This window comes from Aliivibrio fischeri (assembly GCF_009727955.1).
Lineage (GTDB): Bacteria > Pseudomonadota > Gammaproteobacteria > Enterobacterales > Vibrionaceae > Aliivibrio > Aliivibrio fischeri_A.
The window spans coordinates 115,344-156,578 of the sequence record NZ_WOBR01000014.1 but is presented as its reverse complement, the minus strand read 5'-3'; the positions used below and the strand labels follow the sequence as shown (position 1 = coordinate 156,578).

The 41,235-nt window shown below is 40.0% G+C and carries 34 protein-coding genes, 1 pseudogene and 2 riboswitches (1 of these 37 cut by a window edge); of the genes and pseudogenes, 25 read left to right on the top strand and 10 right to left on the bottom strand.

The window, feature by feature from the left end:
* The first annotated feature begins 402 nt into the window (after window positions 1-402).
* The 9 genes and pseudogenes from GNP81_RS18255 to thiH all read left to right on the top strand — a co-directional run bounded on the left by GNP81_RS18255 (window position 403) and on the right by thiH (window position 11,270).
* Window positions 403-3,156 carry a M16 family metallopeptidase gene (locus GNP81_RS18255; RefSeq protein ID WP_155673736.1) on the top strand — a complete coding sequence of 918 codons (2,754 nt, stop codon included), beginning with the start codon at window positions 403-405 and terminating at the stop codon, window positions 3,154-3,156.
* An 82-nt stretch (window positions 3,157-3,238) separates the two neighbouring features.
* Complete coding sequence (locus tag GNP81_RS18250; RefSeq protein WP_155671900.1) at window positions 3,239-3,433, top strand: hypothetical protein; 195 nt, start codon at window positions 3,239-3,241, stop codon at window positions 3,431-3,433.
* A gap of 104 nt (window positions 3,434-3,537) precedes the next feature.
* Window positions 3,538-3,606, top strand: a riboswitch (Fluoride riboswitch).
* Window positions 3,607-3,732: 126 nt separating this feature from the next.
* Complete coding sequence (locus GNP81_RS18245) at window positions 3,733-5,112, top strand: voltage-gated chloride channel family protein (RefSeq protein WP_155671898.1); 1,380 nt, start codon at window positions 3,733-3,735, stop codon at window positions 5,110-5,112.
* Window positions 5,113-5,382: 270 nt separating this feature from the next.
* Window positions 5,383-5,495: riboswitch (TPP riboswitch) on the top strand.
* 181 nt (window positions 5,496-5,676) lie between these two features.
* Window positions 5,677-7,611, top strand: coding sequence for a phosphomethylpyrimidine synthase ThiC (gene thiC / locus GNP81_RS18240; RefSeq protein WP_155673735.1), 1,935 nt, complete (start codon window positions 5,677-5,679; stop codon window positions 7,609-7,611).
* 67 nt (window positions 7,612-7,678) lie between these two features.
* A pseudogene (gene thiE, locus GNP81_RS18235) lies at window positions 7,679-8,341 on the top strand (thiamine phosphate synthase); the annotation flags it as partial.
* The gene (locus tag GNP81_RS18230; protein WP_336495377.1) at window positions 8,334-9,167 is read left to right on the top strand and encodes a HesA/MoeB/ThiF family protein; all 834 of its coding nucleotides are present in this window, start codon (window positions 8,334-8,336) and stop codon (window positions 9,165-9,167) included. The pseudogene thiE and the gene GNP81_RS18230, both read left to right, overlap by 8 nt.
* Window positions 9,160-9,372 carry a sulfur carrier protein ThiS gene (gene thiS / locus GNP81_RS18225; protein WP_155673734.1) on the top strand — a complete coding sequence of 71 codons (213 nt, stop codon included), beginning with the start codon at window positions 9,160-9,162 and terminating at the stop codon, window positions 9,370-9,372. Before GNP81_RS18230 ends, thiS begins: the two co-directional genes overlap by 8 nt.
* A gap of 1 nt (window position 9,373) precedes the next feature.
* Window positions 9,374-10,144: a thiazole synthase gene (locus GNP81_RS18220; RefSeq protein ID WP_155671891.1), complete on the top strand. Its 771-nt coding sequence runs from the start codon at window positions 9,374-9,376 to the stop codon at window positions 10,142-10,144.
* 10 nt (window positions 10,145-10,154) lie between these two features.
* Window positions 10,155-11,270 (top strand): 2-iminoacetate synthase ThiH, encoded by a 1,116-nt coding sequence (gene thiH / locus GNP81_RS18215; RefSeq protein ID WP_155673733.1) that lies wholly within the window; start codon window positions 10,155-10,157, stop codon window positions 11,268-11,270.
* A gap of 117 nt (window positions 11,271-11,387) precedes the next feature.
* On the opposite strand, the gene GNP81_RS18210 is transcribed toward thiH, so the two are convergent.
* The 3 genes from GNP81_RS18210 to GNP81_RS18200 form a co-directional block, all read right to left on the bottom strand.
* The gene (locus GNP81_RS18210) at window positions 11,388-13,835 is read right to left on the bottom strand and encodes a family 20 glycosylhydrolase (RefSeq protein ID WP_155673732.1); all 2,448 of its coding nucleotides are present in this window, start codon (window positions 13,833-13,835) and stop codon (window positions 11,388-11,390) included.
* 259 nt (window positions 13,836-14,094) lie between these two features.
* Complete coding sequence (locus GNP81_RS18205; protein ID WP_155673731.1) at window positions 14,095-15,888, bottom strand: aminopeptidase P family protein; 1,794 nt, start codon at window positions 15,886-15,888, stop codon at window positions 14,095-14,097.
* Between the two features lie 101 nt (window positions 15,889-15,989).
* Window positions 15,990-16,955, bottom strand: a complete 966-nt coding sequence (locus GNP81_RS18200; RefSeq protein WP_155671883.1) for a LysR family transcriptional regulator — start codon at window positions 16,953-16,955, stop codon at window positions 15,990-15,992.
* 97 nt (window positions 16,956-17,052) lie between these two features.
* On the opposite strand from GNP81_RS18200, the gene GNP81_RS18195 reads away from it, so the two are divergent.
* Together GNP81_RS18195 and tsrA are read left to right on the top strand one after the other, a co-directional pair.
* The gene (locus GNP81_RS18195) at window positions 17,053-18,282 is read left to right on the top strand and encodes a multidrug effflux MFS transporter (protein WP_155673730.1); all 1,230 of its coding nucleotides are present in this window, start codon (window positions 17,053-17,055) and stop codon (window positions 18,280-18,282) included.
* 120 nt (window positions 18,283-18,402) lie between these two features.
* The gene (tsrA, locus tag GNP81_RS18190; RefSeq protein WP_005416841.1) at window positions 18,403-18,693 is read left to right on the top strand and encodes an H-NS-like global regulator TsrA; all 291 of its coding nucleotides are present in this window, start codon (window positions 18,403-18,405) and stop codon (window positions 18,691-18,693) included.
* Window positions 18,694-18,780: 87 nt separating this feature from the next.
* Here tsrA and GNP81_RS18185 read toward each other — a convergent pair whose 3' ends face one another.
* Window positions 18,781-19,689, bottom strand: coding sequence for a DMT family transporter (locus GNP81_RS18185; protein ID WP_196587350.1), 909 nt, complete (start codon window positions 19,687-19,689; stop codon window positions 18,781-18,783).
* Window positions 19,690-19,816: 127 nt separating this feature from the next.
* Between GNP81_RS18185 and rmuC the strand changes: the two genes are divergently transcribed.
* The 7 genes from rmuC to tatC are packed head-to-tail and all read left to right on the top strand — an operon-like array spanning window position 19,817 to window position 25,866.
* Window positions 19,817-21,337 (top strand): DNA recombination protein RmuC, encoded by a 1,521-nt coding sequence (rmuC, locus tag GNP81_RS18180; protein WP_065597137.1) that lies wholly within the window; start codon window positions 19,817-19,819, stop codon window positions 21,335-21,337.
* Window positions 21,338-21,393: 56 nt separating this feature from the next.
* The gene (gene ubiE / locus GNP81_RS18175; RefSeq protein WP_005416847.1) at window positions 21,394-22,158 is read left to right on the top strand and encodes a bifunctional demethylmenaquinone methyltransferase/2-methoxy-6-polyprenyl-1,4-benzoquinol methylase UbiE; all 765 of its coding nucleotides are present in this window, start codon (window positions 21,394-21,396) and stop codon (window positions 22,156-22,158) included.
* Window positions 22,159-22,169: 11 nt separating this feature from the next.
* Window positions 22,170-22,793, top strand: a complete 624-nt coding sequence (locus GNP81_RS18170) for a ubiquinone biosynthesis accessory factor UbiJ (protein WP_155671875.1) — start codon at window positions 22,170-22,172, stop codon at window positions 22,791-22,793.
* The gene (gene ubiB, locus GNP81_RS18165; protein WP_155652260.1) at window positions 22,790-24,424 is read left to right on the top strand and encodes a ubiquinone biosynthesis regulatory protein kinase UbiB; all 1,635 of its coding nucleotides are present in this window, start codon (window positions 22,790-22,792) and stop codon (window positions 24,422-24,424) included. Before GNP81_RS18170 ends, ubiB begins: the two co-directional genes overlap by 4 nt.
* 51 nt (window positions 24,425-24,475) lie before the next feature.
* A complete protein-coding gene (gene tatA / locus GNP81_RS18160) occupies window positions 24,476-24,724 on the top strand; it encodes a Sec-independent protein translocase subunit TatA (protein ID WP_005416854.1) in 249 nt (82 codons plus the stop codon).
* A gap of 3 nt (window positions 24,725-24,727) precedes the next feature.
* Window positions 24,728-25,108, top strand: a complete 381-nt coding sequence (gene tatB / locus GNP81_RS18155) for a Sec-independent protein translocase protein TatB (protein WP_336495378.1) — start codon at window positions 24,728-24,730, stop codon at window positions 25,106-25,108.
* A 2-nt stretch (window positions 25,109-25,110) separates the two neighbouring features.
* The gene (tatC, locus tag GNP81_RS18150; RefSeq protein ID WP_065604340.1) at window positions 25,111-25,866 is read left to right on the top strand and encodes a Sec-independent protein translocase subunit TatC; all 756 of its coding nucleotides are present in this window, start codon (window positions 25,111-25,113) and stop codon (window positions 25,864-25,866) included.
* A 1,014-nt stretch (window positions 25,867-26,880) separates the two neighbouring features.
* Here tatC and GNP81_RS18145 read toward each other — a convergent pair.
* A complete protein-coding gene (locus GNP81_RS18145; RefSeq protein WP_155673729.1) occupies window positions 26,881-27,642 on the bottom strand; it encodes a TatD family hydrolase in 762 nt (253 codons plus the stop codon).
* 150 nt (window positions 27,643-27,792) lie between these two features.
* On the opposite strand from GNP81_RS18145, the gene hemB reads away from it, so the two are divergent.
* Entirely contained in the window at window positions 27,793-28,809 is a 1,017-nt protein-coding gene (gene hemB / locus GNP81_RS18140; protein WP_011260930.1) for a porphobilinogen synthase, read from the top strand.
* A gap of 283 nt (window positions 28,810-29,092) precedes the next feature.
* Here hemB and gppA read toward each other — a convergent pair whose 3' ends face one another.
* Window positions 29,093-30,586: a guanosine-5'-triphosphate,3'-diphosphate diphosphatase gene (gene gppA / locus GNP81_RS18135; protein WP_155671871.1), complete on the bottom strand. Its 1,494-nt coding sequence runs from the start codon at window positions 30,584-30,586 to the stop codon at window positions 29,093-29,095.
* A gap of 32 nt (window positions 30,587-30,618) precedes the next feature.
* Entirely contained in the window at window positions 30,619-31,917 is a 1,299-nt protein-coding gene (gene rhlB, locus GNP81_RS18130; RefSeq protein WP_012532773.1) for an ATP-dependent RNA helicase RhlB, read from the bottom strand.
* Window positions 31,918-32,029: 112 nt separating this feature from the next.
* Here rhlB and trxA point away from each other — a divergent pair, with 112 nt between their 5' ends.
* From trxA to fre, 6 genes are all read left to right on the top strand, one after another.
* Complete coding sequence (gene trxA / locus GNP81_RS18125) at window positions 32,030-32,356, top strand: thioredoxin TrxA (RefSeq protein ID WP_005416871.1); 327 nt, start codon at window positions 32,030-32,032, stop codon at window positions 32,354-32,356.
* Between the two features lie 239 nt (window positions 32,357-32,595).
* Window positions 32,596-33,855, top strand: a complete 1,260-nt coding sequence (gene rho, locus GNP81_RS18120) for a transcription termination factor Rho (protein WP_011260932.1) — start codon at window positions 32,596-32,598, stop codon at window positions 33,853-33,855.
* A gap of 158 nt (window positions 33,856-34,013) precedes the next feature.
* Window positions 34,014-35,009, top strand: a complete 996-nt coding sequence (locus GNP81_RS18115) for a hypothetical protein (RefSeq protein ID WP_155671869.1) — start codon at window positions 34,014-34,016, stop codon at window positions 35,007-35,009.
* A gap of 141 nt (window positions 35,010-35,150) precedes the next feature.
* The gene (ubiD, locus tag GNP81_RS18110; RefSeq protein ID WP_155673728.1) at window positions 35,151-36,995 is read left to right on the top strand and encodes a 4-hydroxy-3-polyprenylbenzoate decarboxylase; all 1,845 of its coding nucleotides are present in this window, start codon (window positions 35,151-35,153) and stop codon (window positions 36,993-36,995) included.
* 163 nt (window positions 36,996-37,158) lie between these two features.
* The gene (locus GNP81_RS18105; protein WP_005416876.1) at window positions 37,159-37,422 is read left to right on the top strand and encodes a 2Fe-2S iron-sulfur cluster-binding protein; all 264 of its coding nucleotides are present in this window, start codon (window positions 37,159-37,161) and stop codon (window positions 37,420-37,422) included.
* Between the two features lie 96 nt (window positions 37,423-37,518).
* On the top strand, window positions 37,519-38,229 hold the full coding sequence (gene fre, locus GNP81_RS18100; RefSeq protein WP_155673727.1) for an NAD(P)H-flavin reductase: 711 nt from the start codon (window positions 37,519-37,521) through the stop codon (window positions 38,227-38,229).
* A gap of 80 nt (window positions 38,230-38,309) precedes the next feature.
* Here the strand turns inward: fre and GNP81_RS18095 are convergent, their stop codons facing one another.
* The 3 genes in view from GNP81_RS18095 to GNP81_RS18085 are tightly spaced (each overlapping or abutting the next) and all read right to left on the bottom strand, a layout consistent with a single transcriptional unit that may run on beyond the window.
* Entirely contained in the window at window positions 38,310-39,494 is a 1,185-nt protein-coding gene (locus GNP81_RS18095) for a heme biosynthesis HemY N-terminal domain-containing protein (RefSeq protein ID WP_155652264.1), read from the bottom strand.
* Window positions 39,491-40,684 (bottom strand): uroporphyrinogen-III C-methyltransferase, encoded by a 1,194-nt coding sequence (locus tag GNP81_RS18090; RefSeq protein WP_155673726.1) that lies wholly within the window; start codon window positions 40,682-40,684, stop codon window positions 39,491-39,493. The genes GNP81_RS18095 and GNP81_RS18090 overlap by 4 nt, the downstream gene beginning before the upstream one ends.
* Window positions 40,681-41,235, bottom strand: partial view of a uroporphyrinogen-III synthase gene (locus tag GNP81_RS18085; RefSeq protein ID WP_155673725.1) — the 3' portion only. 207 nt of this gene lie beyond the right edge of the window; the window shows 555 of its 762 coding nt (coding positions 208-762); its start codon lies off the right edge, out of view; it ends in the stop codon at window positions 40,681-40,683. Before GNP81_RS18085 ends, GNP81_RS18090 begins: the two co-directional genes overlap by 4 nt.

The following is a 41,235-nucleotide window of genomic DNA, read 5'->3' as shown; positions in this document are numbered from 1 at the left end:
AGCCTTTTTGCTATCTGTGGTTTAGGAAAAGAGCCGCGGATTCCTCCACCATAAGAACGCGCGTGTTGGGAGTTCGAATCTCTCCACCCCTTGCCATATTTAAAGAAGGCTTGTATCGAAAGGTGCAAGCCTTTTTGCTTTTTGTGGTTTTAGAAAAGAGCCGCGGATTCCTCCATCATAAGAACGCGCGTGTTGGGAATTCGGGTCTCTCCACCTCTGCCATATTTAGAGAAGGCTTGTATCGAAAGGTATGAGCCTTTTGTTATTTGGGGTTCGAGAAAATAAGTGAGACAAACACCTTATTGATAATAATAACTATTTGCCTTTATGTCTTGCAATTATGTCTAATTTATATTCAGATACGTAACTTATAAAATATAAATATAATTACTAGGATGTATTATGAAAGGTTATTGGTTGGCGTTTATTGCTTGCTTGTTTATATCAGGGTGTGCAACCACATCAGTTACAGAACTAAAACCTGATCCTCGCTGGGTTAGTGGTCAACTGGATAATGGGTTCCGTTATCATATTTATCCTGATCGAGAAAAAGAAGTATCTATTCGTTTTATTGTTCATGCAGGCTCATTTCAAGAGACTCAAAATCAAAAAGGTTATGCTCATTTTGTAGAGCATATGGCTTTTAACGGTAGTGAACACTTTTCACAAAATGATGTGATTTCTCTATTTGAAAATGCAGGTTTAAGTTTTGGTGCGGATATTAACGCTTACACTTCTTATGCTGAAACCGTGTATAAACTTGATTTGCCAGATAACTCTCAACTTAACAATGCGCTTATTTGGATGAGAGATATTGGTGATGGTATTGAACTGTCATCTAAAGAAGTAGAAAAAGAGAAAGAGGTTATTCTTGGTGAGTTTCGTTATTCAAGATTAGAAGATAAACCTATTTCGGCTCAGTTTTATGAGCATATGACTGCAGATACTATTTATGAAAGTAGCGATCCAATTGGAAATAAAGAGTCGGTTTTATCTGCGTCTTCAACACAACTCGCGGAGTTTTATCAGCAGTGGTATCAACCTCAATTAACCGAAATTGTTATTAGTGGCGATGTTACTCTTGAAGATGCGATTACACTGATAACTAAACATTTTGAAAGTTGGAAGAAAGGTTCTTCAGCTGTAAGTACGATGCCATTAGAGCCTCTAAATCAAAATGACTTTATTGCTAAAGTGGCAAGTGGTGAGCCACCAAGTATTGCTCTGGTTATTGATCGTGGTGATTTTAGAGTAAATACAAGAGAACAGCAGAATCAACTATGGTTAGATGAAATTGCTCATTCAATTATTCAGCAAAGGTTAGGTGGTGTATTCCTTGACGCTGCAATGCCTGTTCAATGGATTTACTCGACGGATTACTATGTATCTGATCAGCGCTATTTTATTTCTTCAGTCTCATTTCCTGCTAGTTATAGAACCCAAAGCCAAACACTATTTTTAGATACGTTAGCTTCATTACGAGATCATGGTGTGTCACATGGTGAGTTGGATAACTTACTTCAACCTTATCATTATCAACTTGATAATCTTGATGCAAATCTTGAAAACTTAACGCCTTATGATCATGTTGAAAACAGAGTTAATGGTGTTGTGAGTCAGCAGATAAGTCAATCCAGTTTAGATTACAAGGCAAGTTTGACGTCATTTTTAGCAGCGACAGATTTGAAGGTTGTTAATGATCATATTGATGAGTTGCTTTCGTCTTCATACCAATTTGCTATTGGTGTTGATGCCGTTGAATCTCTCTCTCAAATAGAATTAAGTATTCCTGAGTTAAAGTCTGTGTATGCAAAATCAGGAAGTGAACCATTAATTAATAATGTTAGTGCTGCTTTTCCTGTTCCAATGACCAGTGGAATGATTTTGTCTGAAACTAAATTATTTGAGGGCGTTGATTTAACTCGCTGGACGCTGGATAACGGTTTGAATGTTCTTTATTTGAGAAAACCTGACGCTGGTGATGAAGTTGTGTTTTCGTTAGCAAGCCAAGGAGGAATCGCAGCATTGCCTCCAGAGTTGATACCTGCAGCCAATATTGCGATACCAGCAGTGACTCGTAGTGGCCTTGGTAAATTCACAGGTTCTCAATTAGATGCTCATTTGAGAAATGAAGGCATTGAGCTTTATCCTTTTATTAACTTTACTCATCACGGCCTTGAAGGAATAACGGATAAGGAAGGGCTTGCTGAGACATTCGCTGTAATCACTGCAATTATGTCTGAAATTAAGGTTGATGAAGGGCAGTTAAAAGCCGTTAAGCAGGAGTTTGAACAAAACAGAGATGCTTATATCTCTACATCTCTTGGTCAGTTTACTAAAGCTATTAATAGGAACACTTATTCTTCTACTAATCGACATCAACTGCTTGATGGTGATGATGTAAATCTCGTTACTAGTGAGCAGATTAAACGAGTACATCAGATATTATTTCAACAGAATCGTAATTATCAGCTAGTGATTGTAGCTGATCTAAAATCGTCTGAGTTAAAACCATTACTTCGTCAGTACTTAGCAAATATAAGATTAGATGCTGCAGAGAAAACAAATTACGCCGTTACTTACAAGTCAGACTCTGTATCGAGTATTCGTATGGCGGTAAATACTGAACAAAATAGTCATTATATCTCTCAGTTTATAGCGGTTCAGGGCTTAGAAAATCACTCTGCAAAATCCATTTTTATACAGGATATGCTGCAAAGAATAGTATCTAAGAGATTGATGCACTATGTTCGAGAAGAACTCAGTTTGGATTACGCTCCATATGCGCTTATGGTGAACGCTGACAGTGAGTTTAAGCCTCACTGGGTTATGGGTGCACAAGTAGATCCTAAGAATGCAGAACTTATTGAATCAGCCATTGATAAGGTAATAGAAGATTTATTACGTGGGGTAACAGAAAATGAAGTTAATGCTGCAGCTAAACAGTTAGTGGTTGATTTAGAACCATTAAAAAATAACAGTAATCAACAAGCATGGTTGTTAAATCGTTACACTATACATAACTATGGAATTGAAGCGTTATTTGATATTTCGAAAACAGCGAACTCAGTGAATGCCGATGATATAAACAGATTAATCAAATCTTCATTTGGTAAAGATAGTCGTCAATTTAAGTATCTATCGACACCAATTTAAGTTTTTTTGTGATCTATATCTTGTTTTTTAGGGCGTAGATAGTAAAATCGCTGCTTAATTAATCATCTAGGGTTTTGTTTAAATGGGTTACGATTTAGGTACTGTTTATCTTGGTCAAATGGCTGCAAAAAAAATGCTTAACGAAGAAATGTATGGCAAACAGCAACCAAGAACAAAGAAAACAGCAGTAACAAAAAAACTTTGGAAAGGATTCGAAAATGTTAATACTAAAATGGCAAATATGGTGAGTGGATACGCTCCAGTATTAACTTGGTAAATGACTTACTGAATAGTTTGAAAGGGCATACCTAAGGTGTGTCTTTTTTATTTGCCATTTGAAAACGATAGGAGTAGCATTCCGCTTGTTGTTTGGTTCTTATGCCAAATACGGGTGATGGATTTCCACCTTTAACCGCTCTATTTTTTAGAGATAATGATTCCTACTATAGCGTTACCCTGATCAGTGAATCTGATCGTATTGGGGTAGATCCGTCTATAGTAGAGCAGTTTGTTATTTCTCTTCTCTTCTAAGATCGTCTATCCTTTTGTTTAACCATTATTTAAAGATAGAGATCCATGGCACATCCTCTTAATCGAAATTTTCAAAACTTATTTCAAGTAGCTCGTTGGTCATTACTAATTTTACCTGTTGCTTTATTGGTAGGGTCATTTAATGCATTTTTCTTATGGTTACTAAGTGAAGCGACGCAAGCTCGCATTGCGAATCCATGGTTGATTTACTTATTGCCGGTTGCAGGTTTAGCTATTGTTTATAGCTACCGTAATTGGGGGAAAAACTCAGCTGGTGGCAATAATTTGATCATGGATGAAATTCATCAGGCTGGTGAGGGTGTTCCTGTAAGAATGGGGCCGTTAGTTCTGTTTACTACAGTTATTACTCACTTATTTGGTGGCTCTGCTGGTCGTGAGGGGACTGCTGTTCAAATTGGTGGAGCAACAACGGATTGGTTATCTAAAGTCTTTAAGTTATCTGAAGATGACCGAAAAATGATGTTAACTGCTGGTGTTGCCGCTGGTTTTGCTTCTATTTTTGGTACGCCTTTTACTGGGGCGATCTTTGCTCTTGAAGTATTGTTTATTGGGCGTATTAAATTCAATGCCATTATTCCTGCGCTATTGGCTGCTATTTTAGCTAATGTGGTTGCTTCGGCTTGGGGTGCTCATCATACGCATTATTTAATTAACTTTGATCAGGTTAGTACCTTGTTTGGTCATGCTGTTGATATTGATCTTTTATTAATGGCTAAAGTGATTATTGCAGCAATTGGTTTTGGTATTGCTGGCTATTTGTTTGGTGAGTTAACTCATGGTTTTAAAGATCTGTTTAACGCAACATTAAAGAACCCATACTTGATTGTTGTTGTGGGTGGTTTGATGGTTATAGTCATTACTCAATTACTTGGCAACTATGATTACATTGGTATTGGTGTCTATCCAAGTCGTGATGGTGGTGTAAGTATTACGTCTGCATTTACCGAAGGTGGAGCAGAGTGGTATAGCTGGATTTTAAAACTGGTATTAACTGCGATTACTCTTGCTGCTGGATACAAAGGTGGTGAAGTAACACCGCTGTTCTTTGTTGGTGCCACGTTAGGTAATTTCTTAGGTTGGGTGATGGGTGCTCCGGTTGACCTATTTGCAGCTCTGGGGTTCCTTGCGGTATTTGCAGCTGCAACCAATACACCATTAGCTTGTACGATTATGGGCGTGGAACTGTTTGGCGCTGAGCATTTACCTTATTTCGCATTAGCGTGCTATACGGCTTATTACTTTAGTGGTCATACTGGTATTTATTCTTCACAACGTGTTGCCGTGTCTAAAACATTAGAGCATGGTCGCGATCATGATGGCCTAAATAAAATAGGATCATATCGTGAACATAATTCATCGTCATTAAAACACCTAGCGAATAAGCTAACGAAAAAAGATAAATAGTTTCACGTGAAACGAATGTAGATTAAAACCTAATGTGCTTCTCCACAAAAAAGAACATTGTATTTGGTGGTGTAAGAGTTACGGATGACAAAGGTGGTTTTTTGCTGCGAAGCACACAAGGTTTAATATGGATTGTCGATGTGCAAAGATCTATATGCGTTGATTCACAAACTCAGCCAACCACTTGATAACTTTTTTCTCTTCCATTTCATTTCTTGCATACTTTCTTTATACTCCGAACACGTTCAGATTTTGATTCAACGATCTGAAAGAAACTTGTCGGAGTGCTTAGTGCTTTTTAAAGTACGAGCTGAGACCGCAGTGCGGGATCCGTAGAACCTGATCAGGCTAATACCTGCGAAGGGAACAAGAGACAATTTACATCTTAGTTTATAAAACTATATCTATAGATTTAAAGGTACAGCCGTAGCTGAATTTTAGCTGCTATTTATTTTTTATGGATAAAGGATACAGTCAGATACTCTCTGCGGCATAAATTAAGAACCTCTTGCTACAACTCAAATCCGACAAGCAATTATTCTATTTTTATCAAGGAATTTTGCTATGTCGTCAAGTCGTAAACAAGCACGTTTAGATGCTAAAACCAATATTGAATCGTTATCGGTTCAGCCATATCCAAATTCAAAGAAAGTCTATATTGAAGGCTCTCGTCCTGATATTCGCGTTCCTATGCGAGAAATTTCGTTAGCTGACAGTCTAGTTGGTGGTATCAAAGAATCTCCCGTTTTTGAACCAAATGAACCTATCCAAGTTTATGACACTTCTGGTGTGTATACTGATCCAAGCTACGATATCGATGTATACAAAGGATTACCTAAGTTACGTCAAGAATGGATAGAAGAGCGAAATGATACAGAGCTACTTGATGGCGTTAGTTCTGTTTATTCGCAAGAGCGCTTAGCGGATGAAACCCTTGATGAACTTCGTTATGGAAACTTACCAACAATTCGTCGAGCGAAACAAGGACAATGTGTCACTCAACTTCATTATGCTCGTCAGGGAATCATTACTCCTGAAATGGAATACATTGCGATTCGTGAAAACATGGGCCGTCAAAAGTTTGCAGATGAGCAACTTAACCATCAACACCCAGGCCATAGTTTTGGGGCTAACTTACCAAAAGAAATCACACCAGAATTTGTGCGTAAAGAAGTAGCTGAAGGGCGCGCAATTATTCCATCAAACATAAACCATCCAGAAGCAGAACCAATGATCATTGGTCGTAATTTTTTAATTAAGGTCAACGCGAATATTGGTAACTCATCGGTGAGTTCATCGATTGAAGAAGAAGTGGAAAAGCTAGTTTGGTCAACGCGTTGGGGCGGTGATACGGTGATGGATTTATCTACGGGCCGAAATATTCACGAAACTCGTGAGTGGATTCTACGTAATAGTCCGGTGCCAATTGGTACGGTTCCAATGTACCAAGCTCTTGAAAAAGTGAATGGTGTAGCCGAAAACCTAAACTGGGAAGTGATGCGAGATACCTTAATCGAACAAGCTGAACAGGGGGTTGATTACTTTACCATTCATGCTGGTTTATTGCTTCGCTATGTACCAATGACAGCAAAACGTGTCACAGGAATTGTATCTCGTGGCGGCTCTATTATTGCTAAGTGGTGTCTTGCTCATCACCAAGAAAGCTTCCTTTATACACACTTCCGTGAGATCTGTGAAATTTGTGCTAAATACGATGTGGCCTTATCTTTGGGTGATGGATTGCGTCCAGGCTCTGTTGCTGACGCTAATGATGAAGCGCAATTTGCTGAATTACGAACTTTAGGTGAGCTAACTAAAGTTGCGTGGGAATACGATGTTCAAGTCATTATTGAAGGTCCAGGTCATGTTCCTATGCATATGATTAAAGAGAATATGGATGAACAACTTAAACATTGTCATGAAGCGCCATTTTATACACTAGGGCCACTAACGACAGATATTGCTCCTGGATATGATCACATTACTTCAGGTATTGGTGCTGCCATGATTGGTTGGTACGGCTGTGCCATGTTGTGTTACGTAACGCCAAAAGAACATCTAGGTTTACCAAATAAAGACGATGTGAAGACTGGCTTGATTACTTATAAGTTAGCAGCACACGCAGGGGATTTAGCCAAAGGTCATCCAGGTGCTCAAATCCGTGATAACGCCTTATCAAAAGCCCGCTTTGAATTCCGTTGGGAAGACCAGTTTAATCTGTCTCTTGATCCTATTACCGCTCGTGAATATCACGATGAAACCTTACCGCAAGAATCAGGCAAAGTTGCTCACTTTTGTTCAATGTGTGGGCCTAAGTTCTGCTCAATGAAGATCTCACAAGAAGTCAGAGAGTACGCTAAAGATTCGGAACAAGTTGCTTTAGACCAAGCAATTGAAATTAAGATGATAGATGACCCTCTAGAAGGGATGCGTCAAAAGTCAGAAGAATTTAAAGCGTCTGGGTCTGAACTTTATCATCCTGCAGTTGAAGCTGAATAACGATGATAATAAGGGATGTTTCACGTGGAACATCCCTTAGTTTTGTATACGGAATTGAGGTGAGACAGCAATGTTTGCATTCCCTAATATTGATAAAAGTAAGTTTGGTTTATATCCCGTAGTTGATGATGTGTCGTGGATAGAAAAATTATTAAAGCTCGATGTAAAGACAATCCAATTGAGAATTAAGAATCCAGAACAAGCAGACTTAGAGCAACAGATTATAAAAGCGATTAGGCTTGGCCGCGAATACGATGCTCAGGTGTTCATCAATGACTATTGGCAGTTAGCTATTAAGCACAACGCATTTGGTATTCATCTTGGACAAGAAGACATAGAGGTTGCTGATTTACAGGCGATTGCTGAGGCGAATATTTGTCTTGGTTTGTCGACACACGATGATAGTGAACTATTAAAAGTAAAAGCCTTAAATCCAAGCTATTTAGCGCTTGGTCATATTTTTCCGACACCAACGAAAGAGATGCCATCACAACCACAAGGTTTGACCAATCTTGCAAAGAATCAACAATTAGCTGGTGATACTCCGACCGTTGCGATTGGCGGTATTGATCTCTCCGTTGCTAATGATGTGTGGCAAACCGGTGTTGATAGTATTGCGGTAGTTCGAGCGATTACTGAGGCTGAGGATACAGAGCAGGCCGTCGCGAAATTTAACGCCATCATTTCTGAACCAAGAAAAGGAAATCTACAGGAGGTTGCTTGTGAGTAACCAGTTAATGGAAGGGTTAAGTGACCAAGATTTTCTGCGTTATAGCCGTCAAATTATGTTGCCTGATATTGGTAATAAAGGGCAAATAGCATTAAGAAATAGTACGGTTCTAATAATCGGTTGTGGCGGATTGGGTTCTTCAGTTGGAATGTATTTATCCGCTTCTGGTGTCGGTACATTAATCATTGCTGATGGAGACAAAGTTGAATTAAGTAACTTACAGCGACAAGTGGTGTATCGCGATAACAACTTAAATCAAAATAAAGCGATGGCAATGGCGCAGCAACTTAAAGGGTTGAATAGTACAATTCATATTGAAGTGATCAGCCATAAGTTAACAGAGCCAGAGTTATCCCGTTTTATTAATCAAGTCGACGTGGTTTTGGATTGCTCTGATAATTTGCCGACACGACACGAAATTAATGCGGTATGTGTGAAGCATAACGTCCCACTTATTTCTGGCGCAGCAATTGGATGGCAAGGGCAGCTAATGTTGTTTTCAAATAACGTTACGGAAAATAACGCCTCTTGCTATCACTGCCTATTTCCTTTTACTGAAAGTCACCAAGTACAAAACTGTCAATCGTTCGGAATTGTGGGGCCGGTGGTTGGGATGATAGGAAACCTACAAGCATTAGAAACCATCAAATATCTTACACAACCGGGTTACATGAAGTGGGACTCGATTCATCAGTTTGATGGCCGATCTTTAACTTGGTCATCAATGAATATTCCAAAAGACAATCAATGTTCAATATGTTCTTCAACAGTAAGCAATGATGTTTCACGTGAAACAAACGCAATAGGAGATATTTGTCATGAGTGATTTAATTTCAATAGAGCTTAATGGTGTGCCTTATCGGGTTGAAGTCACACATACATTATCTTCATTTTTAGAACACCATGGTATTGCTACGCAAGGATGCGCTATAGCTATTAGTAATCAGATAATACCGAGATCAGAGTGGCAAAAACGTGGGTTATCACAGGGTGAATCCATCTCTTTATTTCAAGCAATCGCAGGAGGCTAACATGAGTGATTTATTAACCATGGGTGATAAGACGTTTAGATCACGTTTATTCACTGGAACAGGAAAGTTTCCAAATGCCAGCGTTATGCAAAAGGCACTTATAGAGTCTGGCTCTGAATTATCAACAATGGCGTTAAAACGTGTTGAAGTGAATAACCCTGAAGACAATATATTAAAGCCGATTGTGGATGCTGGAATTAACTTATTACCCAATACGTCTGGTGCTAAAAATGCTCGTGAGGCAATTTTCGCTGCACAACTGGCTCGTGAAGCATTAGGAACAAATTGGCTTAAATTGGAAATTCATCCTGATCCCAAATACTTAATGCCTGACCCAATTGAAACATTAACCGCAGCAGAAGAGTTAGTGAAACAAGGGTTTATTGTCTTGCCATATTGTCATGCTGATCCCGTTTTATGTAAGCGACTAGAAGAGGTTGGCTGTGCTGCTGTCATGCCACTAGGTGCGCCTATTGGTTCAAATAAAGGCATTGTCAGTCGTGACTTTTTAGAGATTATTATTGACCAAGCTCGAGTACCTGTAGTGGTTGATGCAGGTATTGGTGCGCCATCTCATGCCGCTTTGGCAATGGAACTGGGGGCTGATGCTGTGCTTGTGAACACTGCGATTGCAGCTGCAAGAAATCCAATCGCAATGGCAACTGCATTTAAATTAGCTGTGCAATCTGGCCGATTAGCTTATGAAAATGGGTTGGCGTCAGTCAACACTCAAGCCGTTGCTTCTAGTCCATTAACGGCATTTCTTGATTAAGGTGAATGAAATGACATTTACTGATGAATGGGAAAAGTTACATTGGGATGAAGTTAAGCTCTCTATCTATAGTAAAACCCAGCATGATGTTGAAAGAGCGTTAAGTAAATCCAAACGAGATCTTGAAGATTTTAAAGCCTTAATTTCTCCTGCTGCAGAAAGCTATCTTGAACAAATGGCTCAAGAGTCTGCACGATTAACTCGCCAACGCTTTGGGCATACGATTGGTTTTTACATTCCTTTGTATCTTTCTAATCTTTGTGCGAATGCATGTACTTATTGTGGTTTTTCAATGGAGAATCGCATTAAGAGAAAGACGCTCAACCAAAATGAGGTTGCACAGGAAGTGATGGCGATTAAAGCGATGAACTTTGATAGTGTTCTTTTGGTAACGGGAGAACATGAAACCAAAGTTGGGATGAATTACTTTCGTCAAACATTACCGCAGATAAAGCAGTCGTTTAATTATCTCGCAATGGAAGTTCAGCCTTTAGAGCAAGAAGAGTATGCAGAATTAAAAACCTTAGGCTTGGATGCGGTGATGGTATATCAAGAAACGTATCATCCATCTACTTATGCGGAGCATCACCTTCGTGGTAATAAAACCGATTTTAAATTTAGATTAGAAACGCCTGACCGATTGGCAAAAGCGGGCATTGATAAGATTGGAATTGGGGCGCTTATTGGGCTAGAAGAGTGGCGAACAGATTGCTTTTTTGTGGCAGCGCATTTGGATTATTTAGAGCGTCGATATTGGCAGACTCGTTACTCAATTTCTTTTCCAAGATTGCGACCATGTGAAGGTGCGCTGCAACCAAAATCAATAATGAGTGACAAACAACTGGTGCAATTAATTTGTGCTTATCGGTTGTTAAACCCTGAGGTTGAACTGTCATTGTCCACTCGAGAGTCTGAACATTTTAGAGATAATGTATTGCCATTAGGTATCACATCAATATCCGCTGCATCGAAAACACAACCGGGTGGTTATGCAAATGATGACCAAGAGCTTGAACAGTTTTCTATTAGTGATGAGCGATCTGCTGAATCTGTTTCTTTAGCGGTACAAGCGAGGGGGTTTGAACCGGTTTGGAAGGACTGGGAGCGAGGGTTTACCTCTATTTAGCATATTGTAAGCAAGCGACATCTATTAAATTGGATATAAAAATAACCTGAGAGCAGTAAATTAAAGTACTACTTAACTTTAGTAGTACTTTATTTAGTTTGTTGATTTTTAGTTCAGTTACTTACGTAACTGACGAACTAACTCTTCTGTTGGGCGAACAATAGCAACAATCATTTCATCGTACATTCCTGATGCATTTGTAGTAATAGATAATAGGTTATCTAGTTGTGTCGATGTTGGTTGTTGGCCTTTTTCAAGCTCATTAATAACTGCTAACGTTGCTTTTGCTACCTCAACATGTTTTTGGGCTAGCAGTACAGTATCTAAAGAAGATACATTATTTTTAAACATGACTTCTGATTTTTGCGCACTCTCTAAGACAGTTTGGTAATGTTTTTGTAGTGCTTTTAAATCACTCTGATCATTGATCGCCGTCTTTGCAAGTTTCATCATTTCTAATACTGCAAAACTCTCCACTGGAACTGCGTCTGCAAAGCGATTTAATCTTTCGTATTGATTGTATAGTTCTCCTTTTGGATCGGTAGAATTATACTTCGCCCAGTTACGAGCATAGTATTGGGCAGGTTCTGCATAGTTTGCAAAACTCATCAGTGCAGACACATCACCGCCGTTAGCAATACGTAAATACTGCTTATAGCTATTGGTTTGATGTTGTAAGCCAACAGAAATCGTTGCCCAGCTGTCCATTGCCTGTAGGCGTTGATACATGCTGTCTTCATCGGTAAGCTCTTCAGTTGACCATAAACGTTCAGCAACGGCATAAGTTCTAGGCCAAATTCGACCTTCAACAGTTAGGTCGTCGTAGTTCTCTGCCCAGATAGCAGCTTCACCACCAAGAATAAGTTTTTCTTCATCTTTATTTAAAGCAACAGGATAGCCACCATTAGGAGCTGGAATCACTGAGTTCTTGATTGATGAACTTGCGGTCATTTCACCTGTGGTTGGCCAGCGAACATTTCCGACTAGCTGGTAGCTTTCTTCTTTAATGTTGCCGTTATTGAAGATTAGATTAAATTCGGTGTAAGACATGAAGTTATCAAAATGACCACGGAATGACTCACCTTTGGTGTATTCCATGATATCGACTTTAGCTCGTGATTTTCCGTTGTAGTCAGTAAAGGCACGAGCATCACCATTCTTATCGGTAATGATAGTTAGGGTACCTTTACGTGGACCACCTTTGCCTCTTGGCTTCTGCCAAGTGTAGGTTTCGAATGTTTCTCCACTATGCAGTTGGTCATCGACTTGTGGTCCCTTTGGCATAGGGTCATTACGATAATGGTAGCTGGTTGGTTGTGGTTGATCTAAATAGAACCCCGTTGAAAGTAATCCGGCATAACCTTCTTTTGCTGCTCGACCAATACTGTCATGTCCACGCCAGCTTTGAATGACAATCGATGTTGGCAGATCTTTATGCCAAATCTCATCCCAGCCCATGATCTTTTTACCTTTCTTGTTTAGCATTTTTTCAATGCGTGCATTTAGGTATGACTGTAAACCACGGTTACCATCAATATTATTTTCTGCGATGAATGCTTGGATTTCTTTATTATCTGTCCATTGTTGGTAATTTGGCTCATCACCACCAATGTGAATGTATTCATCTGGGAACAGCTCAGTTACCTCACTGAATACTTTGTCGAAGAAGACATAGAGTTCAGGGTTAATAGGATTCATTAGAGGAACAAAAACACCCCAAGCGCGTTGTTGATCGTAAGATTGTTCACCTTCTCCAGACATTAATTCAGGGTAAGCATGAGCAACAGCTGAAGCGTGACCAGGCAATGAGATCTCAGGAATTACTCGAATACCGCGTAGGCGGGCGTATTCAACAACGTCTTTGATTTCTTCTTTTGTATAGAAATCACCATCGGCAGTTTTCTCCCACAGCTTAGGGTAACTTTCGATTTGAATTCGGATTGCTTGGTCATCCCATAGGTGCCAATGAAAGACATTCATTTTTGCGGAAGCAAAACCATCAATCTGACGTTTAATTGTATCAACGGTGACAAAGTGACGAGAGGAGTCAAATGAAGCTCCACGCCATGGGAAACGGGGTTCATCTTCAATATTTACTTGAGGAACAAAGTAACCCGCTTTGGATGTGTTGATTAATTGAAGAAAAGTCTCTGCACCACGGAGTGCTCCGTATGGACGATCAGATTCTAAAATGATTTGTTTTTTATTGATGGTTAATTCGTAAGATTCGTCAATATTGTTATCTTGAATTTTATTTTTGGCCGCCTTACTCACATCGATAATTAGCGTCGCTTCCTTTTTAGATGAAGCAAAAGGAGTAAGTAGTGGTAATCCAGTTTGAGCTTCTACACGTTGAATAATACGTAAGGCAAGTTGCTGAATGCGCTCTGATTTATAACCATCAATATAAATACTGAAATCACTAGTAATTTCTAATTGGCCTGAATTTAACTCTACTGATTGAGGGTATGGCATCAAGTTTAAGTCTGTATTGGGAGCTGAAGCGAGGGATGATGCACTAAAAAGAAAGCTTGAAATCGAAAGAGTTAAAAGTGTTTTTTTCATTATGTGTAGTCCTATATTCCTTTAAATTCCAAGGAAGAATTACGTATAAAGAGGATTTTGTATGTGACCAAATTATGGTTTGTATTAATAATATTGAGTGATTTATTGTTAGTTAGATATTGTGGCGCAAAATGTTTGTATCTGTGAAATAAATTACATAATAAATTTGAACTGTAACCATGTTTCACGTGGAACATATATTTTTTACTAAAAAAATGCCACGTAAATACGTGGCATTTTATTGTTGTATTTTAATGAATTAGCTTTCGTAGCTTAATTCAGCGGTCGCTTGTTTAAGCCATTCTTTTACTTCGCCATCAACAAGAGGACTAACGTCATTCCAAACTTTCTGATGATAGTTATTCAACCACGTTAACTCTGGACGATTTAGCATATCAACATTGATCAGACGCTTGTCGATAGGGCAACGTGTTAAAGACTCAAATCCAAGAACCGAGAAGTCACCTTTAGTTTCAATTTCAACGACTAGTTCTAAGTTCTCAATACGGATACCAAACTCGTCTGCACGATAATAACCTGGCTCATTAGAAAGCACCATTCCAGGAAGAAGAGCTGTATTATTTACTACTTTAGCAATACGTTGAGGACCTTCATGGACACTTAAGAAGTGACCAACACCGTGGCCAGTACCATGATCATAATCATAACCTTGCGCCCATAAATGTTGGCGAGCAAGGATGTCTAATTGATGTCCACATGTACCTTTAGGGAAGCGAGCATTTGCTAACCCGATATGGCCTTTAAGAACTAAAGTAAATTGCTGTTTAATGTCATCACTTGGTGTACCAACCGCTAATGTTCGAGTGATGTCTGTTGTGCCATCTGGATACTGACCGCCTGAATCAACTAGGTATAAACTGTTCATTTGTAGTTTACCTGGTTCAGGTTGGTTTTGATGATTGTAGTGACACATTGCCGCATTACCAGCAGCTGCAGAAATAGTATCGAAACTTAAATCAGCCAGAGAGGGATCTTCTTCACGGAATGCTTGAAGTTTGTCTGCTAAAACAGCTTCGTCGTGTAAAGTGCCAGCTTCAATTTCTGCGTCAAACCAAGTTAGGAATTTAGCCATAGCTGCGCCATCACGAATATGACAAGCACGCATGCCAGCTTTTTCTGTTTCGTTTTTAGCGGCCTTTGGTAGTAAACATGGATCAGATGCTTCAACGATTTCTGCGTTTGCATTGCTTAAGACTAATGACATCCATGCGTTTGATGTTGCTGAGTCAACCAAAACTTTTTTACCTGCAAGTGATTCCAAGGTTGCTTGCAAAGCATCAGGTTGGTGAACTCGAACACCTTGGCCAACATGAGCATTAAACTCTGCAGGAAGACGTGAAGGATCTAGGAAAAAATCAACACTCTCATCTGCGTGAATAATGGCATGAGAAAGCAGTACTGGTAGACGAGAAACATCCAAACCACGGATATTCAATAACCAACAGATGGAGTCTAGTTGTGTTAATAGTGCTGCGTCTGCTTTTTTCTTTGAGACTTCTTTTGCAATTTCTTTACGCTTATCTTCAGAACTTTGACCGACAAATTCTAATGACATTAAACGCACATCAGAGACTTTAACTTCTGGACGGTCTAACCATAATTCATCAATAGGGTTGGTGGCGATAGCTTCAAGAGTGACAACGCCTTCAACATTTTTTGATGCTGTTTTTAGCCATTGAGCTGTGTGCATGCGTGGGTCTATTGCCACTTTTGAACCCGAAGCAAGACTGTCTTTAATCCATTCAAGTAGTGGTTCTTCATGTAGGTGACGATACTCAAATACATCTGCAGGCACTTGTTTACGAACTTGAACGGTATAACGGCCATCAACAAAAATAGCCGCTTTTTCTTTAGTAATAACAGCGGCGCCGGCAGAACCAGTAAAACCAGTAACCCAATGCAAACGTTCGTTATGCTCTGGAATATATTCACCTAGAAATTCATCTTCATGAGGAATAATTAAGGCATCGAAATCTTGTTGAACAAGCCATGTACGTAGTTGTTCAACACGCTGAGAAGTTTGTGGGTGCATCTGAGTGTCCTTTTATACCTGTGATTAGTTGGTATGACTCTGTCCGTGTGTACGAGGCAGAAATTATCTATGTTATTTTGTAGAGTTATAACCTAGCGCTTTTAGTGTTCATCTGCAATTGTTGATACTGATAAATCTTTGCAGTGATTAATAATGGTATTACGCAGCCAACAATTCGCAGCATCATTCTCTTTTTGTTGATGCCAAAATAGGGTGTATGCCATTTGAGGCAGTTCGGTTGGTAAAGGTAATACAACTAAATTTAATTGTTTTGCTATTAGTTTTATAAAGTGACTTGGTGCGGTAAAGACCAAATCGGTATGAGTACATAAACTCGCTGCACTATTAAAATCAGGAACAATAATGCCAATGCTACGCTCAAGTCCTCTGTCTGCTAGTTTGTAATCAAGAAGCCATTGGTCTTTTCCGTCACAACGCACCTGAACATGACGTTGCTGTAGATAGGTGTCTAACGTCCATTCTTGTTTTAACACGGGATGATCGCGGCGAACCAGACACATTTGGCTATCTCGATATATTTCTTTGCAGCAAATATCTTCAGGTGTATGCATGGTGATATTAGCGTATTTAGGATCGAGATCTTTGCCAGTAATGCCTATATCCATTTCTCCTGATTGCAGCTTCTTTATGGTATTGGTATCCCATGCATGAGTATCTAACATGACATTTGGAGCTTTATTTAAAATGTAAGACATGAAATGTGGAAGCAGTAGTGGATAAGTACTTTCTACCAAACCTAAACGAAATCGATAATGGCTGCTTTGTGGATCAAAATTCGATGCTTCGGTAATACTTTCTAAGTGGCTTAGTAAAGTATGAAGTTGCTCTTGAAGGTTTCGTGCTTTCGCTGTGGGTTGTAAACCATAAGCGGTTCGAGAGAAAAGAGGGTCATTAAATTGTTCTCGTAATTTGGCTAAGTTTTTACTGACGGCAGATTGGCTTAAACACAAACGTTGAGCAGCACGAGTAACACTTTTTTCTTCTAATAATAAATGAAGTGTAAGAAGCAAATTGAGATCAATCTTTGTCAGTTTTTCAAAAAACATAGAGATATTCCAAATGAGAATGTTAGATCTGAATATAAACCATTTCTGTTCATATCTCTAATTGAGTACACTTCTTGACTCATTTTAGGAGTTACCCATGCACACGCCAGTTACACCTCAACAAGCACCATCGCTTTCTTCTGTATCGGACAAAAAAATAATCACCTTAATGGTGGTATTAGTGTTGTTCAGTCCATTAGCTATTGATATTTATCTTCCTGCTTTGCCTGTAATGGCTGCAGAGTTTCAAGTTCCATCAACCATGGCTCAAGATACGATTACTTGGTTTATGTTTAGTATGGGCTTAGGTCAATTATTTGCAGGTCCACTTGCCGATCGTTATGGCCGCAGACCAATAGCATTAACGGGTATTCTTATTTATGGACTGAGTGCTGTGTTAGCGTATACCGCTCAAGCAATGGAAATGTTATTGCTTGCTCGATTACTACAAGGTTTTGGTGCGTGTGCAACATCCGTTGCTGCTTTTGCTTCTGTTCGTGATTCATTTGGTGCAGAGAAAGGCGGGCGTATGATCAGTTATTTAAATGGAGCGATCTGTTTTATTCCTGCTTTAGCACCTATTTTAGGTAGCTACTTAACTCATCATTTTGGTTGGCGTTCAAATTTCAGCTTTATGGCTGGTTTTGCATTAGTTGGTTTTGTATTAATCCTGCTTAATTATAAAGAAACAAAACCTACGAATACGGTACAAACAGGAAGGTTGATTAGCCCATCGCGTTATTGGTCTGTATTACAGCATCCAACGTTCTTGTTTCATGCGACATTATGTATGTTAGCCATGGGTGTTATTTTAGCTTATGTTACTTCAGCTCCCGTTTTTCTTATGGATAAATTGGGATTAACCATGCAAGAGTTTACGCATTGGTTTGCCGTTAATGCGGTATTGAATATTATGGCGTGTTTTGCTGCGCCTAAATTTATGGTCAGATTCGGAACTCGTAACGCCTTATTATTTGGCTTATCGGTGTTAGCTATCGCTGGTGGCTTAATGCTAGGGTTCCAACATATTCAGCAAGCTTGGGCGTTTATGATCCCGATCTTTTTCTCGTCAGTCGGTTTTGCATGGGTACTGGGTTCGGCGGCAGGTAAAGCGCTTGCACCATTTGGTGATAGAGCGGGAACTGCTGCTGCATTACTAGGGTTATTTCAAATGAGTGGAGCAGGTATCATTGTTGGCACAATGCAAAGATTAGCACTCCCATCTGCACAACTCTTAACACTAATGATGTGGCTTCTTATCCCAGGTTTGCTGATTTTATTAACAAAAACAGGACAACGTTGGCATTCTGGAACTGTTGCGCACTAATTCGCATAATTTGAACAGAAAAAGAGCAATTTTACTTTTTAATATATTCAGTTAATTATGGTTTCAGTGTATATTCAGCACTTAATTACTGTTGATTGAAATTAAAAGGCAAAACACGCAATGTCGATGTCCGTTATTGAAATGGCTCGTGTCCTAGAGCAAATGGAAGAGTCACCAGAAAAACTTATGTTTGGTAAACTACTTTCAGAGCTAGGCAATCAAAGCCAAGAGCGCGTAAGAAGCGCTGCGCGACAAGTGTCTGTTCCAACATTGCGTGATCTGATTTACCAATTCCAAGTGGTAATTGAAGAGCGTAAAGGTGAAACGACAAAAAAACTTGCAGAAGAAATGGCAAAAGAAGGGGTTTCACTAGAAGACTTCCAAGCTTATTTAGCAAGTAAGAATAAATAATAACCTTAACTTAAATTTTGGTTAGATAATTAAAATAGAAAAAAGCAGCGTTATATACGCTGCTTTTTTTGTTTATACGGGTTCTTATTACTGTTCTGCAGGTGTTTGACTCTCTTTCTTTTTACCAAAGAACTGTTGGATTAGTAGGCCACACACAATCATAATTAATCCGATTAATGTTGATGGGTGTATTTCTTCTCCGATGATATTGGCTAATAGCAATAAAGAGATAAATGGAGAAGCAAAAATTAGGTTACTGATTCGTGCCGTATTTTGTGTTAATCGTAATGCTGACAACCATAAAACAAAGGTAACACCCATCTCAAATAACCCTACATAAGAGACTGCAGCCCAACCACTCATTGGTATTTGAGCCCATGGTGCCCCTTCGTAAATACTTAACCCTATCGCAACAGGCAGAGCAACCAAGAAACCAAGTAAAAGCCCAAGAATGGGGTCTGCTTTATTTTTAGTATTTAAAATCCAATAACCAGCCCACAATAATGTTGAGAATAGAGCCAAGCCAACTCCAAGAGGGCTATCAAATTCTAATGCAAGTACATCACCTTTAGTCGCAATAACGATTACACCTAGATAGCCTAAAACACACGCAATCCAATCTTGTTTTCGTATTTTTTGACCAAGAAAAACTGCAGCCATTAAGGTTAAGGTTATTGCCCAACTGTAATTAAGAGGCTGAGCTTGGGATGCTGGTAATAGGTCATAAGATTTGAATAGAACTAAGTAGTAAGCAAGTGGGTTAATTGCACCTAATAAAATGTAATACAAAGGATTAGCTAGAAAGGTATTAATCAGTTGCGATAACGTTTTTTGATAAGCAGCAACACCAGCTAGAGCCAGAATAGAAACAGCGCTTGCAATGGTTAGCATTTGGGTTGGCGTAAAATGCTCAAGAGTAATTTTAAAAGCAGTGGCAACGGTTGACCACAAAAGAACCGCTGCGACACCAAATCCTAAAGCACGACGTTCGTTCATTGTTATTGTTCTCAGTAAAAAATCCATTTGGATCTGGAGTGTACCTGTGCTTGAAAAATAGTGTTAACTGGACATTTATCCAGTATCAAAATATCCTATGGTAATTCGTGTTTACATTGAGTGAGTTATGGAATTTTTGAATCAGTTTGGTGGGCATTTATTGTTTGGTTTTGCAGGCGCTAGTATCGCGTATGCCGTTGCTCATGTATTAACAAAAAGTCGAAATCAGCAAGAGTTAGCCCTATTAGAGCATGAGTTAGAGTCAGAAAAAAAATTGGCAAATTCTCAACTGCATCAATTAACCCAACAAGTTGAAAAGCAACAGCAAGAACTCGATGAACTTGATCTTGAGCGCGATAAATTAGCGCAAGAACAAAAGCAATCACATGGGCGTTTAATGGCAGCCATGGAAAAGCTACGTTATTTTGATGCGATTCAAAAAGAAAAAGAGTACTTAACTCAACAACTCGAGTTTTCTCGTCAAACAAACTCAAATGTTGAAGCCGAATTGAGAGAACAAGAAGCGCGTAATGAAGAAGAACGCAAAGCAAGCCAAGAGAAGATTGAATTACTTGAGCGAGCAGAAGAAAGGTTAAAGCAGCAGTTTGAAAATTTAGCCAACCAATTGTTTGAACAGAAAACTAAAACGGTTGATGAACAAAACAAGGTGAGCTTAGAAGGTTTGTTATCTCCATTAAAAGAGCAGCTTGAAGGGTTTAAAAAACAAGTAAACGACAGTTTTGGTTTTGAAGCTAAAGAGCGCCATACTCTGGTACATGAAATTCGTAGCCTGCAACAACTTAATGAGCGTATGACACAGGAGGCGGTAAACCTGACCAATGCGTTAAAAGGTGATAACAAACAGCAAGGGAATTGGGGGGAAGTTGTTCTTTCTCGAGTGTTGAAAGAATCCGGTCTTAGAGAGGGGCACGAATACGATACTCAAGTCAGTATGGACGATGAAGATGGTAAGCGATTTTATCCTGATGTGATTGTTCACTTACCTGACGAGAAAGATGTCGTGGTTGATTCAAAAATGACCTTGGTGGCGTATGAACGTTTTTTTAATAGTGAAGACTTTAATCAAAAAGAACATGCGCTTGATGAACACCTAATGGCCATTCGCGCTCATTTACGTGGATTAAGTAAAAAGGATTACCACAAGTTAAATGGCTTACGCAGTTTAGATTATGTATTAATGTTTATTCCTGTAGAACCGGCATTCCAAGTTGCGATAGAAGCTGACCCATCGCTAATCTCTGATGCGATGGAGCAAAATATTATTATCGTTAGCCCAACAACGTTATTGGTTGCGCTTAGAACCATCAGTAATTTATGGCGTAACGAGAGACAAAACCAAAACGCCAAAATCATTGCAGAGCGCGCAAGTAAACTGTACGACAAAATGCGTCTTTTTGTTGATGACATGGAGGCGGTTGGTGGTGCACTTGATAAGGCAAATCAAAGTTATCAGGGGGCAATGAATAAATTGGCAAGTGGGCGTGGAAACTTAATTCGCCAAGCTGAAAGCTTTAAAGAATTGGGGGTTGAAGTGAAGAGAGACATAAATCGTCGCCTTATTGACCAATCTTTTGAAGCCGATACGATGCAAACACTTGGTGATAACGGGTTGGATAAAGTAGACTAGAGGGCTGTTGAATTCATAGAGAACGGATTCAACGTACTATCTCTAGAGGACGAAAAATGACGGACAAGATGAACATGGCTGAAGAAACAACACACTTCGGCTTCACTACAGTCGCTAAAGAAGAAAAAGTAGCGAAAGTTGCAGAGGTATTTCACTCTGTAGCAGCAAAATACGACATCATGAATGACCTTATGTCTGGTGGTGTTCACCGTGTTTGGAAACGATTCACGATTGATTGTAGTGGCGTACGTCCAGGTCATAAAGTACTTGATTTAGCTGGTGGTACTGGCGATTTAACGGCTAAGTTTTCACGTATTGTTGGTGAGAAAGGTCAAGTTATTCTTGCTGATATTAATAACTCAATGCTAAACGTTGGTCGTGACAAACTACGAGATATGGGTATCGTAGGTAATGTAAATTACGTACAAGCAAATGCGGAAGAACTGCCTTTCCCTGATGACCATTTTGATTGTATTACCATTAGTTTTGGTCTTCGTAACGTAACGGATAAAGATAAAGCATTGCGTTCTATGTTCCGTGTTCTTAAGCCGGGCGGCCGTTTATTAGTGCTAGAGTTTTCAAAGCCAATCCTTGAGCCGTTATCAAAAATTTACGATGCGTACTCTTTCCATCTATTACCAAAAATGGGTGAAATCATCGCAAATGATGCAGACAGCTATCGCTACCTTGCTGAATCTATCCGTATGCACCCAGATCAAGAAACACTGAAAGGCATGATGGAAGATGCAGGGTTTGAGCAAGCTAATTACTACAACTTAACGGGTGGTATCGTTGCTCTACACCGTGGTTACAAGTTTTAAGGGATAGAATAATGCCATTAGAACCATTCGTAACAGGCGTGATGGAGACAGGGTTAAATACTCTGTTAAAAGAATCACCAGAGAGCAAAGCGGCACTGCATCGTTTAAAAGAAAAGATTATTCATGTTCATTTAAATGAAGTGAACAAGGATCTTTTCTTTGTATTTAGCCACCTACAAGTTGATATTCTTTCTCGATTCGAAGGTTCTGTTGATTGCTACTTAGCTTTAAATCTTTCTGTTTTGCCACAACTGCGTGATCAAAATAATATCACTCAACTGATCAAACAAGATAAGTTGGTATTGGAAGGCGATTTAAAACTTGCTCAGCAATTTTCTGCGTTACTTGAAGAGTTAAAACCGGATGTTGAAGAGAAATTATCTCAATATACTGGTGATATTGTTGCTCATACTTTAGTTAGTGGAGTAAAAGGTGGCGCGTGCTGGGTGAAAAAACAGATCACTCGTCAAACTCGCCATGCAGCAGAAGTACTTACTGAAGAGTGGAAAATGGCTCCTGCACCATTAGAAATTGCCCACTTTTGCGATCAAGTAACCGATGTTGAAGCTCAATTTGCAGAGCTTGATGCTCGTTTATCTCGTCTAATACAAAAAACAGGGTTAGAACCAGCATGACGCCATCTGAGTTAAAGCGCTTATATCACATCACTAAAGTTCAACTTGAGTATGGGTTAGATGAGCTGTTACCTGAACATGCGTTAACTCAATTACCAAAGCGATTACGTAAAGGTTTATTCTGGATTAAAAATAAATATCCTGAAAAACCTCTTGGTGAGCGCTTACGTCTAGCATTGCAAGAGCTGGGTCCTGTTTGGATTAAGTTCGGTCAAATGATGTCGACTCGTCGAGACCTTTTTCCTCCTCATTTAGCTGACCAATTAGCGCTACTTCAAGACCAAGTTGCCCCATTTGATGGTCAGTTAGCGAAAGATCAAATGGAAATTGAATTAGGTGGGCCGTTAGAGAATTGGTTTACTGATTTTGATATTAAGCCACTCGCTTCAGCTTCTATTGCTCAGGTACACACTGCAAAGTTAAAAGATTCAGGCAGAGAAATTGTTCTTAAAGTGATTCGTCCTGACATTCGTCCTGTCATCGAATCTGACATTCGCTTAATGTACCGTATGGCGAAGTTGGTAGAGCAACACATTCCTGAAGCGCGTCGTTTAAAACCTGTAGAAGTTATTGAAGAGTACGAAAAAACCTTACTTGATGAGCTAGACTTAAGAAGAGAAGCCAGTAATGCAATGCAGCTGCGCAGAAACTTTGAAGGTAGTGAAGAACTTTATGTACCTGAAGTCATTTTAGATTTAAGCTCTGAGCATCTTATGGTGTCAGAGCGCATTTACGGTATTCAAGTATCAGACATTGAGCAGCTTGAAAGAAATGGCACCAATATGAAGTTATTGGCTGAACGTGGTGTTTCTGTTTTCTTTACTCAGGTATTTCGAGACAGTTTCTTTCATGCGGATATGCACCCAGGAAATGTATTTGTAAATCCAGATAATCCAGAAAATCCACAATGGATCGGATTAGACTGTGGTATTGTGGGAACACTCAATAAGGAAGATAAACGCTATTTAGCAGAAAACTTATTGGGTTTCTTTAATAGTGACTATCATAAAGTTGCGCAATTACATGTTGATTCAGGTTGGGTTCCGGCTGACACTAACGTTGAAGAATTCGAATTTGCTATTCGAATGGTGTGTGAACCTATTTTTGCTAAGCCATTAGGAGAGATTTCTTTTGGTCATGTGCTGTTGAACTTATTTAATACAGCACGTCGTTTCAATATGGAAGTGCAACCACAGTTAGTCTTATTGCAAAAAACATTGTTGTACGTAGAAGGATTAGGCAGACAGCTTTATCCGCAATTAGATCTATGGGCAACCGCCAAGCCGTTTTTAGAAACGTGGATGGCAAAACAGATAGGACCGGCAGCCTTTGTGACTGCTTTGAGTGAGAAAGCGCCATTCTGGGCTGAAAAATTACCTGAACTGCCAGATTTAGTTTATGACAGTTTGCGCCAGGGCAAAGTTCTTAATCAACGAATGGATAAACTTTACGCAGGTTACCGTCAAAGTAAGCGCCAACAAGCAAAAGGACAATTCCTATTTAATGTTGGAGCCACACTTCTGATTTGTTCTGCGGTGTTATTAACCAGTAACATTACTGTGTTAGCATCAATTAGTGCTGCTACAGGAGCTGCGTTTTGGCTATTTAGCTGGCGAGCATATCGTCGTTAAACGTAACTTTATTTAGCAATTTTTTAACCCTAACACGCTGAGGAAATAAGCATGGGTGGTATTAGTATTTGGCAACTTCTTATTATTGCAGTAATTATCGTTCTGTTATTTGGTACGAAAAAATTACGTGGTGTAGGTAGTGATTTGGGTTCTGCAGTTAAAGGCTTTAAAAAAGCGATAAGTGAAGATGAGCCAGCAAAAGATGCGAAAAAAGACGCTGATTTTGTTCCTCAGAACTTAGAGAAAAAAGAAGCTGAAACAGTAGAAAAACAAAAGCAAAACGACAAAGAGCAGGCATAATAAGTGTTTGATATCGGTTTTTGGGAACTGATACTGATCTCTGTTGTTGGACTAGTTGTATTAGGACCGGAACGTTTACCAAAAGCGATCCGCTCTGTTGCGCAGTTCATTGGAGCAGCAAAAAGCATGGCGAATAATGTCAAAGATGAGCTGTCACAAGAATTGAAGATACAAGAACTTCAAGAGAATTTGCGCAAAGCAGAACAGATGAATATGGATGACTTATCGCCTGATCTTAAAAAGTCAGTAGAAGAGTTAAAACAAGCGGCAGCAGATGTCACTCGTCCATATGCAAAACCAGAAGAAGAAAAAGCAGAAACGCCAAGTGCGGACTCGAGTTCTTCTTCGGCATCTGACTCAACTTCTAAAACGAAAGCAGAGTAATTATGTCATCAGTTGAATCCTCTCAGCCGTTGTTAGCGCACTTACTAGAGCTAAGAAATCGTCTATTAAAAGCAATCATTGCTGTTATCGTCGTATTTTTAGGCTTAGTTTGGTTCGCTAATGACATTTATGAGTTTTTATCAGCACCTTTGGTAGAAAGATTACCAGAGGGAGCAACTATGATAGCAACTGATGTCGCGTCACCATTTTTCACGCCCATAAAGCTGACTTTGGTGGCATCGATATTTGTCGCTGTTCCAGTAATTCTTTATCAGGTATGGGCATTTGTGGCTCCAGGACTCTACAAGCATGAGAAAAGACTTATCATGCCGTTATTGTTCTCTAGCTCTTTGCTGTTTTATGCTGGTGTATCATTTGCGTATTTCGTTGTATTTCCTTTGGTATTTGGTTTCTTTACAACCATTGCTCCAGAAGGGGTTCAAGTAGCAACTGATATCGCTAGTTATCTTGATTTTGTTTTAGCTTTATTCTTGGCTTTTGGTATTGCATTTGAAGTACCTGTTGCCATCATCTTGCTATGCTGGACAGGTGCTACAGACCCAGATACGTTAAGACAAAAGCGTCCATACATTATTGTAGGTGCCTTTGTTGTTGGTATGATGTTGACACCACCAGACATTATTTCTCAAACGTTACTGGCAGTACCTATGTGTATTTTGTTTGAGATAGGTTTGTTCTTTTCACGTTTTTATGTGAGAGAGAATAACGAAGATGATTTGGAACAAGATGAAGCATAATGCTTGATAAAAAATCTGAATATTGAAAAAGCGTTGATGATTATCAGCGCTTTTTTTATGCCTGTTTTAAACCAACAAAGAGAGTTAAGTGATCATGATCACGCTCTATTTTTGAGGTTCTATAGAGATAAATAGACAAACTGGAAACCTCGTGTGCGAGATCTCTCACAAGCGAGTGAGATTTAGCGCTTTTTTTAGCGCTATTTTCTCGTTGTTGTTTATTAAGTTATTGATATTTAGGGTTTTGTGTTCGTTTGGAGATGACGCTATATTTTTTTTTGCAATTATTTGAAATTAGTCTATTGCTGAAAAAAGTGAAAAGCGTAATCTTATTGGTGTCGGAAGGATGCTGACACGGAACAGGAACTAGCCAAGGATTTGGTACGCTTCAGGATGAGGCACTCGGTTACTTAGGATTAGTAATCGGCACGGATAGCGAAATGGACATTGAATGGACGCAATAGTAACTAGGATGGTTGCTACTAAGGAAAGACAATGGACACCTCTAGGATTGAGGTAAATGGACTGCACATCAGGATGATGTAACGGACACCGCTCAAGGAACAAGCGAAGAGAGTTAACTAAGGATTGTTAACGGATCAGGATAGATCATGGACACCGCTAGGATGGCGACGAAAGGAATAAGCTGACGGATTCAGCATACTATCAAGGATTTGATGCATGGAGCACCATTAGTAGCCGGATTGCTGCGAGTAAAGTTATAGCCCCGCTAGATGAAAATCTAGTGGGGCTTTTCTTGTTTAGAGCAAAGTAAAAAGTAGGGACGAGAGTCGAGGACGCTTCGCTCGAGGAGCGAGGAAGAGCTAAAGAGAACCTATACGCTACGCTAACTAGATACTATAAGAGCGAGTGTTATGACGCTGGAATAATAGCGTTAAATAATCAGATTTTGCTCTTATAGAAGCGAAGCGTTCTAGCCTCTAGTTAGCGAAGCGTATAGGCTCTTCCTGAAACCTGAAACCTGAAACCTGAAACCTTAAAGCGAAGTTATCTCTAAATCCCAAACAACTTCATCGCATTCGCCGTCGTAATCGCATCCACATCAGCCAAACTCATCTCACGTAAATCCGCTACACGCTGAGCAATTAACTGTGTATAGGAAGGCTCATTGCGTTTACCACGATGTGGAACTGGTGCTAAGTAAGGACAATCGGTTTCTAGGATTAAATAATCCATATCGAGGTGAGGAATGATCTTATCCATCCCACCATTCTTAAAAGTAGAAACGCCACCAAGGCCTAAATGGAAACCTAAATCATTAATGGCTTTTGCTTCATCAACCGAACCACCAAAGCAGTGGAAAACACCTGATAATGAACCATCTTGCTCTTGTTTTAATAGACTTAATGTTTCTTCAATAGAGTCACGAGTGTGAATCACAACAGGTAGTTTCATCTCTTTTGCCCAATTTAATTGGGTAATGAATGCCATCTCTTGTTCTGCTTTAAAGGTTTTGTCCCAGTATAGGTCAATACCTATTTCACCTACCGCAATGAAATTATGCTTTTCAAACCATGAGTGAATGATTGCCAAGGTTTCTTTCACGTCAGCGTTCACATAACAAGGGTGTAATCCCATCATTGAATGGCAAACCTCAGGATATGCGGCTTCCATTTTGAGCATTGGTTCGATAGATTCTAAATCGATGTTAGGTAGTAGAATTTTGCTAATACCTTGTTCTAGTGCGCGCTGAACAACAGCATCTCTATCTTCATCAAATTCTTTTGCATAAATATGAGCGTGAGTATCTATCATGGTGAAACCCTAAAACAAAAATAATGACTTCTATCATACCAAGTTCAAAGTAAAAATCAGATCTATACGAAAAAGTCACTTGAAAGACTACGATTAGCCACTCGATAGGTATATATTGGAAAGCATCATAAATACAAAAAGGAGCACAGTGTGTCTGTATCCATTCTTGGTGCGTTTCCAAACCGCCGCATGCGCCGTATGCGTAAACACGAATTTAGCCGCCGATTAATGGCTGAAAACCAACTAACAGTAAATGATTTGATTTATCCAATGTTTGTTCTTATGGGTAAAGATCGTCGTGAGTCTGTTGAGTCTATGCCGGGCGTTGAGCGTTTATCTATCGATTTACTGCTTGAAGAAGCGCAACGTCTTTATGATTTAGGTATTCCTGCAATTGCACTTTTCCCTGTAGTTTCTCAAGATGTTAAAAGTCTATGCGCTGCTGAAGCTTACAACCCTGAAGGTCTAGTTCAACGAACAGTTAAAGCCCTAAAAGAACATGTACCAGAGCTTGGTGTGATTACGGATGTGGCTTTAGACCCATTCACAACTCACGGTCAAGACGGCATCATCGATGAAGATGGTTACGTAATGAATGACGTCACAACAGAAGTACTTATTAAGCAGGCATTATCGCATGCTGAAGCTGGTGCTGATGTGGTGGCTCCGTCTGATATGATGGATGGTCGTATTGGTGAGATCCGTAAAGCGCTAGAAAAAGCAGGTCATGTTCATACGCAAATTATGGCGTATTCTGCAAAATACGCATCTTGTTACTACGGTCCTTTCCGTGATGCAGTCGGTTCTTCATCTAACTTGAAAGGCGGTAATAAAAAGAATTACCAGATGGACCCTGCTAATAGTGATGAAGCAATTCATGAAGTAGCAATGGACATCAATGAAGGCGCTGATATGGTCATGGTGAAACCTGGTATGCCGTATCTGGACATCGTTCGTCGTGTTAAGACTGAACTTCAAGTTCCAACATTTGCTTACCAAGTATCTGGTGAGTACGCGATGCACAAAGCCGCTATTATGAATGGTTGGTTGAGTGAGCGTGATACGGTGATGGAATCGCTACTGTGCTTTAAGCGTGCTGGTGCCGATGGCATCCTGACTTACTTTGCGAAAGATGTAGCTGAGTGGTTGGCGGAAGAGAAGAAGTAAGAGCAGGGACGAGAAAAAGCAGGGTTCAGATCGCTTTGCTTAAAGGTTTCAGGGGTGGGTGTGGTGAGCTTTGGTGTTAACTAGAGACTATACGCTGCGCTAACTAGAGGCTATAAGAGCATAGAATTCAGTGCTGTTAACTCTTTTCTAAAAAATAAAAAAAGCATGATGATTTTAGTTAATCATCATGCTTTTATTTTTCCTGAAACCTGAAACCTGAAACCTGTACAGTAAGGCTCTTGCTTTTGCTCTTATAGAAGCGAAACGTTCTAGTCCCTAGTCCCTAGTCCCTTGGCTCTATAACCAACTCCCAACCAATATTCGTCTGCTTATCTGCCTCAATCTCTAACTCAGATCTCGTTAGAGGATTCGCCGCCAGCCAAGTCGCATCAATCGATAATGACAAAACATCATTTTTTTCTGATAGCGTTACTGCTGGGGCTAAATTCACATCACGACGATGAGTGAGAATAATCGCTAAACGTAAAATACGTAGCATGCGTTGAGCTGAAATATCAGAAACCGCATGTTGAGTTGGCATGGCTGAGAAATATTCGCGGTAACGGCGTAGTAATTCACCAAGCAAGTGCTTTTGAGCACGAGTAAAACCAGGTAAATCCAGTGCGTTAATTAAATAGGCAGAATGTTCACCGCCTTTTTTGTAATCAATACACATACCAATTTCATGAAGTTGAGTTGCCGCAGTAAGTAATGGTAATGCTTGTGGCTCAGTAAGCCAATCGTTACCACATTGCTGAACAAGTTGAATTGAGAGTTCAGTGACTTGCTGGGCGTATTCAACGTCTAATTGATAACGTTGCTGAGTGCTTTTTATTGTGCGTTGACACACTTCATCGTGTTGCAGTTCATCGATCATTCCATAGCACAGGCCTTCACGTAAAGCGCCACCAGCTAGGGTCATAGAATCGATGTTCAATAATTCAAAAATAGCAATAAGGATGGATAAACCACTTGGGAACACTAATGCTCGTTCAAGAGTTAACCCATCAATATCTAACTCTTCTAAGTGTTCATATTGCATTGCTTGTTTTTGAAGGCGCTTAAGCTTGGCTAAGGTAATTACCTCATCCATGCCTTGCGCCAACATGATTTCTTGCAATGCTTGTACCGTACCACTAGCTCCAACGCAGGTTTGCCAACCTAGGTCAGTATACTGCTGTAAAATAGGAGTTAATGTCTCTTTTGCGCCGGCAATTGCCGAATCAAAGTTCTTTTGGGTTAGGGCACGGTCTTTAAAGTAGCCTTCTAGCCAAGTAACACAGCCCATTTTTAAGCTTGTGAGTGCTTGTGCTTCAAAGCCTTCACCAATGATTAACTCTGTACTTGCTCCGCCGATATCAACAACTAAACGACGGCCATTACCACCTGAAGTGTGCGCAACTCCTTGGTAAATCATACGAGCTTCTTCTTCGCCTTCGATCACGTTAATGTTGTGACCTAAGATTTGATTGGCTTTTTCTAAGAAGATATCCACATTGCTAGCAACACGCAGCGTTGCTGTGCCGACAATGCGAATATTTTCTACAGGGATGTCTTGCAAACGTTCTGCAAATAAGCTCAAACAATCCCACCCACGTTGCATAGCTTCATGGCTGAGTGTGTTATTTTCATTTAATCCCGCAGCTAAACGAACTTTACGTTTGATTTTAGCCATGGTTTGCACACTACCATTTATATGACGCACAACAAGCATATGGAAGCTATTGGAGCCTAAATCGATGGCGGCATACATAGGTGATATTGTTGAACTTTTCATAACATCCTTTTACTTTTTACTGAGCTCTCAACTTACGATTGAGTATTGCGTGGTTGACGTGGGCGAGAATGCTTACGGTTGCCGCCTTGACGTTGACCATTGTTGTTACGACGATTTTGCTGCGGACGACGTTGAAGACGTAATGGTGCAGGCAAATCTTCTAGTAATGCAGAAGCATCGTAATCAGATTGTGGGATTGAATGCTCAATATACTCTTCGATAGCAGGAAGATTAATTGCGTATTCTTCACATGCAAAGCTAATAGAGTTACCGCTTGCACCTGCACGACCTGTACGGCCAATACGGTGAACGTAATCTTCAGCTTCGTTTGGTAAATCAAAGTTAAATACGTGTGTTACTTGTGGAATATGTAGACCACGAGCAGCCACATCGGTAGCAACTAAGATATCAACATTACCTTGCGTAAACTCTTCTAAAATGCGCTCACGTTTTTTCTGTGGAACGTCACCTGTTAGAAGACCAACACGATGTTTATCAGCGGCTAGGTGACCCCAAACTGATTCACATTTGTGTTTTGTGTTTGCAAAGATAATCGCACGATCTGGCCACTCTTCTTCAATAAGTGTTTGAAGTAAAGCCATTTTATGATCGTTTGAAGGATAGAAAAGTTCTTCCTTAATGCGATGACCTGTTTTTTGCTCTGGTTCAACAACAACGTGCTCAGGCTCTTGCATGTGTTCAAAAGCAAGCTCTTGTACACGGTAAGATAGCGTCGCAGAAAACAGCATGTTTAAGCGTTCTGTTGGCGCAGGCATACGACGGAAGATAAAGCGAATATCTTTAATAAAACCTAAATCGAACATACGATCGGCTTCATCAAGAACAACAGCTTGAATCATCTTAAAGTCGATGTGACCTTGCTTGTAGAAGTCGATGATACGACCGGTCGTACCGATCAAAATATCAACACCTTGCTCAATCACTTGTTGTTGTTTTTCATAACGCTCACCACCGTAAGCCAGTGCCGCTTTTAGGCCTGTGCTTGCGATAAGTGATTCAGCATCATTGAAGATTTGAATCGCTAATTCACGTGTCGGAGCCATGATAATGGCACGCGGTTGTGTGATTTTACGACCTTCAGGTGCTGGTGTCGTTAATAGGTGATTAAAAGTAGCAGTAAGGAACGCTAGCGTCTTACCTGTACCCGTTTGGGCCTGGCCTGCAATGTCTTGGCCGGCGAGCAGTACCGGCAATGCCTTAGCTTGAATTGGGGTACATTTAATGAACCCTTTTGCATTCAAACCATCGATAACCTGAGGCTGTAAACCTAGGTCGGCAAAGTTTTGCTCTGTGATGTGCGTCTTTTTCATAGCTATAGAATATCAGTTAAAGCTTGCAATACGAAACGGATTCCATTCAAATAGAGAATCAATTTGCTGGTTATCATCAAATCAGCCTTTAAATTTAACGTTGGAGTTGACGATGAGCGACAAAATTTTGCAGCTTACAGATGGCGGTTTTGAAGAAAGTGTAATCAACGCTGCAGGCCCTGTACTAGTAGATTTCTGGGCAGAATGGTGTGGTCCTTGTAAAATGATTGCCCCGATTCTGGATGAGATTGCTGATGAGTACGAAGGCAAACTAACGATTGGTAAATTAAATATCGATCAAAATGCTGGTACACCACCAAAATTTGGTATTCGTGGCATTCCAACGCTACTTCTTTTTAAAGATGGCGGCGTAGCTGCAACGAAAGTGGGTGCACTTTCAAAGACTCAACTTAAAGAGTTTCTTGATGCAAACCTATAATTTAGGATGGTATTAAGTCAGATAGAACCGCATATAATGAAAAATTATGTGCGGTTTTGTTTTATCTGAGCTAAGCTAAGCCCATAAATAGGATTAACCCCCTAGACTAAAAACCGAATAAGTGATAATTTATCGCGCGTAATTTATACGATTTCATTTCTTGACCGAGCTCGAAGGTCATCCATTCTTAAATCAACTAAAGATAGAATCTGATTTTGACTAAACAACTACCTACCACTATGAATCTTACTGAACTTAAAAACCGATCTGTATCGGACCTTGTTGCTCTTGGCGAAACACTAGGCCTAGAAAACTTAGCTCGTCTAAGAAAACAAGACATTATTTTTTCTATTCTTAAGCAACACGCTAAGAGTGGCGAAGATATATTTGGTGACGGTGTTCTAGAGATTCTGCAAGATGGCTTTGGTTTCCTTCGCTCGGCAGACAGTTCTTACTTGGCGGGTCCTGATGATATTTATGTATCACCAAGCCAAATTCGTCGTTTTAACTTGCGTACTGGTGATACCATTGCCGGAAAGATTCGTCCACCAAAAGATGGCGAACGTTACTTTGCACTTCTTAAAGTAAACGCTGTAAACCACGACCGTCCTGATAACGCACGTAACAAAATCCTTTTTGAAAACCTTACTCCTCTACATGCTAACGATCGTTTACGCATGGAACGTGGTAATGGTTCAACAGAAGACATTACAGCACGTGTTCTTGATTTAGCATCACCAATTGGCCGTGGCCAACGTGGTCTGATTGTTGCTCCGCCAAAAGCGGGTAAAACTATGCTACTTCAAAACATTGCTCAAAGTATTGCGCATAACCACCCTGAGTGTGAGTTGATGGTTCTACTTATCGATGAACGTCCAGAAGAAGTAACAGAGATGCAACGCCTAGTTAAAGGTGAAGTTGTTGCATCAACGTTTGATGAGCCAGCGTCTCGTCACGTTCAAGTTGCTGAAATGGTTATCGAGAAAGCAAAACGTCTTGTTGAGCATAAGAAAGACGTGGTTATCTTACTTGACTCTATTACTCGTCTAGCTCGTGCATACAACACCGTAATCCCATCATCTGGTAAAGTTCTTACTGGTGGTGTGGATGCTAACGCACTTCACCGTCCTAAGCGTTTCTTTGGTGCAGCACGTAACGTTGAAGAAGGTGGTAGTTTAACTATCATCGCAACAGCACTTGTTGATACTGGCTCTAAAATGGATGAGGTTATCTACGAAGAGTTTAAAGGTACAGGTAACATGGAATTACACTTAAACCGTAAGATTGCGGAAAAACGTGTATTCCCAGCGATTGATTTCAACCGTTCTGGTACTCGTCGTGAAGAGTTGCTGACTAAAGCAGATGAACTACAAAAAATGTGGATCCTGCGTAAGATTGTTCACCCAATGGGCGAGATCGATGCAATGGAATTCCTAATTGATAAGCTATCAATGACGAAAACAAATGATGAGTTCTTTGATGCGATGCGTCGTCAGTAATTGATAAAAGACTCATTTATTGATGTAGAGCTCAAAAATAATGAAACGCTGCCAATTTGGTAGCGTTTTTTGTTGATTAAATGTTAATTTGATCGCACTATGATTTGTACTAAGCTTGGTGAAGGAAATCTAACTTAGTTCATTTCAAGGAGTAATATATGCAACAAGGACTGTTAGCATCAATCCTCCTTTTTATTAGTTTGCTGTTTGGGCAAGTATCTGCCTCTGAGATTCAACCAAACTTTAAGAATAGTTTATTGAATGATCAGCAACTCAAAAAGAAGGTGGAAAAACTGCATCAATATCTTATTGATGATGACACCACAACATTAAACTTTTCTCTTAATCGTCTTTCTATGCCACAGCAAGAAGCGGTACGCTTTATGTTGCTTCAACATATTGAAAAAGACAGATTAGTCTTATCTCCAACAGCCAGTATTTGGCTAAAAGAACAGTTAACGCTGCATCCAACTTATACCATTAAAGAACAAGGTGATGGCTATGTGGTCACTAAGTTAGCATTTGATTATTCCAGTATTGCTGCTCGTGTATTAAATCAGATGAAGAAAGAGCAACAAGTATTGGACTTCATTCTTGCCGCTGAAGAAAAGCGTCTTATATTATCTGAATGGTTAACGGGTGAGCCTCATCAAGTACGTGTACGTCAATCTATTGTGTTAGCTGAATTAGATAGCCTTACGCCAGAAGCATTAGAGTATCTTGTTAATCAGATCACGGACGACACATTATCGGTGTGGTTGCCAACAACGGAAGTGATGGTTCGTTTAGCTCAAGTATCTAAAGACCCTGGAATATATAAGATGTTATGGCGTATGCGAACGGATCAATACAGTATCAATGAGCTTAATCGTTTAGCGAGATTAGCACCTGATCCATTTGCGACAGAGCAATTAATGGCAGCGACTAAAAATCCATCATTGAAACAGAGTGCGTTTGCCTCACTTGCTCAACTTCATCCTTTGCCACAAGAGGTTCAGCATTTCTTATTAGCGAAGCTTGATCATATTCAAGATGGCGGTGCAGTCGCAATGCACTTGGCGAATTATGGTCATGTATCTTGGTTAGAAAGCTTGGTAAGCGGCAGTAATAATGTTCGTAAGCAGCACGTAAAGTTTGCTTTATCACAAAATTAATAAGATTTTAATTCCCCAAATATTTAAATATTCATTACCTAATGAGATGTGTTTTAGCTCTAGGTGATGAGTGTTAAGTAGGGTTGGGGATATTCATTTGTTTGGGTATAATCTACTCAAACTCATTAGATGTAGATAGCGATGCAATATAAGGATTTACGCGATTTTATCGGCCATTTGGAAGATATTGGTCAGCTAAAACGCATTTCACACCCCATTGACCCTCATTATGAAATGACAGAGATCAGCGATCGTACTTTACGAGCGGGTGGTCCTGCTTTGCTATTTGAAAATCCAATTGGTTACGATATTCCGGTGTTAACCAACTTATTTGGTACACCCGAGCGTGTCGCTATCGGCATGGGTCGCAAAGACGTTTTGGAGCTGCGTGAAGTAGGAAAATTACTTGCGTACTTAAAAGAGCCTGAGCCACCAAAAGGCTTTAAAGATGCATTAGATAAATTGCCAGTCTTTAAGCAAGTTTTGAACATGCCAACTAAGAATATTCGTAAAGCGGCATGCCAACAGATTGTTTGGCAAGGCGATGATGTTGATCTTGATAAAGTTCCAGTGATGAGCTGTTGGGCTGATGATGTTGCTCCGTTATTAACGTGGGGTCTAACCATTACCAAAGGCCCGCATAAAAAACGCCAAAACTTAGGCATTTATCGCCAGCAGAAGCTGAGTAAAAACAAAGTGATCATGCGTTGGCTTGCTCACCGTGGTGGTGCTTTAGATTTGCGTGACTGGATGGAAACTCATCCAGGAGAACCGTTTCCTGTCTCTGTAGCGTTTGGTGCCGATCCTGCGACGATTTTAGGTGCGGTAACGCCTGTACCTGATACTTTGTCTGAATATGCGTTTGCAGGCCTTCTACGAGGCAGCAGAACCGAAATAACCAAATCCATTAGTAATGACTTGGAAGTACCAGCCAGTGCTGAGATTGTCCTTGAGGGCTATATAGACCCAACAGAATTTGCCGATGAAGGCCCTTATGGCGATCACACCGGTTACTATAATGAAGTTGAAAAGCACCATGTGTTTACGGTTACGCACATTACCATGCGTAAAGAACCGATTTATCACAGTACGTATACTGGACGTCCGCCTGATGAACCTGCGGTTTTAGGTGTGGCATTAAACGAAGTATTTGTGCCTATTTTACAAAAGCAGTTTCCTGAAATCATTGATTTTTACCTTCCACCAGAAGGGTGTTCATATCGCATGGCGGTAGTGACAATGAAGAAGCAATACCCAGGTCACGCTAAGCGTGTGATGATGGGCGTGTGGTCGTTCTTACGTCAGTTTATGTACACCAAGTTTGTATTGGTCTGCGATGAAGAGGTGAATGCTCGAGATTGGTCACAAGTAACAGCGGCAATGTCTCTGCATATGGATCCCGCTCGTGATAGTTTAATGATAGAGAATACGCCGATAGATTCATTAGATTTTGCTTCACCTGTGGTGGGATTAGGTTCAAAAATGGGCTTAGATATCACGAAAAAATGGGATGCAGAATTAGCATTATCACCAAACGTGGAATGTTCATTAACAAGTAGTGAGCAGATTGAAGGGTGTATCGCTGAAATAACCAAAATGTGTCCTGAGATTATTGAAATTCATTTGCAGAATGACAATGCCAGTATGGTGGTTGTATCCATCAATAAACAGGCTGTAGGTAATGCTAAGAAAATCATGGATGCCATTTGGTCTCAATTTGAAGAGAACAAATTTGTGATCGTGTGTGATGATGATGTCAATGTGAGTGATTGGAATGACATCATTTGGGCGGTAACCACACGAATGGATCCGGCGAGAGATACCTTATTCTTACAAAGCGAAGGTGAAACCTCAAAGATGGGGTTAGATGCCACCAATAAATGGGAAGGTGAATGTCTTCGTGAGTGGGGAACACCAATCAAGAAAGATCCAGAAGTGGTCGCTAAAATTGATAGTCTCTGGGATGAATTAGGGATTTTAAAATAAAGAATTGGTTTACTACATATTTTAGTGAAGTGTAATGTCTTGTAGCAAAACAGCTGTTGCTATCGATAAGCTATCAACACCAATTAAATCCATTCTGCTTTTGCGGAAAGACATTTCATTTAACTGAATAAAGTGAAGTATTAAAATCAATAAATTAAGTGTAATGAAAAAAATAACCTTACTACCACAGCAAAAAGAATTCAGCATCGAAGAAGGGCAAACCATTCTTGATGCGGCACTCGAGGCGGGAATTAATTATCCAAACCGATGCCAAGTCGGTGCATGCGCTATGTGCTTATGCAAAAAATTAGAGGGTGAAATCGAATACGATTTAGAGCCTCTTCTTACCGATAAAGAACAACAAGAAGGGTGGGTATTTGCGTGTCAGGCAACAGCAAAAAGTGATTTAGTGCTGTTGTTAGAATAAATCCTCCCCGTATAATTAGAGTTTAATGCTCAATACACATAATAATGACAGCGTACAAATGCCATATTAAAAGGCATCAGCTGAAAAAGGAAAGTCATGCCAATCAATTGCAAAGTAAAGTCTATCGAGCCATTGGCTTGTAATACTTTTCGAATTTTACTTCACCCAGAACAGCCTGTTGCTTTTAAAGCTGGCCAATACCTAACGGTTGTTATGGGTGAAAAAGACAAACGTCCATTCTCAATCGCAAGTAGTCCTTGTCGCCACGAAGGTGAAATTGAGTTACATATTGGTGCCGCAGAGCATAATGCTTATGCTGGAGAAGTAGTTGAATCAATGAAATCGGCACTAGAAACGGGTGGTGATATTTTAATTGATGCGCCTCATGGTGAAGCGTGGATCCGTGAAGACAGCGATCGTTCAATGCTATTGATTGCTGGTGGTACAGGTTTTAGTTACGTACGTTCAATTCTTGATCACTGCATTAGCCAAAAGATTCAAAAACCAATTTACCTATACTGGGGTGGTCGTGATGAATGCCAACTGTATGCAAAAGCAGAACTAGAGACCATAGCTCAAGCGCATAGTCATATTACGTTTGTACCAGTTGTTGAGCAAAGTGAAGGCTGGGCAGGTAAAACGGGTAATGTGCTAGAAGCGGTAAAAGCCGATTTTAACTCATTGGCTGATATGGATATTTATATCGCAGGTCGCTTTGAAATGGCTGGTGCTGCACGTGAGCAATTCACCACAGAAAAACAAGCGAAGAAAGAGCAATTGTTTGGTGATGCATTCGCATTTATTTAATCGAGTTTTTTCTAACAAATATCAATAAAAATGCCACTCAATAATGAGTGGCATTTTTTATGGGTGTTCAATAACGCAAATTAGTCGTTATCATCAACCATAGTTAATGCTTTACGAGAAATATCCGCAGCTGCTTGTTTACGGTTTTGCTTATCCAATACGCGTGCAAGATAGGCGTAATCAGACATATCTTCACGAATTGCTAATGCAGCTTCAAAATGTTCACGCGCTGGCTGCCATTTTTGTGTTCGCATATAAAGTTGTGCCAATGTACTTTGAATCACAGGATTACGTACATCGTAATCAGCCATGCTTTCAAGCAATACAGTCGCAGGGTGATAATCAGCTAGATTTAGCGTAGGAAGTAGAGCAACTAGACGATCATCCGCTCGTTTCTTTAGGTTATCTCGCAAGATAATGTACGCTTCTGAATCTGCTTTGCGTGCTTGTAATTGTTGGATAAGACAAATCAGAATTGGAACATGTTTTTTCAGTTTCTTTGGTAACGCATCCCAATGTTCTAGTAAGCCTGCTGTCCCTTTATTGGTAGCAATAAAAGCCATTAATCCACATTCCGCTTTTTCTTCTAACTCTAACGCTTGTTGGTCGGTAATTAGATTCGCTTTACTTAATGGATGAATGATATTTTTTAGAGCCTGCCATTCATTTAATGCAAGATAACACTCTTTTAATAGTTCTAATAAAACCGGATTACGAGGGTAATCAACCTTCACAAATTGTAAGGTCGCTAATGCCAGTTCATACTGTTTTTGGCGCATTTGCAGTTTTGCACTGGTTAATGCAACCGCTAATGTACTGTCATCTTGCTCTGATGCTAACTGCAGGTATTTATCTCTCAGATCAATTTGCTGACGACCTTGAGCCGCTTCCGCAGCAGCCAAATAATTCAATAGTGGGAAATCGTTATGACGTCCACCTTTAGTAATTAGGCGCTCAGCTTCTTTCCATTCACCTTCATGTAGTTTAATCATTCCTTTAAAGGTGTTGTAACGAGCTTTACGTAAATGGCGGGCACTAAACCAACCGCGAGTATAATTACTCACAGAAAGAATACGCTTCACGATCATTTCAAGTAAGAACAAGCCAGCAATCAAAGCACCAATAAAGAGCACCAAGGTTGTTAAGCTCATCTCAATAGTCGTATTAGCAACGGATATCAATACATAACCTTGTTGATCAGCAAAGGTAGTTCCTACAATTAATCCACCGACTAAGACAATCGCCAGAAGAAGCAATCGGATCATGATTTGCCTCCTTCGGTTGTTTCAGTTTGTTTTACTGTTGCTTTTGGGGCGTCACCAATCGCTTGAACATTACGGCGAAGTCGCTCTGAAATGAAGTCCGACAATAACGCTTGAGTCTTCATTTTCTTTGGATAACGAACGTCTACTTTGTATTTTGCTAAAGAGTCTAGCTGAGCCATAAAGCTTTTCACTGCAGGGTCATCTTGTTGGAAGTACTGAGAAGACCACAGTTTTGCGCTTTCTAGTGATGTAGCATAAACTTCACTTTGCTCACGATAAAGTGCTTTAGAGGCCAGTAGTAACTTACCCTTAATGTTCTCTTTTAAATAGAAATGTTGCTCTGGACTAAGTAGTGGAATGACATTACCTTCACGAACTCGATATGTAATGAAGTGGCCAGCAAAATCATTAAGAGATTGTTTTAAATTTGATTGCCAATCATTGATGTTGGTTGAAACGTGTTTTTCTTCAACAGCATCGGCTTCTGGAAGAACGGCGCTTGCCAGTGGCAGTTTATTAATTTGTTGTTCTAGGCTATTTAGTTTTAATACTAAGCCATCACGGTCAATTAATGGGATCGCTTTTAATGTCGCAATGTCATCAGCCATTGCACGACGTAGCGGTGTTAGGCTTGGATCGTTCAGTGCAGAGATGCGTTGATCGGCATTCTCCATTAAACGAGTTGCGCTAACCACATCATGTTCAAGCCATAATTTACGACCAGCCATTTTTACTAAGTAATCTGCTTCTGCAAGTAACCAGTCATTTGGACGACGACCTTTGATATCAGCAATCGCCAATTGAAGGCTCGCAATGCTCTTATCTTGTTGCTGCATTAGAACTGTCGCTTTACGTACAATCTCATCCGCTTTATCGGTAATGCGTTGTTCTGCAGCAACCAGTTTTGCATCAAGCGTGGTATCTGCTGTTTTTAATTTTTGCTCAAGTTGAGCTATTTGGATTTGTTGTTGGGTAACTTGTTGTTGCGATGCTAAGAAGGCACCGCCACTGAATAAAATAGAGATAATAATGGCTACAGTCCCTAAGCGACGGCCTTTTTTATCGACAATATTTTCTGTGTTAGAAGCAGAGTGTGTGGTGGTTTTCTCTGGCTCTTTTTTTATATCAGAGGCTGTAGTCACAACCGGCTTATCTTCGGTTGGCTGTGTTGTATTATTATTTTTTGTCATTTGAAAATCCCATCATAATGATGCTCACTGATATAGTGCAGCAAGTCGGAATTAGAGGCTCCGCCAACCGTTTCAATATGTTGATAACCAAGTTCTTTTGCAAACTGGTTAATGCGCTCACTTGGTACCAATAATCTAAGCTTCAGTACCCAATTTAAATCTGTATTTGCAAATTGAGAGGTGAAAAAAGAGAGTTGTTCGCCACTGGTCACAATCAATGTGTTTACGTTCTTTTCTTGCCACTCTCGAGTTTTGATAGATGCATCAAATGCGATGACTTGGCGTTGGTAAGCCTCACAATATGTCACATCCACATTGAGATCGTTTAGAACTTGATAAATCAGATCTCGTCCGCCATTTCCTCGAAGAATAATGGCTTTTTTCCCTGTCGCTTTTTGTAAGACAGGAAGGGCTAATAAATGTTCACTGTCGCTATGGGTTGGGTAGTGTACTGGATCTGAAATATACTTTTTGAGGTGTTGAGCGCTCTTTTGACCGACCGCAATATAATTAACCCCCTGTTTCCACTCTAATTGTAGCTGTTTTAAATG

Bases quoted from the DNA above. Each gene is read 5' to 3' on its own strand.
- ubiD (WP_155673728.1), top strand. From the start codon at position 35,151: ATGCAATATAAGGATTTACGCGATTTTATCGGCCATTTGGAAGATATT.
- GNP81_RS18210 (WP_155673732.1), bottom strand. From the start codon at position 13,835: ATGAAAAAAACACTTTTAACTCTTTCGATTTCAAGCTTTCTTTTTAGT.
- GNP81_RS18200 (WP_155671883.1), bottom strand. From the start codon at position 16,955: ATGTTTTTTGAAAAACTGACAAAGATTGATCTCAATTTGCTTCTTACA.
- ubiE (WP_005416847.1), top strand. From the start codon at position 21,394: ATGACGGACAAGATGAACATGGCTGAAGAAACAACACACTTCGGCTTC.
- fre (WP_155673727.1), top strand. From the start codon at position 37,519: ATGCCAATCAATTGCAAAGTAAAGTCTATCGAGCCATTGGCTTGTAAT.
- tsrA (WP_005416841.1), top strand. From the start codon at position 18,403: ATGTCGATGTCCGTTATTGAAATGGCTCGTGTCCTAGAGCAAATGGAA.
- GNP81_RS18220 (WP_155671891.1), top strand. From the start codon at position 9,374: ATGAGTGATTTATTAACCATGGGTGATAAGACGTTTAGATCACGTTTA.
- GNP81_RS18250 (WP_155671900.1), top strand. From the start codon at position 3,239: ATGGGTTACGATTTAGGTACTGTTTATCTTGGTCAAATGGCTGCAAAA.
- thiS (WP_155673734.1), top strand. From the start codon at position 9,160: ATGAGTGATTTAATTTCAATAGAGCTTAATGGTGTGCCTTATCGGGTT.
- rho (WP_011260932.1), top strand. From the start codon at position 32,596: ATGAATCTTACTGAACTTAAAAACCGATCTGTATCGGACCTTGTTGCT.
- gppA (WP_155671871.1), bottom strand. From the start codon at position 30,586: ATGAAAAGTTCAACAATATCACCTATGTATGCCGCCATCGATTTAGGC.
- rhlB (WP_012532773.1), bottom strand. From the start codon at position 31,917: ATGAAAAAGACGCACATCACAGAGCAAAACTTTGCCGACCTAGGTTTA.
- GNP81_RS18185 (WP_196587350.1), bottom strand. From the start codon at position 19,689: ATGAACGAACGTCGTGCTTTAGGATTTGGTGTCGCAGCGGTTCTTTTG.
- trxA (WP_005416871.1), top strand. From the start codon at position 32,030: ATGAGCGACAAAATTTTGCAGCTTACAGATGGCGGTTTTGAAGAAAGT.
- GNP81_RS18195 (WP_155673730.1), top strand. From the start codon at position 17,053: ATGCACACGCCAGTTACACCTCAACAAGCACCATCGCTTTCTTCTGTA.
- GNP81_RS18095 (WP_155652264.1), bottom strand. From the start codon at position 39,494: ATGATCCGATTGCTTCTTCTGGCGATTGTCTTAGTCGGTGGATTAATT.
- tatA (WP_005416854.1), top strand. From the start codon at position 24,476: ATGGGTGGTATTAGTATTTGGCAACTTCTTATTATTGCAGTAATTATC.
- rmuC (WP_065597137.1), top strand. From the start codon at position 19,817: ATGGAATTTTTGAATCAGTTTGGTGGGCATTTATTGTTTGGTTTTGCA.
- GNP81_RS18255 (WP_155673736.1), top strand. From the start codon at position 403: ATGAAAGGTTATTGGTTGGCGTTTATTGCTTGCTTGTTTATATCAGGG.
- GNP81_RS18170 (WP_155671875.1), top strand. From the start codon at position 22,170: ATGCCATTAGAACCATTCGTAACAGGCGTGATGGAGACAGGGTTAAAT.
- thiC (WP_155673735.1), top strand. From the start codon at position 5,677: ATGTCGTCAAGTCGTAAACAAGCACGTTTAGATGCTAAAACCAATATT.
- GNP81_RS18205 (WP_155673731.1), bottom strand. From the start codon at position 15,888: ATGCACCCACAAACTTCTCAGCGTGTTGAACAACTACGTACATGGCTT.
- thiH (WP_155673733.1), top strand. From the start codon at position 10,155: ATGACATTTACTGATGAATGGGAAAAGTTACATTGGGATGAAGTTAAG.
- GNP81_RS18145 (WP_155673729.1), bottom strand. From the start codon at position 27,642: ATGATAGATACTCACGCTCATATTTATGCAAAAGAATTTGATGAAGAT.
- GNP81_RS18090 (WP_155673726.1), bottom strand. From the start codon at position 40,684: ATGACAAAAAATAATAATACAACACAGCCAACCGAAGATAAGCCGGTT.
- ubiB (WP_155652260.1), top strand. From the start codon at position 22,790: ATGACGCCATCTGAGTTAAAGCGCTTATATCACATCACTAAAGTTCAA.
- GNP81_RS18115 (WP_155671869.1), top strand. From the start codon at position 34,014: ATGCAACAAGGACTGTTAGCATCAATCCTCCTTTTTATTAGTTTGCTG.
- GNP81_RS18245 (WP_155671898.1), top strand. From the start codon at position 3,733: ATGGCACATCCTCTTAATCGAAATTTTCAAAACTTATTTCAAGTAGCT.
- GNP81_RS18105 (WP_005416876.1), top strand. From the start codon at position 37,159: ATGAAAAAAATAACCTTACTACCACAGCAAAAAGAATTCAGCATCGAA.
- tatC (WP_065604340.1), top strand. From the start codon at position 25,111: ATGTCATCAGTTGAATCCTCTCAGCCGTTGTTAGCGCACTTACTAGAG.